The sequence below is a fragment of the Clostridium sp. AM27-28 genome (assembly GCF_003480955.1).
Taxonomy (GTDB): domain Bacteria; phylum Bacillota; class Clostridia; order Lachnospirales; family Lachnospiraceae; genus Otoolea; species Otoolea fessa.
Map to the genome: position 1 here is coordinate 1 of NZ_QUJT01000013.1, position 57,671 is coordinate 57,671.

The window sequence follows — 57,671 nt, forward strand, 5'->3', positions numbered from 1 at the left end:
TTGTGTTGGATAAAAACACGAAGCTGCCGCACCTTAGTGCGACAGCCCCTTTCCTTGTGGTTGGAGGAAGTGGAAATGCCTGTTCCAGACGTATGATTTTAAATATATATAATCGTTTTATTATGGATTTTATAAGTTAATCATTCTAGTAGTATGTTTGATGTCCATAGGAGAATCCTTATGCCTGTCCATGGCACTGAGAATCTGAACATCTATTTTAATATGCAGCTTTAAAGACACCGATGATCTGTTCTTTCGTTGCCTTTCTCGGATTCGTGACGCTGCACACATCCTTCATGGCATTTTCGGCCATCACAGCAAAATCTTCTTCCTTGACACCCAGATCACGCAAACGTTCCGGGATACCTACCTGGCTGCTGAGCTGACGGATCGCTGCGATGGCTTTTCTTGCCGCATCCATCGTCGATAAGCCTTCGGTTATCTCGCCCATTGCCTTCGCAATATCGCGGAACCGGTTTGCATTTCCGATCAGGTTGAACTCTTCTACATGCGGCAGGAGAATCGCATTGCAGACGCCGTGCGGCAGGTTATACATACCGCCAAGCTGGTGTGCCATCGCATGTACATAGCCCAAGGATGCGTTGTTAAATGCAATTCCTGCCAAATACTGGCCATATGCCATCTTGTCACGCGCCTTCATATAGACACCATTGGCAACTGCCTTTGGAAGATACTGAGTAATCATCGTAATCGCCATCAGGGCAGCTGCATCTGTAAGCGGATTGGCAGCGGTCGATACATAGGCTTCGATCGCATGTGTTAATGCGTCCATACCGGTAGCTGCAGTCAGAGCCGGCGGCATTCCTACCATCAGGTTCGGATCATTGATCGCAATCTGCGGTGTCACACGCCAGTCCACGATCGCCATCTTTACATGACGGCTTGTGTCTGTGATGATGCAGAATCGGGTAATCTCCGACGCTGTTCCGGCTGTCGTATTTACCGCGATCATCGGGCATAGCGGTTTATCTGAGCGATCCACGCCCTCATAATCACGGATATTTCCTCCATTGGAAGCCACCAGTGCAATCGCTTTCGCACAGTCATGGGAAGAGCCACCGCCCAGGGATATGATAGAATCACAGCTATTCTCTTCAAATATTTTGAGTCCCGCTTCTACATTGACATCCTTCGGGTTTGGTTCCACACCATCAAATACGACACTCTCTACCTCTGCATCCGAAAGAATCTTCTGAATCTGTTCTGCCATCCCATTTTTCGCTAAAAATCCATCGGTTACAATCAGTGCCCTTCTTCCTCCCAGGCTTTGCATCAGAGTTCCTGTTTCTTTCACGGAATCCTCACCAAATAAATTTCTTGTCGGTAAAAAATAGTATGTTGTTGCCATATCGTATACCTCACTTTCCATTCCAGTTTTTTCGGCTACGGGATATACTCTAGCATTTTATCTGACAAAAATCCAAGTCACTTTTAAATATGGCACTATAAGCAATTTCCTATCAGTATTTTGTGAAATTTTAAACTATTTTTTAGCCAGTAGAATGTATTTGATAAAATCATCTACTGTTGCCCCCACGCCCGGATAGCGCTTCATCGACAAAAGGATTGCACGCTTTGCCAGCGGATCGCCAATCTTGTAATAACAGAGTTTTTCCGTTTTCTCTGTGTATTTCAGCAGTGCATCCCTAAAAAAGATGATACCGGACTGTCCGCTCCGCGCCACATTATAGGCAGTCTGAAGCTGATCAAAATACATAATCACCTTCGGCTCGAAACCAGCGTGGGCGCAGATATCCATACTCCTTTTATAAGAATCCTGATTCTTTTTCAGCATCAGAAATGGTTCTTTCGAGACTTTGGAAAGGTCCACCGCACGCACCGCTTCATCCAGAAAACTCCGCTCCAGGATTGATTCCCTGGAGATCTGAAACTCTTTCAGCTTCTCATTCACAGCAAAGGAAGCAGGAACCGCCATAATCATATACTCATACCCCAGCGTCACACTCTCAAACATCTCCGGGTCGAGTGCCTCGACATCCATCGTGATATCAAACTGCCCGGTTCTAAGCCCCGCATCCATCCCTGAAATATCCGTCTCCGTCACGTTGATCCGGCACTTTGGATTCAGTCTGCAATAGCCCCGGATCACCTCCGGAAGAAAATACGCACAGAAATATCCGGAGCTTCCGATGTTAATCACACCGGAACGGATACCCGCCAGCTCTGCAAAATGCTGCTCCATCTCATTGCTGACCTCGTATATCTTCCGCGTTTTTTCCAGATAATACTGCCCCGCCGGGGTCAGTGCCACCGGGTTCACATTCCGGTCAAAAAGCGAGATCCCATATAACTCTTTCTCAATCTTTTTAATCGCACCGCTGAGCGCCGGCTGGGAAATATAGAGTTTCTGGGCTGCTTTTGAAAAACTTCCTTCCTTCGCAATTTCCATCACGTATTCATACTCACGCTTACTGAACATACTCCCATCCCTCCATTGTATCTCTATGTACTCTATCAGCTACCCGCTTTTATCCGGTTATATGTTTTAGTCTCTCTCCCGGAAAAAAAGTAAAAATATTTTTATCGCAATTATAACGGGTTCTTTTTATCACGTCAATTCTGTAATGTATACTATTTTTACACAATTTTCAGTCTCTAAACAACAATCCGAGCATTTTTCACTCTTGCTTTATGAGGCGTTCTTTCCTATAAAACAACGAAAAAGACGCTATGCTGAAGCCTCATTACTTCGTACACAGCGTCTTTTTATCCAGAATTTTATTAAAATCTAAAATTTGAATTATTCAGCCTGCTCAGACTCTTTCTTTGCGTTCAGGTACTCCTGGATGTTTGCCATAACCTCGTCTGCGTTCAGACCGTGTACCATGCAAGCCTCCTCCAGAGACTCACCGATCGAAGACGGACAGCCAACACAGTGCATGCCTGCCTCCATCAGAACATATGCAATACCCATATCATACTGAAGCATCTCGCCCATCGTGGTTGCTTTTGTGATTTCCATGATAAATTTTCCTTTCTATTCATACTTGCAGTCTCTTACGCAGCTTTGCGGTTTTCACCGCCGCTGCAAAAACACCGCGATTATTCTTATGCTTTCTTATATTAACACGAATCGCGCGGTTTTACTATCTTTTTTTGTGAAACATAGAAAATGTTACGATTCACTGGAAAAATTTTTCTGAGCTGAAAATTTTGTACAATCCGGCAGCAGCATTGCTCTTCTCTTGCATCCTCTTCTTATTTCTCTTATAATTACCATGATTGTTCTATGTTTTCCTGTATTGAGAATACGATAGTCACTGGCTCCGTTTTTCTGCCTGTGTCGGAAAACATTTTGATTTTTATACATTAAGGAGTTTTATAAAATGGATCCCTTTTCCATGTTAGAATTACTATTATCCGAAAACCAGTTCGAACTTATTCTCCCGGAAACCGGCACTTCTGCTCCCGACACGATCCGCCTGGTTTACCTGATGAATGATGCAGTCGAAAGTTTCCTTCTCTTCCACAACGCCCGCCTGACCGGTACCTACGATCCGGCATACGAGGGCGAACTCGATGCCCTCTTAACCCAGGATGAAAACGAACGCTACGCCCTGATCGTCCATCAGGGAGACTCGGTTGTCACACTCTTTTTCGAAGATCTGACTCTCGAAAATCACTACTATGACTACAGTCAGATCGGGCACTTCTGGATGAAAGGCTACGAATACCTCCGCCAGCTCGAATACCGCATCGCCATCCTGCGCGACAAACTCGACTATCTGGGGGAAAACTCCTGCAACGCAAACGAGCGGGAGCTTGCCTCCCTCGCGGAATTTCCTCCGCTAAACGTCTGCTGCTACCCGGCGGTCCCGGAAAAATACCGCGTCATCCGTGAAAATCCCTGGCATCTCTCCGAAGACGCTTCGCGCGTCTTCCAGTCCATCGCCGTCGAAGCCGGTGATCCAAAACTGCTACATCGCCTGAAGGACTATGAGCAGCACCCCACCAAGCGCCGTGCCCGTCAGATTGCCCGCCTCCTGCACCGGAACACCCATGCCAAGACAGTCGATCTCCTGACCCGGAAACTTCAAAAAGCCTCTTCCGCCTATCCGTCCCGCACCTTCGGAAAAGCCCAGCAGACCCGTCACCTGGCTCTCGAACTTCTTGCCAAAAAAAGACAGAAAGAGCTTGAAAAGCGCGGCATCCGCTCCGAACTGCTGCGTGAAGAACCCTTTACGACAGCGCAGGATTCGATTGAATTTAAGATGCATTTAATGATATGGGAGAAAGGAATTTTGAACCGTAAGGCGAGGATTGAAACCTGGGAGGAGCCGTAGTGGGACGTGAAAAACCTGAGAGCGGCAGCACTGGAAGCCGTTCTCAGGTTTTCACCTTGTTTTTAAGAAAATGATGGTTGGAATAAAATAATTTATTGCAACAGATCCTGCCGGTTGCAGTACTCTGTATGCAGCAGCTTATGTGACAGCTCCCCGCACGGTTCTCCCAGATACGTCTCATAAATTTTCTGGATCGCCGGGTTCTTGTGCGACTGTCTGACCGGAAGCTCTGCCTCTGCCTCATAGATGGCTTTCTTCCGCTTCTCCATGATCGACCATGTCTTAGGCGGATTTCCACCGCCGCCGATGCAGCCGCCCTGACATGCCATGATCTCGATAAACTGATAATCGGCGGTTCCGTTTTTTACCTTTTCCAGCAAAACTTTCGCATTTTTAATGCCATGTGCCACCGCTACCTTGATGACTCTGCCATTCAAATCAACCTGCGATTCCTTGATTCCCTCAAAACCGCGGACCGGCGTATAGTCGAGACGTTCCATCTCCTTGCCGGTTACCACCGCATAGACGGTGCGGAGTGCCGCCTCCATGACGCCGCCGGTCGCGCCGAAGATAAGTCCCGCGCCGCTGCCTTCGCCAAATGGATCGTCAAACGGTGTATCCGGAAGCTCGGCAAAATCGATTCCACCGGCACGGATCAAGGCAGCCAGTTCCTGAACCGTGATGGAAATATCCACATCCTGGTAGCCGCTGTCCTTCATTTCCGGACGGGTACACTCAAATTTCTTTGCCGTACACGGCATAACGGAAACACTGCAGATCTCACCCGGATCGATGCCCTCGCGCTTCGCAAACCAGGTTTTAATCAGCGCGCCGAACATCTGCTGCGGAGATTTCGCCGTCGATAAATGCTTTGTATACTCCGGTGCATAGGTTTCACAATATTTGACCCACGCCGGACAGCAGGAGGTGATCATCGGCAGGGTTCCGCCGTTCTGCAGGCGGTTCAAAAGCTCGGTTCCTTCCTCCATGATCGTCAGATCGGCAGAGAAATCGGAATCGAATACCTTGTAAAATCCCAGGCGCTTGAGAGCCGACACCAGACGTCCTGTGCTGACAACGCCCGGCTGTTCGCCCAGTGCCTCCGCCAGCGTAATGCGGACGGACGGAGCCACCTGGATAATCAGTTTTTTGCCTAATTCTTTCTGGCGATATAACCCGTAGGTATGATAATGCACCGTCAATGCTCCGGTCGGACACACCTGCACGCACTGGCCGCAGTTAATACAATTGGTATCAGCCAGTTTTTCCCCATAGGCCGGGGCAATCAGCGTATGGAATCCACGGTTTTCCTTCGAAAGGACATTGATTCCCTGAATCTCATTGCAGACCTCCATACAACGCCCGCACAGAATACATTTCTGCGGATTCCGCATGATGGCCGGAGAACTCCAGTCCTCCTTCTGATGGCGGAGCTGCTTGTCATAGCGGATATCGAGGTGCATTCCGACATCCTGCGCTACCTTCTGCAGATCGCATTTTCCGTCCTTCGGACATACGAGGCATTCCTGCGGATGTCTCGCAAAAATCAGTTCCAGAATATTTCTTCTCGCTTTCAGTACCTTCGGGGAGGCCGTCTGCACGACCATTCCCTCCGAAACCGGTGTGCTGCACGCCGTCGGAAGCAGTCTCTGTCCTTCTACCTCGACCACGCAGATGCGGCAGACCGCCTTGATGCTCAGATCCTCATGATAACAGAGAGTCGGAATGTGGATACAGGCTTTTTTCGCCGCCTGTAGGATCGTCGTTCCTTCCTCCACCTCTACCGGCTGCCCATCGATTGTCAGATGTACCATCATGCTTCTCTTCCTCCTCTCCGCTCAAATCGTCCCGCGTAGGATGTTCCCCGGCTGCGGTGTCTCGCATACGCGTCATACGAATCATACATGACATCGCGTTCACCGACTGCTGCACGCCGTCTTCCCATCCGGCTGTTTCCATCGTTTCTATAATCTTCTTCTGCTTCATAAATTCCTTCCGCCACGGCTGCCTGAGCGCAGACCGGGCAGTAATCGCGGTCGATGTGCGCCAGATATTCCTTACGGAAGTTCTGGATGCTCGTCTGCACCGGAACAGCGGTCGAATGTCCCAGACCACACAGGGCAGTCAGGCGCATCGTCTCCGTCAGCTCATCGATTTTTTCCAGATCCGGCAGAGTCGCCAGCCCCCGGCTGATGCGGGTAACCAGATTGTAAAGCTGCTGGCCGCCCTCGCGGCACGGTGTACATTTTCCGCATGACTCGCCGCGGAAGAAGTCCAAATTGTTTCGCACAATATCTACAATACAGTTGCTGTCGTCGATGACCAGAATCGTACCGCAGCCAAGACGTCCGCCGGATGCCGAAACTGTATCAATATCCAGTGTCATATCGATCTGATCGGCATTGATGATCGCACCGGAGGTACCACCGGTCTGCACGCCCAGAAGCCCTTTTCCATCCTCGATACCGCCACACACCTCATAAATGATATCTTTGAGGTTCACGCCCATCGGAAATTCAAATACGCCCCTGCGGACCACATTTCCACAAACCGTAAAAAGCTTCGTGCCAGGGCTGTTTGCCGTGCCGATGCTGCGGTACCACTCCGCTCCGTTTAAGAGGATCGGTGCAATATTCGCCAGCGTCTCTACGTTATTTAACATGGTCGGTTTTCCAAAGAGTCCGTGAATGCTTGGAAACGGCGGACGGAAACGTGGCTCGCCTCGTTTTCCCTCAATGGACTCAAACAATGCCGTCTCCTCGCCGCAGACGTAAGCACCCGCACCAGAGCGGAACTTGATTTCAAAGTCAAAACCGCTCTCCATCATATTTTTTCCTAAAAATCCGCGTTTTTCCGCATCCTCCAGCGCATCTTTTAATACTGGGAACAAATATGTATACTCGGCTCTCAGATAGATATATCCGGTATGGGCGCCGACTGCTTTTCCAGCAATCGCCATGCCCTCGAAGACCGCACACGGGTCGGTCGAGAGAAGAATCCGGTCTTTATTCGTTCCCGGCTCTCCCTCATCGGCGTTACAGACGATGTATCTCGTTGGGTCAGATGCGTGGGCGGTAAACTCCATCTTGCGGTAGGTCGGGAATCCCGCACCGCCGCGTCCACGAAGTCCGGAGGCGCGGATCACATCGATAATCGCTTCACTGTCCATCGAAAGTGCTTTTTTCAGCGCTTCAAATCCGCCGCGGTCCGCATACTCCTGTGAACTTCTCGGATTAATCTTGCCGCGGTTTTTCAGCAATACGTGCATTTCCTCCATACTATTCCACATCCTCCCGTATATATTGTTTGATAATATCCCGCACCGATTCCGGCGTCAGGTTGCCGTACACGTGCTCATTGATCATGATCGCCGGGGATATTTCACAGAGTCCCAGGCAGGGACAGTATTCCAGAGTGAAACGTCCGTCCTCGGTCGTCTCCCCGATGCTGATGCCAAGCTGATCCTCCAGCGCCTGCACGACCGCCTGCGCCCCATGTACGTGGCACGGCGCGCTCTTGCACATCCGGACAATGTAGCGCCCCCTCGGTTTTACCGACAGCATCGCATAAAAGGTGATGAAACTGTACACCTTGTTCATCGGAATATCCATCTCCCTGGCGATGACTGACGCCACCTCCTTGGAAAATGCCGACACAACCTTCTGCGCCCGGATGATCACTGTCATCAGCATATCCGGTCTGCCCTTGTATTCCGCCGCAATCGCAGCCACCTGTACCAGCTTTGAAGCCGGTGTCTTATATACATAACTGTCCCTGTCCATCCTGCTCCCTCACTTTCAGTTTGTGTTTTTACAAACTTATTTTTTGTTTGTCTAACTGTCTGTTTGATTTTTTCTCAATTATAGGGATGCACTGACAAATTGTCAAGAAAAACTTACAGTCTGGTTTGTTAATTGACAAACAGTTTGGTTGAGAGTATGATGAAAGAAACAGGTTTGCTCTCATTTCCCGTTATCTTGCACCTGAATTTTTGATTTTTAAACAAAAAAGGGAGAACATTCTCTTATTTATGTTCCCTATCTACTAACTTTTTTCTATAGAAACGGGATTGACGCAGCAAAATGAACGCGATAAAATTTTTTCAGGAACTTTGACAAAAGAAAGACAATCCCTGTGCATTTCATTTTCCGAATTATTTTAAGACGCAAAATTTTGCGATACACACTCGGGGCACAGAGCATTCTAAAGGAGGTATTCATGGAAATTTCCAACTACATGGACTTTCAGTTTCTCATCCGTTTTCTCGAAGGACTTCAAAAGTTTCTCGGAGATAACTGTGAGATCATCGTCCACGATTACCGCAAAGGCTACGATCACACGATCGTCTACGCATTCAACTCACAGCTAAGCGGACGCGACGTCGGCGGTTCCCCGCGCGGCGGCATGATCACACAGCTTGGCAATGATATCGAGCCGCTCAAGCATTCGATCATTTCCCTCGATACCAGCCAGAAAGACCGGCTTTTTAAGTCCTGCACAACGCTCATCGAGAACGAACATCACAAAATTATCGGATCTGTCTGCTTAAATATGGATGTTCGCGATCTCTATCTGGCACAGAGCGCCCTGCAAAATCTGATCGGACGCCCAGGCACCATCGGCGTATCGGCAGCTGTGGGCGCACAGATCGATGGCATGTCTGGCTGCACACCATCCGGAATGGCTTCTGATGGCACCTTTTCCGGAACTGGCAGCACGGACGGCACGAATGGCGCAAATCAGGCAGCCATGTCTGACCGCGACTTTATTCTCAAAAAGAATGTCGATGATATTTTACAGCACTATATTTATCAGGCAGAGTCCATGATCGGAAAACCGATGATGCTGATGAACAAGGAAGAAAAAATTCGTGCACTCGACTATCTTGACCAGAAAGGCGTCTTCAAGATCACAAAAACCAGCCTGCTCCTGTGCGACGCGATGCAGATTTCCAAGTATACACTGTATAATTATCTGGAAGAAGCGCGGATTTCACGAAAGAGTGAAACGAATGAATAAGAATCATAAACTAATTCTTTCAACCTCTGTTTGCTTAACCTTTGATTCATTTTAAAATATAAAAGACCTGAAGAGCAGCCATTTACCGCACCTTTCAGGTCTTTTTATATTCATTTACCATATTTACATTATTTTCTCAATTTTTCTAGTATTCTTTCTATTATTGTTGCTTCTTACCTATTCTTTTTATCCTATAAATAGACACCACGCCGGAATCGTAATCATCGAAATCAGCGTCGTGAGCACTACCGTTTTCGCTGCAAACGGTGCATCGCTGTCATAGCGCGCCGCAAAGATCGCTGCAGTTGCACCGGCTGGCATTCCCGTCATGATGACTGCCACACCTGCTGCCACCGAATCCAATCCGGCCGCCAGGCTGATTCCATATGCTAGAAGCGGAAGAAGGAACAGACGGAGCACACTGAATTTGAGGGCCGTCGGATTAATAATCTCACGCAGTTTCACATCGGTCAGAATCGTACCGATAATAAACATCGTCAGCGCCGAGTTACAGTTTCCAATGTAGGTAACCGTCGATTTCAGCACGCCCGGAAGCTGCAGCTGTGTTGCCATCAGGAACATACCGATGTAGACACCGACCAGACACGGGTGCGTCAGGACATTTTTCAATACCTTTTTCCGGTCAGAACCGCCTCCAACAAAATAGGATGTACCCGCCGACCACATGACAACGCGCATCGGAATCAGAAAAATGGATGCGTAGAGAAGTCCCATACTTCCATATACGCCTTCCGCAACCGGGTTTCCGAGGAATCCGCCGTTGGAAACGATCGTACAGTATTGAAGCACCTTCCGGTGCTGCTCTGAATATTCCTTAAACAGCACTTTGTTGAGTGCCACACAGACAAGCTGCAAGACAAATCCAACCGCCAACAGCAACCCGCACGTTTTAAAAATCGAAGCATCAAATGAAATCAGGCACGATTTCACAATATTGCAGGGAATCACGATATTCACGCAGAGATCCGTCAGACATTTTTCGCCTTCCTTGCTGATGATCCCTCGACGTTTCAGTACCGCACCCGCCAGTATCATCAGGAATAAGGAACCCTGTAGGTTGCAAAGTTCGAGTAAATTCATATGGCTCTTCCTCCTTTTCCTACGACCTTCTTATGAGACGAACCAAAAAACTCCAGATCGGCAGTATGTACAGATACGACGCCACCACCACACTCGCAATCGGAGCACCGACGGCTGCCAGAGGAACGGCTCCGGCGATCGACCACGGTACCAGCGGTGCCAGCACAACCGCCGTATTTTCCAGATCGATTGCAAATCGTTTATTATCTGGATTTCCTTCCTTGCAGAGCTGATGGGTCAGCATAATCGACAAGGTCTGGTTACAAGCGATCATGGAAGCAACTGCTGCCACCGCAAAAGTCGCACCAAACGGAGTAATTTTCCGGCTCAGCGCCTCTATTTTCCCCTGAATCGGTTTCAAGAGCCCGGTTCCCTCGAAAATTCCTGCATAACAGGAGGACAGGCTCACGATAGCAGCCACCTTAATCATGGATTTCAAGCCGCCGCCGTTCATCATGGCGCTGATCGCCGGATCGTTTGCCTGATAACCGGTCAGACACATCTGTAAAATTTCCCCGAATGACCGCCCCTGGAGCACCACGCTCAAAAATGCCGCCAACACAATGCTGATCAGCATCGTTTTCTTGACCTCCACCCGGAACACAGACAGCACCAGGATAATCGCCGCCGGGATCACCGCGCTCCAATGAAGTACAAAACGATTGGAAAACAGCCCTTCCACATCCATCCGTCCGTTTCCGGCACTCATGGAACGTCCCACTATATAATAGAGAATACATGTAGCCACAAATGGCACCAGCGATGTCTTTACCATTTCGCGGATATTTTCATAAATATCCGTCTTCGTCAGCACACAGACAAGATTCGCGCTGGACGATACCGGTGAACAGCGGTCGCCAAAATAGATGCCAGAAAGAATCGCGCCGCCGATCCAGAACGGGTCAAGCTCCATCGCACGTCCCATCGCCATACAGATAACACCCATCGTCGCGCCGGTTCCAAAGGAGGTTCCGGTCAGGATCGACACCATACAGTTAAGAAGGAACGCGATCACCAGAAATGCCGACGGCGACACCAGCTTCGACGACCAGCACACGATCACGGCGATCGTGCCGGACGCCCGCCACAACGCTGTGATAAAGCCAATAAGTCCGAAAATCATCAGGATATTGCGGACGGTTTTAACGCCGGAAAGCGACATTTTTCCGAGTTCCGCAAGGCTGTGCTTCCGAATCAAACCGTACACACAGAAGATCAGATAGCCGCCCGCCAGCGCCCAGAGCACCGATACGCCGGTAAACACGCAGCCTGCCAGCGCCGCGATAAATGCAAGTAATACAATTCCTTCTAACATAGCTTCACACTCTTTTCCCTACCAACCAGTTATTTTTCGCAGTAATTTTTTATTTTTGGATGTTTTTAGTATATTCCTGTTCTAACTCAATGTCCATCTGTTAATTTATGTATTAAATACAGTTTATTTTTGTATCCTTTAATTTAAGCTATTTCTGCCCTTCTGCCAACTCGGGTCTTCTTTCAGTTTCCCAAAAAATGTGTCCCCAGTGTTTTATAAACATCTTGGTTTTCTTCTACTTTCATCTTCCTCCTCATATACTTTTCTGACATACCCTCCCCGGAGATCTGCCATGCGAAGATTTCATCCTTTGATTACCGGAACCCTGCTCCTGACGGCAGTCGGATTTTTCTGCCGGATTCTCGGCTTTTTCTACCGCATCTTTCTCTCCCGGACGATCGGCGCCGAAGGTCTGGGTTTATATCAGATGATTTTTCCCATACATGGCATCGCATTTGCTCTCTGCGCCGGTCCAATCCAGACTTCACTCTCCCGCCTGACCGCCGCCTCCCCGGAAAAGGGACGCGCCTTTTTGCGGGTCAGCCTCGCACTCTCACTATCGATCGCCCTGCCGCTGACCTCTTTGATCTACACCTTCGCCGATTTTCTCGCCGCGCGCGTCCTTCTTGCGCCCGAATGTGCGCCGCTTCTGCCCGCACTCGCCCTCTCGATCCCCTTCTGCGCGATCCATGCCTGCTGCTGCGGGTATTATTATGGGCTCAAAAAAACGGCAGTCCCGGCATTTTCACAGGTGGTCGAGCAGTGCATTCGCATTTTCTCCGTCCTGCTGATCGTCCATGTCTGCCGCACGAACAGGATTCCGATCACGGTGCTGCTGGCTGTCTGGGGGCTGTTGATCGGGGAAGCGGCTTCGGCGGTGTTCTGTCTGTTAGTTTATGGATGCTCGAAGTCCGTTGCCATACTGCCAAATGCAAACACACCTATTACTCCCCTGCTCCTCCCTCTCCTCACCATGGCACTCCCCCTCATGGCGAATCGCCTCACGCTCAGCTTTCTCCAGAGTCTCGAAGCCATCTTTGTACCGAACCAGCTTCTCCTCTCCGGGCTCTCGCGGGTTGAATCGGTCAGTATTTACGGAGTCCTCACAGGCATGGCACTCCCCTTTGTCCTCTTTCCATCCGCCATCACCAACTCCCTCGCCGTCGTCCTGCTCCCGGCAGTCTCGGAGGCGCAGGCGCAGAATCAGCCGGACAAAATCGAACGCACCATCTCCATGGCACTCCGCTACAGCCTGTACATGGGAATTCTCTGCGTCGGGCTCTTCACCCGCTTTGGTCCAGCACTGGGCGAAACCTTTTACCACAACGCCGATGCCGGACGTTTCATCCAGATTTTATCCTGGCTCTGCCCGTTTCTCTACCTCTCCACTACCATGGGAAGTATTTTAAACGGGCTTGGGAAAACGGGAACCGTCTTCGTCCACCATACGGTTTCCATGCTTCTCACCCTGTCGCTCGTCCTTTTCGCCATCCCGCGATGGGGAATTTTCGCCTATCTGGCGGCGCTTCTCATCAGCGAACTGGTGCTCGCCTTTCTCCACATCCACGCCCTCGCCTGCGAAGTCCCGATCCGCCTGCCAGTCAGCCAGGGCATTGTAAAACCGGCATTCTGCCTGCTGGTTTCGATTGGGATGTTAGAAGTTATTCCAAACGCGCCTTACCTGCCTCACCTGTTTCCGCCTGTCCTCATCCAGTCCGGTATCCTTTGCCTGCTGTATATAGGAGGACTGCTTCTCTTACATACAGGTACAGTCAAACAATAAATTATATGCTATTTTGCTATATCCCTTAAATGCAATAAGTTTAGGTATTTTCTGGCAATTTACATTTTTTTATTTTATACTTATTACATTCAGGGGGATTTACAAAGGGGGAACTTTTTTGAAATACGATATCAATTTTCGGCATTTAGAATATTTTATCAAGGTAGCGCGCCTCGGATCCATCAATAAAGCCGCCCAGGCGCTCTATATTTCCCAGCCGTATCTTGGGAAAATCATGCACGATCTGGAAGAAAATCTCGGTGCCAGGCTCTTTAACCGCAGCCGCTCAGGCGTAACATTAACGCCTGAAGGAATGGAATTTCTGACACATTCCGAAAAAATCATTGACGAAATGGAACAGCTCTGGTTTCAGAAAAAGAAGGAACAAATCAAAATTTCTGATCCGCTGGCTGTCTCCATGACACGTTTTTCTCATATCATGGAAAGTTTCAGTGAAATAGTCCTGCGTCACCGCGATCAGCCATCCTTCTCCCATCGACTGTATGAAGGCAATTCAGACGAAGTCATCGAGGATGTGGTATCCGGGCGTGTCGATGTAGGCGTGTTTCATTTTGACAGCCGCAAACGGCGTGAAATGGATGCCCTGCTCGAATCAAAAGGGCTGGAGTACCATTTTCTTGCCAACATCGAACCACACATTATCATTTCCCGCAAACATCCGCTTCTGCTGCAACAGAAACCGGTCAACCTGCACACACTGGCAGAGTACGGCTTTCTCTGGTATCTTGGACAATGCGATGATTATATTTACCAACTTCTCTCCGAAGGGGATCAGGATGCAGAAAAAATGCGCTCGAAAATCACCTATCTTTCCAGCCGCGCCACCCTGATGTACATGATCTCGATCAGTGACTGCTACAGCATCGGCATCCACGATTTCGCCAAACAAGAAGCCTCCTACCACTCCACTTCTATTCCGATTCCAAACTGTGGTTTTATGCTGGAGTTTGGATATGCAATGCGAAAAGACACGCCAATGACGGCGATCGTACAAGAATTTATTTATGACTTAAAGAAAAAACTTCTCTAAAAAAACATCATCAAAGCTGCCGGACATTCACAGCCGTCCCGGCAGTTTTTTTTGATCCTTTTCAGCACCTCTTCCCCGTTCATCATAAATATTTATTCATATCTGACATATATATCCCGTTATACCTTTTTGTCATATCCCTTAAAGCTGACACGCATTATACAAACTGCCTTCCCCATGCTACCATACTATCAGAAAGCAACACCGAATAAAAAACAGGAGGCGTTTAAGTATGAAAGATGTACTTGAACAAGCCGTTGCACTGGGAAAAACACATACCCATGAGGGTGCAGTTGCCACCTACATACCAGAGCTTGGAAAGGTAGATGGCAGTCAGCTCGGAGTCAGTGTTTTTTGCCGGAACGGCAAACGGATTTCCGTCGGAGATACGAAAGTCCGATTCAGCATTCAGAGTATCTCCAAAATCATCACCCTTGCAGTCGCGCTGGAAATCTGCGGCTTCGACCAGGTATTTAAAAAAGTAGGCATGGAGCCGACCGGCGATCCATTCAACTCGCTGATGAAACTGGAAAATACAGACAGTTCGCCTTACAACCCGATGATCAACGCGGGAGCCATCGTGGTGGCAAGCTGCCTTGCTTCCGAAATCAGTTTTGACACCATGCTTGACACCATCCGGGCTCTCTGCATGGATCCGGACATCGACCTTGATAAAAAGGTCTATCACTCGGAAATGTCCCATATTTCCCGCAACCGGGCAATCGCCTATCTGCTGGAAAGCAAGGGCTACATTGAAAAAAATAAGGATGTAGAAAACAGCCTGCATTTTTATGTCAAAATGTGTTCTCTCAGTGTGACAGCCGAAAGCCTCGCTGGACTGGGACTGATTCTCGCCAACGATGGCATTCATCCAGACACGGGAAAACGGCTTTTAAGCAGCCAGACAGTTAAAATCGTCAAAACACTCATGTTTACCTGCGGTATGTACGATGGTTCCGGCGAATTTGCCGTCCGGGTCGGCATCCCATCCAAAAGCGGCGTCGGCGGCGGTATCTTATCAGTGGTAGACGGCGAGATGGGAATCGGCATCTTCGGACCGGCGTTAGATAAAAAGGGGAACAGCGTCGCTGGAGAATGCGTACTGGAATATATGTCACATGAACTGCATCTCCATATGTTTGATCCGCAGCGGCACACTTTATAGCAAAAACAATATGTAAATTGTATGAGAGGGGTATTTTAAAATGGCAGATTTATACGCAAAGATAATCGGCACAGCAAGCAACTATCTTTACAGCTACGTGTTAATCATCCTGCTGGTAGGCGGCGGCATCTATTTTACCATCCGCACCAAAGGGGTACAGCTTCGTTACTTACTTGAATCCATCCGGGTTATCCTGGAGCCATCCGACAAGGAAGATGAGTCTATTTCCGCCTTTCAGGCATTGATGGTTTCCACTGCTTCGCGCGTCGGCACCGGAAATATCGCCGGCATTTCTACCGCCATCTGTTTCGGCGGTCCGGGCGCTATCTTCTGGATGTGGATGACCGCGATCCTCGGAAGTGCAACCGCATTTGTAGAAAGTACGCTGGCACAGATCTACAAACGCCGTGCCGAGGACGGAAGTTGCTACGGCGGTCCTTCCTACTATATTGAAGCCGTTCTGAAAAAAAGATGGCTGGGTGTTCTCTATGCTATTTTCATGATTTTGACTTACATGGTTGGATTTAACCTCGTTGCATCCTTCAATGTGGCAGATTCTTTTAAAGTATACAGTTTCTACAATCCAAGCCTGACTCCGATTCTCATCGGTATCATCCAGGCTGTTATCTTCGGCATCTGCATCAGCGGCGGCGGCAAACAGATCGCTAAAATCACAGGAATTCTTGTTCCGGTAATGGGCGGACTTTACATTGCAGCTGCCCTGCTGATGATTATTCTCCACGGAAACATGATTCCGGGTATGTTCGCAAGCATTTTTGAAGGGGCTTTTGATATTCAGGCTATCTTCGGCGGCTTCATGGGATCCGTTGTGATGCTCGGCATCAAGAGAGGCTTGTTCTCCAATGAGGCAGGTGTCGGTGCTTCCGCTACCGCAGCCGGTTCCGCGGGTGTCAGCCACCCGGTCAAACAGGGTCTTGTTCAGGTATTATCCGTATTTATCGATACTGTTGTCATCTGCTCTGCAACCGCATTTTTACTGCTCTGCTCCGGCGTTGCACCGAGTGCAGACATGGCTGGCATGGCATATGTGCAGGCAGCTATGAATAACGTATTCGGCACCGCAGGTGTTGTATTTATCACAGTTGCCCTGATTTTATTTGCCTTTACCACGCTACTCGGAAACTACTATTTTGCTGAAACCGGCATGGCTTATCTCTGCGGCAAAACTCCGGTCAAGGGCGTCCGGATTACCCAGAGAGTGATCGCTATCGTGATTGTCCTCATCGGTTCTGTGGCAAGTCTCGGCATCGTGTGGGATACCGCCGATGTTCTGATGGGACTGATGGCAGTCATCAACGTACCAATTATCTTCCTGATTGCCAAGCCGGCGCTCCGCTGCCTGGAAGACTACCGGGCACAGAAACAGGCTGGGAAGAATCCGGTCTTTAAAGCAGCTGATATTGACTTGAAAGAAGAAACCGATTTCTGGAATTAATAAAAACAAAAATCCGCATAAACAGGGCTGTCAGAATCTTTCCCACACATGGTTTCAACCACACTGTGCAAAATTCCGACAGCCCTGCCTGTATTTTTTCATATCTGTATTATATCTATCTTTTTACCGTTTTATTAATCTGCAGCCTTATTTGCGGTTCTTCCAAATCAAAAACATTCCAGCTGCCAGCAGCACCACTCCGACGGCGGCTCCCACCATCCAGTTCGAAGAAGATATTTTCCCCGATCAATTTTATCGAAATCTCTATTTCTATATCTTATACTCTCATAAATAGCAGATTTCTGTTCCTACTCCTGCTCATCCTCTTTCAGCACGTACGGCGTCATCTGGTATACATAGTAATTCAGCCAGTTCGTGTACAGCGTGTTGGACATATTTCTCCATTTCAGCACCGGCATGGAAAATGGATCGTTGTCTGGGTAATAGTTGCACGGTACCTGCGGATTTAAGCCTTTTTTCAGATCGCGGTGGTACTCGTTGTTTAACGTCATGCGATCATACTCTGGATGCCCCTGAACGAAAATCTGGCTTCCATCCTGGTTCATCACCAGAAATACGCCAGCCTCATCCGATTTCGCCAGAATCTGCAATTCCGGATGTTTCAGAATATCCTCTTCCCGGTCTTCCGTGTAACGGGAATGCGGGCAGTAAAAATAATCATCGAGGCTACGGACCAGCGGGATCTTCCGGTTCAAAAGACGATGTCTGTAAATACCGGAAAGCTTTGTCTTTCTCTGATGTTTCTGAATTCCATAATGATAATAGAGTCCCGCCTGCATGCCCCAGCAGATATGAAACGTCGAGGTCACATGCGTCTTGCTCCACTCCATGATCTTCGTCAGCTCGTCCCAGTAGTTGATCTCCTCAAACTCCATATTCTCCACCGGCGCACCGGTAATAATCATACCATCAAAGCGCTTGCGGCGGATCTCGTCAAACGTCACATAAAACTTATTCAGATGCGTCTGCGATGTATTTTTCGAAACGTGCGTTTCCAGCATCAGGAATGAACAGTCCACCTGCAGCGGCGTATTCGAAAGTGCCCGCAGAAGCTGCGTCTCCGTATCCTCCTTGATCGGCATCAGGTTCAGAATCAAAATCTCAAGCGGACGAATATCCTGGCTCATCGCCCGATCCTCATCCATCACAAATATATTCTCCGATTCCAAAATTGCCTTAGCAGGAAGATCCTTTTGTATTTTAATTGGCATGGTTATATATCCCCTTTTTATATAAAATTCGTTTGAATTTTAGGATTCTATTATATACCGATATAATTCATTTCTATTACAATAAAAACTATATCAGCATTCCTAATCATAACACAAGCTGCAAAAAAAAGCCAGCTAAACACTGTCTGGCGTCCGGCTTTTTCACCTCTCTTATAGCTTCAAAAACTCCTCCTCCGAAAGAATCGGCACCCCCAATTCCCGCGCCTTCTTATTCTTCGAGGACGACGACGCCACATCATTATTGATCAGATAATTCGTCTTGGACGTCACGCTTCCGGTCACCTTGCCGCCGCGGCGCTCAATCAGCTCCTGCAGCTCTTTCCGGTTTTTGAAATGTTCCAGCGAACCGGTAATGACGAAATTCATCCCGGCGAATGCCTCATCTGCACCCTCGCTGCTTTCTTCGTCTCCTGCCTCAAAGGTCAGCTCCGCCAGCAGATGATCGACGATCGCATTATTCTTTCCATCCGAAAAGAATGCCGTCCACGCCTGCGCCAGAACTTCCCCGATTCCATCAATCTCGACCAGCTCTTCCACGGTGGCGTGGCGCATCGCCTCAAAATCATTTTTAAAATGACGGCAAATCATCTTGGCATTTGCCAGACCGATGCCTGCAACGCCCAGACCGTACACCATTCTCGGCAGGGTCGTGTGGGACGCTTTCTCAGCCGCCGCAATCAGATTGTCATACGATTTCTGCCCGAATCCGTCCATCTCGACGATCTCTTCCTGATGGCGGTCCAGATGGAAAATGTCCGCATACTCATGAATCATGCCGACGCCGATAAATTTCTCCAGCGTCGCCTCTGAAAGCCCCGCAATATTTAACGCATCGCGGCTTGTAAAAAGAGTAAAACTCTTGATTTTCTTCGCCTGGCAGTCCGGGTTCGTGCAGTAGAGTGACTTTACATCGTTGATCTGGCGTACCTCCGTCTGACCGCCGCACACCGGACATGCCTCCGGAATGTCCCGGACACCGCTGCGCGTCAGATTATCCGCGATCTGCGGAATGATCATATTTGCCTTATAAACCGTAATCCGGTCGCCTGCCCCCAGTTCCAGCGCCTCCATGATGCTGATGTTGTGGACACTGGCACGGCTGACCGTCGTTCCCTCCAGCTCCACCGGTTCAAACACCGCCACCGGGTTAATCAGCCCTGTTCTCGACGCACTCCACTCAATATAGAGAAGCTTCGTCTCCTGAATCTCATCCGCCCACTTGAATGCGATCGAATCACGCGGGAATTTTGCCGTCCGCCCCAGCGACTGGCCGTAGGCAATATCATCATACAAAAGCACCAGTCCATCCGACGGCGTATCATTTTCCGCAATCGCCTCAGAATACATTTTGACCGTCTCCGGCAGCGTCTCTTTTGTCACCTCATGGTACTCTACGACCTCAAACCCCTGTGTTTTCAGCCACTCAAACTGCTCTTTCCGCGAATTTTTGAAATCAATGCCATCCGCCTTTACAAGGCTGAACGCATAAAAATGGACATGCCTCTGCGCTGTGATTTCGCTGTTTAACTGACGCACCGAACCGCTGCATAAGTTTCGCGGATTCTTATATTTCGCATCGACATCCTCGATCTGCTCATTGATCTTCTCAAAATCCGAATACCGGATGATCGCCTCACCGCGCAGGATAAGCTCACCCTGGTAGGAAATATTTAACGGCACATTGACGAACGCCTTTGCATTTGCCGTGATAACCTCGCCGATCTCACCATTTCCACGCGTAACCGCCTTGACAAGTGTTCCATTCTGATAGGTCAGGACGATCGTCAGACCGTCCATCTTCCAGGATAAAAGCCCGGTCTGCCCGCCGAGCCAGTCTGCCAGCTCTTCCACGCTCTTCGTCTTATTTAACGAAAGCATCGGCTTCTCATGGCGCTCCTTCGGAAGCGCGCTGACTACCTCATATCCTACATTCTGCGTCGGGCTGTTCGCAAACACAATTCCCGTCTCTTTCTCCAATGAAACCAGTTCATCATAAAGCTTATCATACTCAAAGTTGCTCATGATCTCCCGGCTCTCCTGATAATAGGCGCGCCCTGCTGCCCGCAGCGTCCCAATCAGCTCCCGTATCCGTTTTGTCTTGTCCTCTGCCATCTATCTGACTCCACCTTTCCCATCGCTCTCTCCAACTACCTCTGAATGCGTTTTCAAGCATTTCTATGCAACCTCATATGTGAACCTGCACTGACTGCCAGACAACATTGTCTCAGCCATTCTTCTTTCCGTTCAAAATATCTTCTAATTTCTGTCTCTCTGCCGCTGTCGCTTCCCGGTACTCGCCTGTTTTCAGCCCATCCAGCGTAATGTTCAGCATCCGGACGCGTTTTAACGTCTGCACCTGGTACCCCAGCGCCTCGCACATCCGGCGGATCTGGCGGTTGAGCCCCTGGGTCAGGATGATCCGGAAACTCGTCTTCCCGGTCTTTTCCACCTCACAAGGACGGGTAACCGTATCTAAAATCTTCACTCCTGCGCTCATCTTCCGGACAAACTCACTATCAATGGGTTTATCCACCGTTACCAGATATTCCTTTTCATGTCCGTAACGAGCCCTTAGAATCCGGTTGACCAGCTCGCCCTCATTCGTCATGAGAAGCAGCCCTTCTGAATCCTTGTCCAGACGCCCGATCGGGTAAATCCGGACCGGATAATCTAAAAATTCTACGATATTTTCTGCCCGATCTTTATCAGAAGTCGTGCAGACAATCCCCCGCGGCTTATTGACCGCTAAAAGCACCGGCGCATCCTTGCCGGACACCGCTACGCCATCGCACGCCACGCGCTGTCCCGGCATCAGCTTCTGCCCGACCTCTGCCACGCGCCCATCGATCGTCACACGCCCGTCCGCGATCCGCCGATCCGCCTCCCGCCGGGAGCAGATGCCCGCCTCGCTCAAAAAGCGGTTTAAACGAATGCCTTCCGTTGGAATCCGGGATTCCTGCTTTTCACCTGGCTGTAATCTCTTGTATGATTTATCATTTTGATTTTTTTGCATTTTATTCATCTCATTTCGATTTATTGTGCCGTAGGATTCCGGCAACCAAAGTATAAAAATTATAACATTTTCGTCCATAGGGTTCAAACAGTTTTCGAAAGAATAGAGAATGTTTCATAGGGTACACTTTCCTATGAAATAAAAAGACCCATAGCACGTTCACTATGAGTCTTTCTTAAACACATATCCTGCTTACTGAATAAACATCGCATCCCCAAAACTAAAGAAGCGGTATCTCTGCCGGATCGCCTCTTCATACGCCGTGAGCACATGTTCTCTGCCTGCCAGTGCGGATACCAGCATGACGAGCGTGGACTCCGGCAGGTGGAAGTTTGTGATCAGGCAGTCCAGAATCTTGAACTGGTAGCCTGGATAAATGAAAATGTCCGTCCAGCCGCTGCATGCGCGGATCGTGCCGTCCTCGGCTGCTGCGGATTCCAGCGTCCGGCAGCTTGTCGTACCGACACAGATAATGCGTCCGCCATTTTTCTTCGTCTCATTAATCATATTAGCAGCGTCTTCTTCGATGCGGTAAAACTCCGAATGCATATGATGATCTAAAACATTTGAAACCTTGACCGGTCGGAAGGTTCCCAGACCCACATGGAGTGTCACATGCGCAATCTTCACTCCCATCTCCTGAATCTGTGCCAGCAGTTCCTTGGTAAAATGAAGTCCGGCAGTCGGAGCAGCCGCGGATCCCTCATGTTCTGCATAAACGGTCTGATAACGGTTTTTATCTTTCAGACGGTGTGTAATATACGGTGGAAGCGGCATCTGGCCAAGCTGGTCAAGAATCTCCTCGAAGATCCCCTCATAGGAGAACTGAATCAGACGATTTCCCTCTTCTACCACATCAATGACGGTTCCTTTTAACAAACCATCGCCAAAATTAATCACGGTTCCCGGTTTTGCCTTTTTACCCGGCTTTACCAGTGTCTCCCAGATATCGTTCTCACGACGTTTCAGAAGAAGAATCTCGATATGTGCATCCGTTCCCTCCTTGCTTCCGATCAGACGCGCCGGGATAACCTTCGTATCATTGATCACCAGACAATCGCCCGGATGAAGATAATTGACAATATCCTTAAACACCTTGTGCTGCATCTCGCCCGTCTTTTTATCCAGCACTAAAAGCCGGGAAGAAGAACGATCTTCCAGCGGATCCTGCGCGATCAGCTCCTGTGGTAAATCATAATAAAAATCTTTTACATCCATTCTTTCTGCCTCTTTTTCTTTCTATCTATAAATCTCTTTATTTTTCCATTCAGTTAGACAAAGTAAAACATTTTAAGGATTCGACGCAGACGGCTCTGTCTCATCCCGCATATACGACGCGCCCTGTTTCATAAATTCCACGCGCTCTTTCAGCGCTTCATCCTGCTCCATCGCCGCATCCATTGCTTCATCCGTCTGCTTGCTGAGAAGGCGCACATCCTCATTGACCGACAGCTCTTCAAAATACTGCGTCAGCTCTTCGGACATTTTCCCGTCATCGATCTGCCAGCTTCCGTCCTCCGCCCGGATCGCATAGATCCGCACCAGACTCGGTGCCGGTGTCTCCACGCCCGTATACAAAATCTCATAATACACATACGCTGCCATCTCGCCGTCCCTAAGCCCCGGCGTCGTATAACATTTCACATTCTGGTACCCGGAAATGTACTGCTTCTGTTCTTCAAATTCCTGACGGTAGTGTTCTTCCTCACTCGTATCCTGTGAGGTAAACAACTTCACAAACGTATCCATATCACAGTCGGAAACCGCCTGAAAATAAGTATTCATCAGCTCTGTGATCCCCGGCTCGCCATTCTCTGTCAGAATACATCCGCCAAAGTCCTGAATATATTCTTTCGTGTCCGGCTCAATCACCATTCCAGATCCACCTGTATCCACCATTTCTGCCGGTAAGCCATCCTTTTTCCCCAGAATGTTTGTTATTTTCCCGGAAAACATCGCCACCGCGCCAATCAGAATCAATACAATCACCGCCGCAAGCAGCATCACATAGCGGCGCAGTTCCCAGTCCGTTCCGTTCTTCCGGCTGCGTCCCGGTTTCTTTTTCGGTTCTCCCACCCGACCGCCTCCTGACTTATTCGATTGTTAATATTATAGCGGTGATTTGGTTACTCGGCAAGCGGTATTTCCGAAAAAAAACTTGCAATTTTCTAAATATTATAGTATCATACAAGTAATGCGTCTGTAGCTCAGTGGATAGAGCGCCGGCCTCCGGAGCCTGAGGCGTAGGTTCGATTCCTATCAGACGCATTCTTAAAAAGCGACAGCGGAGATATCTCAGCCGTCGCTTTTTGCATTATTCATGATAAAAGGAGGACCCTTCCCGTGGAACTCATACACGTTTCTGGAAATACAGACTGTCTGCTTGGCAAAACAGCCATCGGCGTCTACCGCATCGACGACACCCGCTGCATCCTGTTTGACAATGGTTACTCAAAGGAATATGACGAGCTGGTCGGCTCTCTGAAAGACGCCGGGCTGACCCCGGCGGGGCTGATCGTTTCCCACGCGCACATCGACCATCATGGAAACAGCAAACGCCTGCGCGAAGCCTTTCAGATTCCACTGGCTATGTCGCTTGGCGAAGCCGGGCTGATCGCCTCCCAGGCGGCGCTGGAACGGTATACCAATTATTTCGGGCGCTCCGAGGAGGAAAAGGTTTCCATCGACACCGAGCAGCGCTGCCCGGTTGACTGTATCATCCAGCCGGAGGATACTTCCGTGACACTCTGCGGCGTAACCTTCCCGGTTCACCATCTGCCGGGGCATTCCCTCGACCACATCGTCATCGGCACACCGGACGGCGTCTGCTTTGCCGGAGACGCGCTTTTAACCGAAAATGTCCTGCGTCACGTCAAGCTTCCATACTGCGACCACGTCGGTCTGGATCTGGAAAGCAAGGAAGCAATCACAAAACTGCCTTACCAGCACTGGATTTTATCGCACAAAGGTCCATTTGATGGCAATATCCGGGAACTGGCGGACAAAAATATGGATCTTGTCCGTCTGCGTCTCGCAGAGCTGGCAAAGCTTTTGCAGAGACCAATGACGCGTGATGAATTTTATCAGGAAAGCCGACGCCTGATCGGAATGCACATCGGTACCTACGACCAGCTCATCCGTCAGGAACGCCACCTGCGCCCATATCTGGAACAGCTGGTGATCGATGGGACGGCACGGCTGGAAGTAAAGAATGACACCATATATTTTTGTTTGAATGAATAAACTCTTTCTGCATGAATTTTCACTCTCCTGTTGTTATCGTTTCCGAAAATACACACACGCCACCGCAAATCCCAAGATTCCCGCTCCCATCACAGCGAAGCGGGAATATGTCTTTAACAGCACCAGAATACGTTCCCACGATGCCCCCGCCACCGCGCCGGCTCCGATGAGTACCGTATTCCAGATAAGACTGCCCGCTGTTGTCAGAAGGAGAAACGGCAGCAGTTCCATCTTTGCCATCCCCGCCGGAATCGAGATCAGGCTTCGGATGATCGGAACGAACCGGCAAAAAAAGACGGCTGACCGTCCCGTTCTCTCCAGCCATCCGTCTGCATCTTTCACATCATCCGCTTCTACTCCCAGCCGTTTTCCCCATGCCCCGCCCAAAAATGCATAAAACTTCTGCACGGGAATATGCCGCCCCAGCTCATACAGAATCAGCGCCCCCAGCACCGAGCCCGCCGTCGCTGCCAGAACTGCCCCGGCTATGTTCATCCGTGTATATGTTGTCATAAATCCACCAAAGGTTAAAATCACTTCCGACGGGATCGGCGGAAACAAATTCTCAATTAGAATCAGGGCAAACATTCCCACATATCCGTATGAACTTAAAAGTTCCAGCACTATATCACGCATGATATATCGCACTCCACGTTATTTCCACATATTCTATTTATTTTATGCGGAATGGAAAAAATCCAGGCATCTAATTTTCATTTTTCATGCCCGGATTTTAATTAAACCTAGAGAATCATCACATCCCCCACGGCCCCCGTATCCGAGAACTCTGTCCACTCGCACACATTGACCGCGTGATCGGCGATTCGCTCCAGGTACTTGGCAACCATCAAAAGATCGACTGCCACATCGGATTTATCCCCGTCTTTTTTCAGAAACTCAATCACTTCCCGTTTTACCCGTTCAAAGAAGGCATCGATCAGATCATCCCTCTGTTCGAATGTCTCCGCCGTCTCGGTGTCACGCTGGGTAAACGCGTGAATCGCATCCTTTACCATCGTTTTCACATTTGCCACCATGGCCGGAAGATGTTTGCTTACAAGACTAATATCTGCATCCTCCAAACGCAGGGACAGATCGGCAATGTCCGCCGCCTGATCGCCCATCCGCTCCAGATCGGTCACTACCTTCAGTGCCGTCGAGATATGGCGCAGATCGCTGGCAACCGGCTGCTGCTTTAACATCAGCATCAGGCAGTGTGTCTCGATCTTTCGTTCCATATTGTCCACATCCCGGTCGCCTTTGATAACCTTCTGTGCCAGCTCTTCATTATGCTCGGTAAGCGCTTGAAAACTACTGTCAATCGCATCCTGCACCATCTGGCTCATCACGTTCAATTCCTGATTCAGCCCTTCTAACTCCTGTATAAATGCCTCTCTCGTCGCCATCCCGTATCTCCTCTCCATCTCCCCTGTTTTCTGCCCAGAAAATTTCCACTTCTGAACAGCAAACTGATTTTCTACTTATTTTTAAATCCTCAATCTTACGCCTATCATCCAAACCGTCCGGTAATATAGTCTTCTGTCTTCTTTTCACGCGGATGCGAGAACAGATCCGTCGTCGGTGCATACTCGACTACCTCTCCTACCAGGAAAAATGCCGTATAGTCCGCAATACGGGTCGCCTGCTGCATATTATGGGTAACGATGACAACGGTATAATTCTTCTTGAGTTCGCCCATCAGATCCTCGATTTTCAGCGTGGAAATCGGGTCCAGTGCCGAGGTCGGCTCATCCATAAGAAGAATCTCTGGCTCAACTGCCAGCGCACGTGCGATGCAGAGACGCTGCTGCTGTCCACCGGAAAGTCCCAGTGCAGAACGTTTCAGGCGGTCCTTGACCTCATCCCACAGGGCCGCGCCGCGCAGACTCTTCTCTACGATCGCATCCAGCTCTGCCTTTCCCTTGATACCGTGAATCCGCGGTCCATACGCGATATTGTCATAAATACTCATTGGAAATGGGTTCGGCTGCTGAAATACCATGCCAACCTTCTTGCGAAGAAGCGTCGTATCGACCTTCGGATCGTAGATATCCTCGCCGTCGATCAACACCTTTCCATTGATTGTCACATTCGGCACCAGATCGTTCATGCGGTTCAATGTCTTTAAATAGGTAGACTTACCGCAGCCGGACGGTCCGATAAACGCTGTGATCTGATTTTCATATATATCCAGATTGATATTTTTTAATGCATGATTGTTTCCATAGTACAGATTCAAATCCGACGTAGAAATTTTTGTCTCCATATCATTTCCTCATTTTTTACTTTATTTTAATTTTGTCACATCAAACCGGCTGGTCAAAAATCTCGTCAGCAGGTTGATTCCCAGCACGATAATCAGAAGCACGACCGCGATTCCAAACGCCTGATCGTATTTTGCTTTCTGCATCGACAGGTAGAGCTGGATGGTCAGCGTGCCGCTCGACTCAAACAGTTTTCCAAACAGGTTTTTCGGAAGCTGGAAGCCGCTTCCGGCAGTAAACAGAAGCGCCGCCGACTCGCCCACGATACGGCCAATCGAAAGGATGACGCCGGTCAGAATACCCGGTGCCGCGCTCGGCAGCAGGATTGTCCGGATCATATACCATTTCGTTGCACCGATTCCCAGCGCGCCGCTGCGGTAGCTGTCCGGAACGGTTTTGAGTGCTTCCTGTGTGTTCCGCGTAATCAGCGGAAGCACCATCAGGGTCAGCGTGAAGGATCCGGTCAGAACCGAATAGCCCAGCTTCAGCGTCATTCCGAAAAAGACCATACCGAACAAGCCAAAAATAATCGACGGAATACCGGACAGGATCTCGGTTGTAAATTCAATCGTCCGCACCAGCTTTCCCGGCTTTGCGTATTCGTTCAGATAAATGGCGGAGCCGATTCCGATCGGCGCTGCAATGATAAGGGTAATTACAATGATGTAAATCGTGTTGATGATATTTCCCAGAATACCAAAGGTGCCCTTTAAAGAACTCTGCACCGTGGACAGAAACTGCCAGGAAACCTGCGGCAAACCGCGCACAAACACATACCCCATGATGCCAACTAACAGCGCGATCGCCACGCCAGCTGCCAGATAAATCAGCGCTTTTAAGATATTGTCCCCGATGCGGGTGCGCTTCTGGTAAATACTTTTCATACTATTATCGGTCATCTGCGCCGCCCTCCTTCACAAACATCCGGCTGAGCACCGTGTTGATAAACATGATAAATACGAACAGCACCAGACCGATGGTAAAGAGCACTTCCCGGTGAAGTCCCTCTGAATAAGACATTTCCGCCACGATCGCGGTTGTCAGGAAACGGACGGAGTTAAATGGGAGCGGCAGATTGACTGAACTTCCAGATACCAGGCTGATCGCCATTGCCTCCCCGATCGCACGTCCGCAGCCTAAAACCACCGCCGTGATGATGCCGGAGTGCGCCGCCGGAACGATTACTTTGAAAATCGTCTGGATATGCGTTGCACCGAGTGCCAGCGATGCGCTTTTTAAATGTTTCGGGACTGACCTAAGCGACGCCTCACTGATATTGATGACGGTCGGAAGAATCATGATTGCCAGAACCAGAACCGCCGATATCAGGTTCGCACCGCCGGTAAATTGATGCGTCGTGGAACCGGCAAAGATTTTCATTTCCAGCTTATACATCAGGGGATTTAAAATCAAAATTCCTAAGAGTCCGTAGATAACCGACGGAATACCTGCCAGAAGCTCAACTGCCGGGCGGACCACTGCCGCTACCTTCGGCGGCGCAACCTCTGCCAGAAAGATGGCGGTAAACAGCCCAATCGGAACACCGATCAGGATCGCCAGAAAGGTTCCGACGATGGAAGTTAAAATAACGTAGAGAATTCCGAAAGACGCCGGATTTCCAGTCGGCTTCCAGACGGTTCCAAATAAGATTTCCGGAACACCCACCTTAAAAAGTGCCGGGGTACCGCTGATAATCATGTATAAGGTAATTGAAAAAACTGCCACCACCGCCAGCAGGCCGCAGGCGGTAAAAATAATTTCCGCTGCCCTCTCTACCGCTGATTTCGTGGCATGGCTTCCAAAAATGGTAAATTTCTTTTCGTGCATATGTCTCTCCTGTCTCGGATTGAACAGCGAGCCGCTTCCGGTCAAAGCAGAGTTTCCTTTCTGCGGCTTGACTGCAAGCGACTCGATATTATTTGAATCTATTCAATATTATATGTATTCGTGAATTACTGATTTTTCTATCCTTACCTGTTTTCACCGGTAATTTTATCCACATTCACAAATTCCGATGCAGTTTCTTACTTCGTAGTAATCAGGCCTACCGATTTAATCAGGTCATCGCCTTCTGCAGAGTATACATAGTCAAACAGCGCCTGTACCAGCTCGTTCTGCTCAGAAATTTCTCCCTTGGTTGCCATAACGAATGGACGGCTTAAGAAATAGCTGCCTGCCTTGATGTTCTCCTCCGTCGGCTCTACATCATCCAGTTTAACTGCCTTAACGGTATCATCGACTACATCCAGGGAAACGTATCCGATGGAACCCGGTGTAGATGCTACTTTTGCCATAACTGCACCGGTGGAATCCAGCTCGTTTGCATATTTGCAGGCATCTTCCAGACCCAGAAGCTCCTCAAATGCGCCTCTTGTACCGGAACCTGCTTCCCGTCCGACTACGACAATCGGCATATCGCTGCCGCCTACATCCTTCCAGTTTGTGATGCTTCCGTCGTAAATGCCGGTCAGGTCATCCTTGCTCAGACCATCTACAGCGTTGGACGGGTCAACGACAACGGCGATACCATCGATAGCTACGATATTTTCAACAGCACCTTTTGCTTTCTCATCATCCTTTAATGCTCTGGAAGAATCACCGACATCACACTGACCTGCCAGCACGGACTCGATACCTGCGGAAGAGCCGGTAAATTCAGCCTGTACAGTCACGTTCGGATATTTCTCCATGAACGTTTCTGCCAGTGCATTTGCAAATTTTTCCATCGAAGTGGAACCTGCCAGGGTGATAGAACCACTCAAATTTTTTGCATCTGCGCTGTTCTCGGTTGTATCTGCTGCTGCATCACTTTCAGCTGCGCTGGTTTCTGCGCTTGTGTCTGCTGCACTTGTATTTGTATTGCTGGAACCACATCCTACCATTCCAGTTGCCAGAACGGCTGCTCCTAATACTGCGATTGCTTTCTGAACATTTTTCTTCATAATAAAATTCCTCTTTCCTCTCTCTTTTTTCTCTCAGAGTTTTTTATCTTTGATTTCTTACAGTACGCAGTATAAAAGATTCCTGGATTTACAGAAATCATATTTTGGTATCGTTTATGTAAAATTTGGGTAATTTTTGTGGGAGTGAATGTAAGATATGGTTTCGGATTTGCTCTGCTTCTCTCCATGATCGGAACCGCCGCCGGACATCTCTCCGGGCTTCGCTTGAAAGCCCGGCAGAGATCGCCGGCGGCGTGATTCTGATTTGTATGGGGTGAAGATTCTGGCGGAACATCTCCACTTATTTTAAAACAACCTTCTTAAAGTTCTTCTTACCTCTCTTGACAACCATTCCTTCGCCAGCGAGCTGATCCTTCGTGAAGACTGCCTTGATATCTTTTACCTGGTTTCCGTCTACAGATACGCCGCCCTGCTCGACATTTCTTCTTGCCTCGGAACGGGACGGAGCCAGACCGGATTTCTGCAGGATGGAGAGAATATCGATCTCATCACCGTTGAAATCATCCTCAGTCAGTTCGTAGGTCGGCATATTGGCTGCATTTCCGCTGGAGAACAGTGCTTTCGCTGCTGCCTGTGCCTTCTCAGCCTCTTCCTCGCCGTGTACCAGCTTGGTCAGCTCGTAAGCCAGGATCTCTTTTGCAGTATTTAACTGGCTGCCTTCCCATTTATCCATCTCATCAATCTGCTCAAGCGGCAGGAAGGTCAGCATACGCAGGCACTTTAATACATCGGCATCGGCTACGTTTCTCCAGTACTGGTAGAACTCGAACGGGGATGTCTTGTTCGGATCCAGCCATACAGCGCCGGACTGGGTCTTACCCATCTTCTTGCCCTCGGAGTTTAACAGCAGGGTGATGGTCATTGCGTGTGCGTCCTTGCCAAGCTTTCTGCGGATCAGCTCGGTACCGCCTAACATATTGCTCCACTGATCATCGCCGCCGAACTGCATGTTGCAGCCGTATTTCTGGTATAACATATAGAAGTCGTAGCTCTGCATAATCATGTAGTTGAACTCTAAGAAGCTTAAGCCTCTCTCCATTCTCTGCTTGTAGCACTCAGCGGTCAGCATACGGTTGACGCTGAAATGCGGACCAACCTCGCGCAGTAAGTTTACATAATTCAGATTCATCAGCCACTCTGCGTTGTTGACTAAGAGCGCCTTGTCATCAGAGAAATCGATGAAACGGCTCATCTGCTTTTTGAAGCAGTCGCAGTTATGCTGGATCGTCTCCGGTGTCAGCATCTGGCGCATATCCGTACGTCCGGACGGATCGCCGATCATGCCGGTGCCGCCGCCAAGTAATGCGATCGGCTTGTTGCCTGCCATCTGCAGACGTTTCATCAGGCACAGTGCCATGAAATGTCCTACATGAAGGCTGTCTGCGGTCGGGTCAAAACCGATGTAGAAAACGGCTTTTCCTTCGTTGACCAGTTTTTTGATCTCTTCTTCGTTTGTAACCTGGGCGATCAGACCTCTGGCTACTAATTCTTCGTAAATCTGCATTTTCCTGTTTACTCCTTTTTATAAAAAATAATTTTGCTTACTCGTTTTGCTTCTCCACGGGATTCCTTTTTTCAAAAATACATCCGATTCATCCTTTATTTTCTCTCCGAAAATCATTCTCAAAACAGAACAATAAAGGTACTTTGGAACGTCTGTGATTTCACAAGACACATTTTTCTATAAAATAAAAAAGCCCCGTCCTCCAAAAAGGACGGGGCAAAATTCCCGTGTTACCACCTTTGTTCGCAGACAGCTCGCGCCCATCTGCCTCTGCCGGTACCCTCTGATACCGTGACCGGATAACGTGTGTCTCTCACGTCGCAGCCTACCAAATCAACCGCCGCACATTTTCCACGCAGCCTTTTCATCGGATCCGATTTTAGATTCTTCGGTGCGAAGCTCCGGGATGTATTCGAATATCCGGTTCACGCGCGCCTCTCATCATCCGGCTGCTTTCTGTGCGCTCTCCTGCGGATCTCTACTTGTTCCCTTCATTGCCTTTGTAAGGTTATTGAGTATATTCTGTATTATAAGCGAAATTTATTATTTGTCAAGGCAATTTCTCAACTTCAAACTTCACGCTATAAAATTTTTACATTACTTTAAATTCAAGCGTAAAAAGTAGTGTACATATTTATTAAATATAATTATCATATTATTACTTTAGTCACACAGTTCCCAATCTCCCAGCCACGTATCCTTAGAATAATTATATAATCTTCTATATAATTTCCCGTTTTCAACTTTATAAACATATTTTATAACATCTGCTCTAGCTATTGAACTCGATTTTTCAACAGCCACCTCTTTCTCTTGTGCAAACGCAGTCCCTGAAAAAATACATGTCATAGCAATTATTACTGCTAAAATTCTGATCGTTTTTTTCATTTTTATTTCCTCCTAATATTAATATTCTTTAATTCATTTGGTATTTCATCCAATGTTCCTATATATGTACCATTCATATATAATTCATACCCGTTTTCTGTCTTTACAAAAAAGTTATTTTTTTGACTATATCATCTTCTTCAAAATACGGTGCATGCAACTTCAAATCAGCTACTGGTTCTATTACTATTGTACCAGACAATATAATAGCAATTAAGAAAAAGAACAACTTAATATTGACCTGTTTTTTTTGTTCTTCATTCAATATAGAAGAAATTCTAATTTTCAAAAAACTTCCATTAAAAAAAGATAGTGTTCCTCTCCTTTTTAACGCTTTTGTCCTAGACATTTTTAACAATATTTCAACATAATGAATTTTTTCTATTTCAGATAACTCATTACAAACAATTAAATCATTTCTTATTTCTAATATGTTAGAAAAATAATACCGAACTATGTATACTAACGGATTCCACCAGTATAAAAGACATAATATTTCAAAAAAACACTTTAAAAATAAATCTCTTTTAATGTAATGTCCCACTTCATGCAAGAGTACTATTTTTTTTGTTTCTTCATCTATATTCGGTATTATTATATACGGATTTTTTATACCAACAATAAATGGATCTTCTATACTATCAACTTTCAATATTGGTATTTTTTTCACTTTTTTATACTTTTTAACACGAATATACTCTATCGGTCTTATTTCTTTTATTAATTTTATAAATGATATATATGATAAACTTTTTTGCACTAAGATAAGAAAACTTCCAAGTAAACTAATCAAAAAAAGTACAGAAAAATGACTTAAAAATCCTATTTTCCCCCGCATAAAGCGACAAAGTTCTGGATATAATATTTTTATTCCTATCGTATGACTTATTCCGCAAATATCTATTGGAAAAAATAATCTTACTCCTGTTAGTACAGTGCAAAAAATAAGTAATTTTACTTCATACAAGCTATAATTTTCTTGCTTTTTCCATATATAAACCGACAAAAAACCCAATAGCAAAATTGAACTACATATTGCCGATAAAATTGATGTATATGTTATTTTCATAAAATCTCTTTTTTTCTTTTTTGAACTATACGTTCTAATTCGTCAATAACCGACTCTTCATCTACTGCTCCATTCAACAAAGCTGCTGTTATTGTATTTACAAAGGACATAGGATTTCTAGAATTTTTCATACATTTTTCTATTTTTTCTTCTATTTCTTCATCCTGAGTCTTTTTCGCTTTATATCGCCTAGCAAAAACTTTTCCAGTCTGAACTGTATCAATAACCTGAACATAACCCTTATCAAGCAATTTTCTTAACACAGTATGGACTGTTGGCGTTGTCAATTCTTTTTCAGATTCTACAATTTCTGTCACCGTCATGGGTTTTTCATACTTCCACAAAACCTGCATAACATTCATTTCTCGTTCACTTAAATAATTATTCTTCATAAAATTCCCAATCTCATAATTTATAGAAACAAAGGGAGCAACTGACGCCCCCTTTGTTTTTCACTCAAGTTCCAATACTACTAACTAATATTATCATTTCCAAGATCCACATTCCATAAATCACTCTATCTTTTTTCATTAGCTCATACCATTCAGGCGTATCTAATAATCTTGGTTTTTTAATTATATAATAATAACAAAAAATCAAAATACAAAGAAAAATTCTAACAGTTCCCACCTGATCATACCAATTTCTAATTCCCATTATGGAAGCAATTCGCTCCCCACAAAGACACAGTTCCATTAATAAAGCGGCAAACGTTGCTTCTCTTCCTTGACGGAATTCATTTGATACTCTATTCTCTTTCATTGCATCTCCCTTTTTTATTACCAATACTCATACTTGGTATAACCTGGCGTCCACCCTAATACTCCATCATTATTATAGCCATATGTATAAGATATTGTAACTTTTGCATAGTTTATGCCACCCTTTTGTGCAGCTGCTAAAACTGTTTTAGCAACAAGTGCTGCCACTGCTACCCCTGCTCCTGCTCCGCCTACCTGTCTTGCGATAAAATTAGTTATTGTCGCTAAATCTTTCATTTCTTGCAAATCAATTGTATACACAATATTTACAACGGTTCCTATAGCAGCTGTTGCTGGTAATCTTCCAGTTATACTAGATGCCCTCGAAGCACCTGTAGATCCTCCACTACCACTTTTGCTTACTTCCAATAATTCTTTAACTTCCGATCTTGAAAAACCAAAATCTTCCATTAACATATCTTCCACAACAGTTTCATCCGTTACCGAAGCATATTTATCATAAATATCTCTCAATTCATGTTGATCAATCACAACCTTTGTTGCCACTTTATCTATTGAATATGGCGGCGCTTCCGCAAATGTTGGGATTACCAATGAAGTTGACATAACTATCGACAATAAAATACTCATAATTTTTTTCATAAAACCACCTCTTAACGTTATTCACATTATTAATGAGCATCCCACATTTTTGCTGCATTGGAATCCCTCCCTTCTTTAAATTTAGTAAACAAGCTTTAATTTGATTATATATTATCATCTTTGATTATATATGTCAATATTAAAAATATATTTTCATTTCAAATATACTTTCAATCTTTTCTACACAATTAAAAACTACTCTTTCGCCAGCGCCGCGAGCCCGGAAAGAATCTCCCGCGCCTTCACAAGCATCATCTCGCAGTCCGTATGTTTCTGCCGCACATCGCGGTAATAGAACGACGGCACATCACCCGTCCTGAAGGTCAGCGTGCCCTTATATTTCTCCATCAGCGCCGGAATGCCGGAGACGTCCAGATCGGCTTTCTGGTACATCTGAATCGTGATATCCTGCTTCTTTACATCGACCTCCACGACACCCGCCTGATGAGCAAGCGCTTTTAGATCGGCGATCTTTAACAGGTTCTCCACCGAACGTGGAATCTCGCCAAAGCGGTCGATCAGCTCATCCTGCATATCCATATACTCTTCCTGGTTCTCAATACCGGAAATCCGCTTGTAAACGTCGAGTTTCTGATATTCATTGCGGATGTAGGACGGCGGAATATACGCGTCGATGTCGCAGTCCACCACCGTCTCGAAGTCCTCGGCTTCGTTCTCACCGCGAAGTGCCAGCACCGCCTCGTTTAAGAGCTTGCAGTACAGGTCATAACCGACCGCCTGCATGTGACCGTGCTGTTCCGCGCCCAGAAGATTTCCGGCGCCGCGCAGCTCCAGATCGCGCATCGCAATCTTGATACCGCTTCCCAACTCCGTAAATTCACGGATCGCCTGCAGACGTTTTTCCGCCTCCTCACGCAGCAGCTTGTCGCGCCGGTACATGAGAAACGCATACGAAGTCCGCCCGGAACGTCCGACGCGACCGCGGATCTGGTAGAGCTGCGACAGCCCCAGCCGGTCGGCGTCGTGGATGATGATCGTGTTCGCATTCGGAATGTCCAGTCCCGTCTCAATGATGGTCGTGGACACCAGAACGTCGATATTGCCCTCGACGAAATCCAGCATAATTTTTTCCAGTTCATGTTCGTGCATCTGCCCGTGGGCGAACACGACGTTTGCCTCCGGCACCAGAGCCGCCACATGGTTTGCCACCTCGTCGATGTTGTTGACACGGTTGTAGACATAATATACCTGTCCGCCCCGCGCCAGCTCCCTGTGAATCGCCTCGCGCACCATCTCGTCGTTGTACTCCATGACGTAGGTCTGAATCGGCAGGCGGTCCACCGGCGGTTCCTCCAGGACGCTCATATCCCGGATGCCAATGAGACTCATATGCAGGGTACGCGGAATCGGCGTCGCCGTCAGCGTCAGAACGTCTACATTTTCCTTTAATTTCTTGATCTTTTCCTTATGTGCCACACCGAAGCGCTGTTCCTCATCGATGATCAGAAGCCCCAGATTTTTAAAGACAACATCCTTAGAAAGGACGCGGTGCGTTCCGATCACGACATCCACCTGCCCTTTTTTCAGATCTTCCAGCGTTTTTTTCTGCTCGCCCGCCGTGCGGAAACGCGACAGCATATCGACCCGGACCGGGAAATCCTTCATTCGCTGCACAAAGGTATTGTAATGCTGCTGCGCCAGAATCGTGGTCGGCACCAGATACACGACCTGTTTGCCCTCCTGAATCGCCTTAAACGCCGCCCGGAGCGCGATCTCTGTCTTGCCATATCCAACGTCGCCGCAGATCAAGCGGTCCATGATGCGGCGGCTTTCCATATCTTTTTTTGTCGCCTCGATCGCCTCCAGCTGATCCTCCGTCTCCTCAAACGGGAACATTTCCTCAAACTCCCTCTGCCAGACCGTATCCGGTCCATACTGGTAGCCCTCGCTCCGCTGGCGAGCCGCATAAAGCTCGACGAGATCCTTTGCAATATCGCGGACCGCCCCGCGCACCTTGCTCTTCGTTTTATTCCATTCCGTTCCGCCCAGTTTATTGAGCTTCGGCGTCCTGGCATCCGATCCCGCATATTTCTGGATTCCTTCCAGGCGCGTCGCCGGAAGGTAGAGATTGCCGCCATCACGGTACTCAATCTTGATGTAATCCTTGACAACCTTGTCCTGCTCGATCTTCTCGATGCCCCGGTAAATGCCGAGTCCGTGGCTCTCATGCACCACATAATCACCGATCGAAAGCTCGGAAAAGCTCTGGATCTTCTTACCCTGGTAGGAGGTCTTTTTCTTCTTTTTCCGCCCCCGTCCGCCGCCGAACATGTCTCCCTCGGTAATCACGACGAACTTAATCAGCGGATATTCAAATCCCCGGTGCAGCTTTCCATAGGTCACCAGGATTTCGCCCGGTTTCACAGTGTTTTCGCCCTCATCCGGACAGAATGCGCTCAAATCGTACTCCCGCAGATCGCCCGCCAGACGGCTCGCGCGCGTCCGCGAACCCGCCAGCAATACCACACGGTATTTTTCTTTCTTCCAGCGCGTCAGATCGCTGATTAAAAGCTCAAATCCATTCTGATAGGAATTGACATTTTTGACGCTCAAACTGTACTTTTTCTTAACCGTCATGCCAGAGAGCTTCTGATCCAGCCCCAGCAGTAAAAGAGTCCGCGGGCGCATCGCCATCGCCAGCGTCTCCTTCGCCGAATAGAGGAAGGAAGTCTGCCCCGGAAGCAGATAGCCGCCCTCGAGACGGTGCGACATACTCTCCCGGAACTCCGTCTCGGTCGTCTCTGCTTTTTCCTTCAAGCGCAGCGGCTCATCCAGGAAAATCGTCAGCTCATCGACTGGAAAATAGTTTAAAAACGACACCGTTTCCTTGCAGAAATACCGGATATAGCTTCCCAGCCCATGCACCCGGAAGCCCTCGCGAAGCCCCTCTAAGACCTCCGAAACAGCTGAATCCATCCGGTACGCCTCTTCCGTCTTCATGGCATCCCGGAGCTTTTTCACGTATTTCCTGCGGTCTTTCTCGATCGCCTCGGTTCCATCCTGAATCTGCTCCGGCGTCAGCGCCATCTCCGTCGCCGGATAGATCACTGCCTCATCCACCTGCTCGATCGATCGCTGGCTCTCTGGGTCGAAGGTACGGATCGAATCGACCTCGTCGCCCCACAGCTCGATCCGGTACGGCACCTCCTCCGTCAGCGGGAAAATGTCAATGATACCGCCGCGCACCGAAAACTGCCCTGATCCCTCAACCTGCGCGACCTTCTCATATCCCATTTCCGCCAGGGCGTGCGTCAGCTTCCCGACCTCGACCACATCTTCTGCCCCGATCGTGAGACTCCGCTTTTTCATCCACGCAAGCGGCAGCAGATGTTCCATCAGTCCGTCGATCGTCGTGACCACCACGCCGCCGGAACTCTCCAGGATCCGCCGCATGACCTGAATCCGCTGTTTCGTCAGCAGGTTTCCGTGGATATCCGACGTATAAAACAGCAGATCCCTCGCCGGGTACAGCGAAATATCCGTATCAAAGCACCGGTAATCCTCACAGATCTCCCGCGCCCTCGAATCATCGTAGGTGACAATCAGCTTCCAGGGCGTCAGATCCGAAAGCTCGGACAGCAGATGCACCTTCTGCGAATCCAGGCATCCCGTGACAAGAAGCGGTCCCTGTCCGCGCTGTAAATCCGTCTTGAGATCCTGGAACTCGATCATCTCCTCTAACGGATTTGCAAATAAATCGCTCATTGTGTCTTGACTTCCTCCTTCCTATCCGCCTTCTGCTTCTCTAGCTTCTCCTTCTCTCCGCGCGCCGCGCCGTTAAAATGGTTCATCGCCGCCTCAACGCCCTCTGTCATCATATCCACGACTGCCGCCGCACCGTCCTTAAACGCCGTCGTCATCGTTTCGGCTTCCTCTTTCGGAAAATGTCCCAGCACATAGTCTGCCAGATCCATGCGCGCCGACTTCTCGCCCACACCGATCCGCACGCGTGGAAATTCCTGCGTTCCCAGATGGGCGATGATATTTTTGATTCCATTGTGGCCGCCCGCGCTGCCTTTTTTGCGGATCCGAATGCCGCCCGGAACCAGGCTGATATCGTCATAAATCACGATAAACTCCGATGGATCTACCTTATAATAATCCATCACCTGACGGATGCACTCGCCGCTCAGGTTCATATACGTCTGCGGCTTTACCAGAATGACCTTATTTCCCTCGATCACGCCTTTTCCGATCAGTCCCTTAAATGCTTTCTCCCGGACATCAATGTTATACTTGTCCGCCAGCGCATCCAGCGTCATAAATCCCACATTGTGGCGGGTTCCCTCATATTCTCTTCCCGGATTTCCAAGTCCTGCAATTACATACATAATTCTATTTCTCCCTCTTTTTCTATAGTATCAAAAATACCAGATTCTTCACTCATCGTCTTTCTCAAAAAGCCAAAACAGACACGACTTTAAGCGTTAAATCCTGAAACTGCCACTTTTTCAAGCTGTTTCAGGATCTAACGCACTTATTTTTCTGGATACTTTTAAAGTTACTGTTCACGGATAGGCACTTTTGGAATCGAAAGTGCCGTAAGTTTTGGAGTCGTGTAAATAAGAAGTTACTTTCCCTTCACAACCTCAACCGCCTTCTGCAGCTGATTATCCTTCTCCTCTGGAATCACGACTTCCTGCGCCGCCTCTTCATCCAGCTCCACCTCGAGATCCGGCTCGATGCCTTTTCCATGGATATCATTTCCATTCGGCGTATAATAATGGTCGGTCGTCAGCTTAATCGCGCTTCCATCCGAAAGCGGCATCAGCGTCTGCACGATACCTTTACCGAAAGTCTTCGTTCCGACGATCGTCGCCACGCCATAATCCTTCATCGCACCGGTAAATACCTCCGACGCGCTGGCGGAATTGCCATTTACCAGCACAACCATCGGGATCTCCAAGCTGTGTCCATCCTCAGCGTCGTATGTCTCCTCCGTGCCCTTCTTATTTGCCACGGTCAGGATCCGTCCGCCATCTTTCAGGATATAATCCGCCATCGAGACAACCGTCGTCACCTCGCCGCCCGGGTTGTTCCGCAGATCGATGATCAGGCGCTTCATGCCCTCGCCCTGCAGTTCCTCGATCTTGGATTTAAACTGATCGGCAGTCACACGGTCAAACTCCACAACGGAAATATATCCGATCTCTTCATCCAGCATCTTGCCTGACACCGTCTGCACATCAATCGGTCGGCGGGTCAGGGTGATATCCTTGTACTCGTCGCTATTTTCACGATAAACCGTGATCGTCAGCTGGCTGCCTTCCTCGCCCTTGACGTAATTATTGACCAGAAGCGACAGATCCATGCCAATCACCTCGGTGCCATCTACCTTATAAAGCGCATCACCCGGAAGGATGCCTGCCTCCTCGGCCGGACTGCCCTCAAAGACGCGCACGATCGTGCTGACGCCGGTCTGGACATTCTGGGATACCAGAGCACCGATGCCGCAGTAAGAACCATTTGTCTCATCCAGGAAGCTTGTCAGCTCGTCCGGCGTATAATAAACCGCATACGGATCATTTAAACCACTCAAAAAGCCCTGATAAATGCCGGCTTCCTCCTCGGATGTATCAATTTTTTCCTCAAACAGGTACTTTTTATCGATAATATCCTGTATCTGCTCCAGCTTTTTCGTGACATTCTCAAAATTGACCGGCTCCTGTGCCTGCGACGGTGTTCCCTCGGTCTGTACCTGTACCTGTGTCTGGTTATCGATCACACGGCGTCCAAACATGTAAATCCCCGCCGAAGCACCGACCGTGATCAGACACACCAGTGCTGTCACCAGCACACCGACCATCACACCGCGCCAGAATTTATTTTTACTGTCCATCTCTTATGCCTCCTGATTCCTGTCTATTCCTTCCGGATTTGTAACTGTTCAGTACCTTCACAGTCACGCGCAAAAATCCATCAAAAATTGCCTACGGCAATGGGATTTTTGCCTGCTGGTCCATGTTTTCGTACGGTCAGCGCAGTAAATGCGCAGACCTACTGAACAGTTACCCGGATTTCATCTTTTGCAGCCACCTGATACTTTCCACACTACGGACTTACATAGCTCGAAGGGTTTACATAACTTCCGTTCTTGCGGACTGCAAAATGCAGATGAGAACCTGTCGAATATCCGGTCGAACCTACCTTCGCGATCGTCTGTCCGGCTTTTACCGTATCCCCTGCCGATACCAGAAGCTGGGAACAGTGCATATACACGGTTGAAAGTCCATTTCCATGGTTGACCACAACATAATTTCCAGCCGAATAACTGTAGGTTGCAATCGAAACCGTTCCTCCGGCGGCTGCCACGATGCTGCTGCCGGTCGAAGCGCTGATATCAATGCCCTTATGGTTCGAGGACGCGCCCGCCGTCGGTGATTTACGTTTTCCGAATCCAGATGTAATGCGTCCGCTTGCAGGGCACGGCCAGCGCAGCGAAGAACTTCCCGTCGAAGTAGTAGTCGTACTGCCAGTATTCCCTTTCGCGGTCGAATTATTCGTCTTTCCCGCTGCGGCGGCTTTTCTGGCAGCTTCCTCTGCCGCTTTTTTCGCCGCCTCTTCCGCTTCCTTCTTCTTAATCTCCGCCTCCATCTGCACGATCTTGGCTTCCTGCGCCTTGATATCGTCCTCATACGCTTTCGCCTGCGCTGATTTCTCGCCGATCTGCGCGTTGACGTTCTGGAGTTCTTTATTTTTCTCATTCAGGAGAAGCTGGACCGAATCCTGCTTTGCCTCCGTCTGCGTCTTCATCTCCTGCAGCTCCGCCTTCTCCGTCTCCAGCTTTTTCTTACTGTCCGCGATGGACTCTTTCGTCGCCACATACTGGTCGAGCATCTTCCGGTCATACTCCGAAATCTTTGAAACATACTCTGCCCGGTTTAAAAGCTCCGAGAGCGAACGGGCTTCCAGAAGCAGATTTAAGTAGCTGCTGTCGCCCTTCTCATACATATATTTGATACGCATTTTCATCGAAGCATACTGCTTTTTTTCGGTTTTCTGCGCTTCTTCCAGCTTTACCGCCGTCTCATCGATGCTTTTCTGCTTGCTGGAAATATTATTTTCCAGCTTCGTGACCTGCGACTGCAGATCATTCATCTTCGTGTCCAGCTCCTTGACATAGCTCTCGGTGTTACTTTTCAGCCCCTGAAGGCTTTTGATCGCCTCCTCGGTCTTCTTTTTCTCCTGTTCCAGGGCGCTTTTCTTATCCTTGGCGCTGCTTACATCCTTTTTCGTCGCTGCCGCCACCGAGGTCAGCACTGGGGAAGACGCCAGCGCCGCCGTCACAAGGAACAGAGCCGCACGTATTTTCAATCCCTGTTTTTTCATGTTCTCATCCTTTTTACCGCAAATTTCCGCTGCCGCCGCATTCTCCTACAGCAGCCGCCAATGTTTCTTACACCTTTAAATGTCTGCGGATCGTAAAGAAACTTCCGACAAAACCGATTCCCACGCCCAGCGCCATCGCCACGGCTACCATGCTCGGGAAAATGGTCTGAATCGGGATAAATTCAATCAGGTTCGACAAGATATCAAACCGTTCCATCATATATACAACCGCCTGGCGGTACAGAAAATACGTGATCGCCAGCGGAATCAGCGCGCCAACCAGACCGATCATCACACCCTGTACAACGAACGGCGCACGGATCATGAAATTCGTCGCACCGATCAGGCGCATGATCCGGTTTTCCTCCCGTCTAAATGCAGCTGCCGTCGTGATCGTATTGCTGATAAGGAAGATAGCAACTGCCAGCAGAATAGCGATGATCACCGCCGACAAAAGTCCCAGCATCTTGTTGAAGCTCGAAAGCCCGGACGCCGTATCACTCGAATAATTGATCTTCCGGATTCCCTGCACCGTGCCAAGCCATGCAACCATGTCATCCTGCATGTCAATGTCTTTCAGATAGATCTCGTAGGACGCCGAACCGGCTAACGGGTTGTCATCCGCAAATCCTTCTGCCAGATCCTCGACTCCCTTAAAATATTCTTTCTTAAAATTCTCCCATGCCTCCTCGGCAGAAACATACTTTACTTCCTTGACCTCATCGCGGGCGCGTATCTCATCCCCGATTTTCTGTATATCGTCCTCACTCATATCTTCATTGAAAAAAACCGTGATTCCTACTGTAGATTCTGCATTCCGCACCATATACTGTACGTTGGCAATCAAGCCAAAAAACATACAGAACAGGAAAATACATGCCGAAATAATCGCCACCGACGCCAGTGAAAACCAGATATTCCGGATGATATTGCGCATGCCCTCCTTGGTGCAGTAAATCAATGTACTAATTTTCATGCCAGATACCGCCTTTTTGATCTCCCGTCAGCACGCCGCGCGTCAGCGTGATCACACGTTTTCCCATCTCTGCTACGATCTCCCGGCTGTGCGTTACCACAAGCACCGTCGTCCCGCGCCGGTTTATCTCCTCCAGAAGCTCCATGATCTCCATAGAATTATGTACATCCAGGTTTCCCGTCGGCTCGTCCGCCAGAAGTATCTCCGGCGAGTTGATCAGCGCACGGGCAATCGCAACACGCTGCTGCTCGCCGCCCGAGAGCTGGTTCGGGTATGCTTTATATTTTGAAGAAAGCCCTACCAGTCGGAGCATTTCCGGCACATTTTTCTTAATCTCACGGGGCGATACGCCGATGACCCGCTGTGCAAACGCGACATTTTCATATACTGTTTTATCCTTCAACAGACGGAAATCCTGAAACACCATTCCCAGCCGTCTGCGGTACTTCGGAATGTAGCGTCTCGGCATCTTTTCCAGATCCATATCGTTGACGATAATCTGGCCGGAAGTCGGCTCCAGCTCCTTCAAAAGAAGCTTTAAAAGCGTCGATTTGCCGGAACCGCTTCGTCCCATGATGAAAACAAACTCGCCGTCCTGAATCTGAATATTGATTCCCTTTAAGGCTTTATTCCCCGTCTTGTACGTCTTGGTGAGATTTTTAACCTCTATCATGCGTAAATCCTCTTTTTCAATTCTCCAAATGAAATTGCTGCGGCAAAGGCAATCTTCCTCCCCGCCACAGCAATTTGGATTAATAATCCAGGTTTTCCATGTATTTCATATATTTTACAACCATCAGGGCAATCTTAAATGTGATCGCATCCTCAAACACCCGCAGATCCAATCCCGTGCTCTTCTGGAGCTTATCCAGACGGTATACCAGTGTGTTGCGGTGAATGTAAAGCTGTCGGGAAGTCTCTGATACGTTCAGGCTGTTCTCGAAGAACTTGTTGATTGTCGTAAGAGTCTCCTCATCAAACTCATCCGGCGATTTGCCATCAAAAATTTCCTTGATAAACATCCGGCACAGCGGCAGCGGCAGCTGATAGATCAGACGTCCGATTCCCAGCTTGCTGTATGCGACCACATTTTTGCTGCTGTAGAAAATCTTTCCTACATCCAGCGCCATCTTCGCCTCTTTATAAGAACGCGATACGTCCTTGATCTCGTTGACGATCGTACCGAATGCCACGCTGACACGTGTCAGTGACTCGGTATTGAGCATATCTACGATCGATGTGGCTGTCTTTTCCAGATCGTCGTACGTCTCGCCCGGCTTCACTTCCTTGACTAGAATAATGTTCTTCTCATCCACTGCCGTGATAAAATCCTTCGTCTTGGTCGAGAACAGGCTGCGGACGGTCTCAAGTGCATTCACATCCTTCTCATGCTGCGTCTCAATGATAAATACGATCCGCTTGACGTTCGTCTCGATGTGCAGCTTCTTCGCACGGTTATAAATGTCAACCAGAAGCAGATTGTCAAGCAGCAGGTTCTTGATAAAATTGTCCTTGTCAAAGCGCTCCTTATAAGCTACCAGCAGGTTCTGAACCTGAAATGCCGCCATCTTGCCGACCATGTATACGTCGTCGCTTCCGCCCTTGGCAAGAAGTATATATTCTAACTGGTGATCGTCAAACACCTTGAAAAACTGATATCCCTGTATCACCTGACTGTCCGCCGGAGAGTCTACGAAAGCCAGAATTGCACTCTCATATTCCTCAGCGCCAGTAAATGTGGATGCCAGCACCTTGCCTTCCGTATCACAGATACAGAGATCGACACGCGTAATTCCTTTTAACCCCTCAATGTTTGTCTGGAGTATCTGGTTCGAAATCATATTCCTCTCTCCTTTTCTTTTATCCTCCGTCCAGCTGTGTTTCCGGGTCTTTCAACCTGTCATTCCCCAAACCCGTTTGTTACCCCTCCGGCAATCTGTGCCTGTGGACCATAACCGTTCCCTATCTGAATCTTGGACGGATCTTTCCCTTTATTTTAAAGCAAAGTGACGAAAAAAAAAAGAGGGCGGACGAAAAAAAGTGAATTTTTTCGTCATTTTGCCCTCACACGCCGGGATTTTCACAGACTGGAACTTGTTTTTCCGGCGAAATTTTCCAAATTTGCGATTCATTCTTATTTTGCTGCGATCGCTTCCATCTCCATCAGGACGCCCTTCGGAAGTTTAGATACCTCGACGCAGGAACGTGCCGGGCATGCGCCCTCGAAATATTTCGCATAGATTTCATTTACTTTTCCGAAATCATCCATGTTCTGGATAAATACGGTGGTCTTTACAACCTGCTCCATGGAAGCACCTGCTGCCGCCAGAAGATTCTTTACATTGGTTAAAACCTGCTCTGCCTGAGCCTCGATTCCCTCCGGGATCTCACCGGTTGCCGGATTGACCGGAATCTGACCGGATGCAAATACCATTCCATTTACCTCGATTGCCTGGGAATACGGGCCGATCGCTGCCGGTGCATTGGTTGTGCTGATTACTTTCTTCATGTCAAATCTCTCCTTTGTCTTTTATTTTAAACGGATAGAATCTTCGTTTACCTCTACTTTTCCTTCTTTTAAAAGGTGTCCAACCGCACGCTTGAACGCGTTTTTGCTTAGATTAAATTCGCGGCGGATAATCTCCGGCTCCACGCGGTCATTGAACGGCAGAACGCCGTTTTTTTCTTTCAGACGTGCCAGCACCGCCTCGGCATCCGCATTCATCTGACGGTACGCCACCTCGCGCAGGCTCAAATCCATTTTTCCATCCTCGCGCACCTTCGTCACGCGTACCTTTAAAACCTCGCCCAGACGGCATTTTCCATACAGCTCACGGTTCGGAATCAGACCGAAATAGCGGTCTGCCACTGCCACGAACACGCCCAAATTTTCATTGATCTCATAGACGCGTCCCTCGGTCCACTCGTCCTTCTTGTACGGCGCATCACTGCAAAGATACGAATATACCTTCATCGTCGCCGCCAGACGACCGCTCTTATCGATATACAGCGCTACCAGGCACTCTTCCCCGGCGCGAACCGGATATACCTGCTCTTTAAACGGGAGCAGCAGATCTTTTTCCAGCCCCATATCGAGAAAGGCGCCGATCTTCGATACATCCTTGACCTTCAAAACCGCTGTCCCGCCCAGTTCCAGCTTCGGCATCGAAGTCGTCGCAATCAGGCGGTCCTCGGAATCTTTATAAATAAATACCTTGAGCTTATCGCCCACTTTTGTGCCCTCCGGCACCTGTTTCTTCGGAAGCAGGACCGCCGCCGCGTCATCTTTCTTCTGTCCCAGATACACGCCGAAGTTTTTCTCCCGCACTACCATCAGTTCCTGTACTCTTCCCAGTTCAATCATGTCATTCGTCCTCTCTTTTCTGCCGATCTCTTTTTTTATTTAACGGTTGCATTTTTCATTCACTGGCAGACAATCCACGCCGAATCTTTCTTCGGCTGCAATGATTCAGTTTCTTCACTGCTACATACAAACTCTTTACAAACCAGTCTTTGCCAGCCACAAATTCGCATACACCTGACCTTCCGCATCCTGCAGCGATACCACGTATCCTTCCGGCACCTGCGCCAGCTTCGGGTACATCACATTCCCAAGCACTGCCGCCTTCCGGTACTCCACCCGCAGTTCTCCGAGTACAAAGTCCACAGGCAGCAATTCACGCGCAATCGCCACATACTGTGCATTGTTCACGTGCCGGTTCGTATCGAGATGATGGCGTTCCACCGTGACCGGCGCCGCCGTCTCATACGTCTCAGGCAGGCGGATTTTCTTCGGCGCTGGCGGCATTGCAAGCGGTTTATCTTCAATCTGGTAGCCCTCCAACTGGCTTTCCGGCACCCGCACCGGGCATCCTTTTTCCAGATCGTAGTAAAACCAGGTCGAATCCGCCCGCACCAGCGGGTTTCCCATCTCATCCTCGATCGTGAAATTCCGGTAGCCATAGATTCCCTTAAACCCATAGGGCCAGGTCGAAATACGGATTCGCTCGCCAAAATGCGGCTGTCTGAGAATCTCTATCTGCCATCCGCTCAGCCACCACGCCCGTTTTTCCTCATTCAGATAGGAAATCCCGAGTTTCAGATCCTCCGACTGGAACGTCGAACAATCCTGAAGATAATTCATGATTCCCACTACAGAAAGATTTCCCTCTTCATCCGTCTCACTGTACCGAACCCGGCTGTCAAATGTATACATATCGCTCTCTTTTCCTTTCCGGCTTCCGGCTCCCCGCACCATCTTAGCGCATCCGCCATCTGCCGTTTCGTCCTATACTGCCTTAACATTCTGTCATGAAACTCATTATATCCGATTCGAACCACGTTGTCTACTTACAGACCCAGAATATTGCAGAATTTGCCGGACGCATGGCGCGGTTTCTGCCACAGCAGCCGCCCAAACAAAAAAAATTATCAAAAAAGCGAAAAAAGTAGTTGACGAATCTGTTTCCTTACAGTATAATACAAATCGTTCAATTCATTGGGCTATCGCCAAATGGTAAGGCAACGGACTCTGACTCCGTCATTTTCAAGGTTCGAATCCTTGTAGCCCAGCTAAAAAGCATTTGTTTGCCAAAGACGGCATGACAAGTGCTTTTTTGTATTATGGAAACTCCCTCTGAAATGTTCCATAATACAACATTTTTCAACTCAATAAACCTCCATATGTTTGCGAGAAAACAAGAAAAGAACCCCCGCTCCGGTCATCCCTCACAGCCGGCGGCAGGGGTTCTTTTCTATTTCCAAATATTCTTAATAAATGTATAGATCAGCCAAATCAGAAGAATCGGTCCCGCCAGATGAATCAGGATGGTGAAAATACCTCCGACCAGTGCAAACAGCACAAATAAGATCGCGATAACCACCACGCTGAGAATTACCTTCCAGTACCATTTGTTCAAATCAATGTAATGGAAGTTCGGCGGCAGACCGCTGTCGTCCCGCTCCGAAAAACCGCCGTTGTAGGAGGACGCTGTGCGCCCGCTCCCGGCAGCCTCTCCCGAAGTGTACGAACCGCCCTGGCCGGTCTCCCCGGCGCCCTCGCTGCTGTCGATAATGGTTTTCGCAATCAGGCGTGGGCTGCCGATCTCCTCGATCACTTCTTCCTCCCTGCGCCCTTTCGCCGCCTCCTGGCGGATATACTGATCGTAATAGCTTATGTTGCTCTGGATGACTGAAGCCGAAACCTCTCCGTCCAGCGCCTCCCGAAGCTCCTGTAAAAACTCTGTCTTTCTCATCTTGTCTCCTTATTCCTCAAACCGTCCCGTTTCTCCCGTTTCACCCAGCCGAAAGAAACAAGCTTCCAGTTCCCGTCCCTTTCAACTGCCTCAGCGCACGCGCTCTTTCAAAAGTCCGCTCCGGTACGCTTTCAAGAGCTCTTTCAGATCCTCGATGCGGCCCGCCAGCTCCTTGCCCTCGTCGGTATCCGCCACTGTGATGCGCTTCTGCATTTTCTCCACAATATATACCTTCGGCGTCCGCTCGCGCTCCGGGTCAAATGGCTTGTGTTCCGCAAGCGCGAGATGGTGCGAATTGAAAATCAACGTATATCCGGCGATTCCCGTCCGCTCCTGGTAGGCTTTCGACAGCCCGCCGTCAATGATGAAGAGCATGCCGCCAGCCCGGATCGGTGTCTCTCCACTCTTAATCTTCACCGGCATATGCCCGTTGATGATATGCGATCCCTTCGTCGGAAGCCCAAATTCCTTCAAAATCATATCGCAGGTCTCTTCTTCCTCACTGAGCTGGTAATACGGGTTCATCGTCTCTCTCATCACTTCCGGATCCTCGATGAAATAATGCTCAAAGCTGCGGTTTTTGTCCTTTCCAAATACCGGCGATTTCGCACCATTCCACAGATACCACATAAAATCGCGGCACGCCTCCTTCTCCGGCGCGTCCTCTGGAAGAAAATAGGCATTTTTAACCTGTGTGTCAATAAAATCCATCAATTCCTTACCGCGGTACATCTTGCCGCCCACCATCAGACCGTCAAATTCCCGATTCTCCGTCATCGGGATACAGCCGTGATAGAGCAGGTTGGAATTGCAGCATTTATACATGCTTCCGTTGGAATATAGGAAACGGACATGCTCATGCAGCCGCGCATTGTGGCGGAACGACAGCTCCAGCGTGTGAAGCAGCTCTTCCTCTTCGTCCGTCAGCCGCAGCGGATCCGCCGGATCCACCGTCGGGAAATTCATGTCGCGCATCGGATACTCTTTTCCATCGATCGTGACCGTGCCGCGGTCATAACGAATCGCTGACAGAAGTATCCGCTCTTCCATCCCGTACTCCGGATGGCGCTTGATGATCTGCCCCTCTTCCTTATACTGTAACACCGCGATCGCCTTGTGCATCTTCGCCGCCAGCTTCGGATCCACTGCGTCGTAAATATTTTTGTCAAGAATCTGCGGCAGAAAACAGGTACACGGATCGTCCCGGTACACGCGCTCCGCAAACATCGACAGCGGGCGCAGGTTAATTCCGTAGCCGTCCTCCAATACATCAAATCCATTGTAACCGAGCGCCATACGCAAAACATTGCAGATACACGCCCGGTTGCCCGTCGCCGCGCCCATCCACGAAATATCATGATTTCCCCACTGGATATCCACATCATGGAAATGCATCAGTTCCTCCAGAATGATATCTGGTCTCGGACCACGGTCAAATATATCGCCCAGGATATGAAGATTATCGATCGTCAGACTCCGGATCAGGCTGCAGATCGCGACAATAAAGCTGTCCGCCACCCGGACGTCAATCAGGGTATTGATGAGTTCACTGTAATACTCCGTCTTATTGTCATCGGTATTATCGACATATAAAAGCTCATCGATCACACCCGAAAATTCCTTCGGCATCTTTTTTCTCACCTTGGAACGGGTGTATTTCGACGAAACCTTCCGGCAAATCTGCACCAGACGGTACACCGCCGTCTTCTGCCAGTCCTCCGTGTATTCGTTCGCCTGTTTGATCTGATTGATCATTTTTTCCGGATAATAGATAAGGTTCGCCAGCCGTACCTCGTCCTCCTCCGAAATAATATGTCCAAATGTCTCGCGGATTTTCTCCCGGATAATACCCGACGAACTGCGGAGCAGATAAATAAACGCCTCATGCTCACCGTGCAGGTCACTGAAAAAATATTCCGTGCCCTTCGGAAGTCCACAGATTGCCTGTAAATTAATAATATCACTCGCCGCCGCCCGGATATTCGGATACTCCCGCGAAAGCAGCTTCAAATATGCTAAATCCCTCATGTTATCAGCTCCCAAACTGCGCTGTCTGCCCGGATATTATCGTGACTCGTTATCGTCGCGCTCGCTTTGGGTAAACAGCACATTATCTACATTACATTTGCCTTTTTGATAGATTTATAGTAGCATAGATTCAGATCAGGGTCAAAATATATTTTCGGCACTTTCGGTTCCAAAAGTGCCTACTCGTGAACAGAAACATATTTTTGTTACTGCACACGCATACGTGCCCAGTAACGGAATTTGCCGTGGCTTCGCATTTCAATACGGCAAATTCCTGCTGCCATTACGTTTTCTTACGGCACTTTCGGTTCCAAAAGTGCCTACCCGTGAACAGAAACATATTTTTGTTACTGCACACGCATACGTGCCCAGTAACGGAATTTGCCGTGGCTTCGCATTTCAATACGGCAAATTCCTGCTGCCATTACGTTTTCTTACGGCACTTTCGGTTCCAAAAGTGCCTACCCGTGAACAGAAACATATTTTTGTTACTGCACACGCATACGTGCCCAGTAACGGAATTTGCCGTGGCTTCGCATTTCAATACGGCAAATTCCTGCTGCCATTACGTTTTCTTACGGCACTTTCGGTTCCAAAAGTGCCTACCCGTGAACAGAAACATATTTTTGTTACTGCACACGCATACGTGCCCAGTAACGGAATTTGCCGTGGCTTCGCATTTCAATACGGCAAATTCCTGCTGCCATTACGTTTTCTTACGGCACTTTCGGTTCCAAAAGTGCCTACCCGTGAACAGAAACATATTTTTGTTACTGCACACGCATACGTGCCCAGTAACGGAATTTGCCGTGGCTTCGCATTTCAATACGGCAAATTCCTGCTGCCATTACGTTTTCTTACGGCACTTTCGGTTCCAAAAGTGCCTACCCGTGAACAGAAACATATTTCATAAATACAGGAGGAACATTCATGACGCAACCACACACTCTCTACGTGTTTGGCACCGGCAACGCCACGATGACACGTTATTATAATACCTGCTTCGCCATCCGCTCCGGCGAGGAATATTTCATGACAGACGCCGGCGGCGGCAATGGCATCCTGCGGATTCTGGAAGAAATGCAGGTTCCATTAAACCGCATCCACCATCTCTTCGTGACACACGAACACACCGACCACATTCTCGGCGTGATCTGGATGATCCGGATGATTGGCACTGCCATCAAAAAGGGAAATTATGAGGGAATTTTTCATATTTACTGCCACGACGGGCTGATCGACACGATTCAGACCTTCTGCCGCCTGACACTCCAGAAGAAATTCTGCGACCTGATCGGCGATCCGATCCAGCTCATCCCGGTTTCTGACCGCGAAACCCGGCAGATTCTCGATATGGAGGTCACCTTCTTTGACATTCATTCGACCAAGGCGCGCCAGTTCGGCTTCCGCGCTGTGCTGCCGGACGGCAAGATCGTCTGCTGCCCGGGCGACGAACCGCTGAACCCGCTCTGCGAAGAATTTGCCAAAGGCGCCGACTGGCTTTTCCACGAAGCCTTCTGCCTCTACCGCGACCGGGAAATCTTCTCCCCTTATGAAAAACACCACAGCACCGTCAAAGATGCCTGCGAACTCGCCGAACGCCTCGGTGCGCGGCATTTGATTCTGTGGCACACTGAAGATAAGACTTATCCGGAACGCGCTGCTTTGTACCGCGCTGAAGGGGAAGCCTATTATCATGGGGATTTGCTGGTACCGGAGGATGGGAATGTGATAGAGCTGTGATTGTATCTTGCAGCTCTACCTCTTCCTCAAATGATAATACGTCATCGTCGCCGACGCCAGCAGCGTCTCCTTATCATCATAAATCTTGCATTCGCACACCGAAAATGCATAACCATTCTGTATTTCCTGCGCCCGGGCGATGATTTTGGATGTGTTTTTTCCAGCTTTCAGATAATGGATCGTGCCATCCACGGTCGGGACTGCGTAGTCGCGCCCGGTCATCGCTGCGGTGCCGCCCACGGTATCCGCCAATGAATACAGGACGCCGCCGTGCACGATACCTAAGATATTCATATGCCACGGTTTCAATACAATCTCTCCAACTGCATAGCCCGGGCGTGCCTCGGTAATCTCCATCTCGATTTTCTTCCGGAAATCATTGGCTGCATCCGTCTCCTGTCCGCGCTTCTCCCAGACTTCTGAGAATGAGCCGGACGGCTTTTTCTTTTCTTCCTTCTTTTCCATTTCATGTACCTCCTTGTATATATGATTTACTCTCTTTTTTATTTCTCTGCAGGTCATCTATTATTTTCTTCTATTTTTTCTATCACTTTTCTCTCTGATATAATCTGTTTGTATAATCTGTTTGCCTGAATCAGCCCATCCTTTTTCCTCGCCTCAAACGCTTTTTCTCATAATTTTTCCAAAGATGGACTCATACTTTCTCCCATCCTCTCATACAATCTTATCAGATTGCAAAAATGTTATTGTTCACGCATACGTGCCCAGTAACGGAATTTGCCGTGGCTTCGCATTTAAATACTATCGCACAGGAGGGATCTGTCTTGAAACGAAGTTCTGTTATCATTGCACTGGAAATCTGCGCCATTGCGGCGCTCTTTGTCAGCTGGTCCTTCCAGCGTCCAAACAGCCGTCAGGTCACGGCCGGGAATGCGTCGGAACATTTTATCCGCTGGGTGGATTTCGATGTGACCGCCGACGCCATGACACAGGCGTTCCGCTATGATGTTGATACCTGCCAGCAGGATCTCCATCTGAACTGGGTCGATCTGCTCGCTTACCTGGGGGCGCGCTACGGGGGCGATTTTTCACATTATCAGGCGTCCGATATGACGGAAGCTGCCGAACAGCTCCAAAATGGCGTTACAGTGGAAGAATTGACGAAAAATATGACCTCTTTTGCCTATTATCGTGAGGCTTACGGCGCGGTTCTGGATGGAATGGTCGGACTGTATGAAATTGAGATTCCGAAATCGGAAGCACCGGCTTTTGCACTGGCGGACGCGCAGATACAGGAGGGGGATCCGGCTGCCAATACTTCCTACGCAACGACACCACCACCAACAACAGCAACAACAACAGCAACCACAACTGGTACAGACACAATCGACTCAGCCAGTCAAGCTTCACCAGAAACTTCAGCCTCATCCAACACACAAACTTCTCTCGAAACCCCAGCCCCCACTCTCTCCGATCCCGACGCTGTCCCCCTGACTCCCTCCGGTGAGGAAAAAGTCTGGGTTACCAAATATGGTCTGAAAGCGTTTCTCCCACTGGCGAAAAACTTTCCCTACAGCCACTATGACGATTTCGGTGTCTCCCGCAGCTACGGTTACCGGAGACGGCATCTCGGGCATGATATGATGGGGCAGACGGGAACGCCTGTGATTGCTGTGGAATCCGGGCGCGTCGAGGCGCTCGGCTGGAACCAGTACGGCGGCTGGCGCATCGGCATCCGCAGCTTTGACGGGAAACGATACTACTATTATGCACATTTACGCAAAGACTACCCCTACCAGTCAAACCTGAAAGAGGGCAGTCTCGTCACCGCCGGGGACGTGATCGGTTATCTCGGGCACACCGGCTACAGCAGCACTGAAAACACCAACAACATCGCTGAACCGCACCTGCATTTCGGATTGCAGCTCATTTTTGACGAATCCCAGAAAGAAGGAAACAACGAAATCTGGATTGACTGCTATGAACTGATCCGTTTTCTGGCGATGAACCGCTCCGAAACTGTCAAAAAAGATGGCACTAAGGAGTGGACGCGTGTTTATGAAATGAAAGATCCTAGTATCGATCAATTTTCCACCCCATGACAAGGTTTTCTTACCAAGTCAATCCTGTCGCTTAATATAACCCGCCACTGACAGTTTCTCACCAATATATACATATAATTATCAAGTTAAAAAGCCATGCAGAGATTCTTCAATAAAAACATTCTGCAATCCATAAAAATACAGCCGGAAAAGGTGCACCCAAAACCGCACTTTCTCCGGCTGTTTTCAATAAAACTTATTATTTGATCACGCGCACGCGCATCATACCCTGAATAGCTTTCAGCTTCTCAATCGTCGCCGCGTCTGCCTTGGTCTCCAGATCAACCAGCGTATAAGCGTATTTATCACGGCTCTTGTTCGTCATGTTTGCGATGTTCATGTCAGTCGATGCCAGGATCGAGGAAATCTGTCCGATCATGTTCGGCACGTTCTTATGAAGAAGTGCAAGACGACCTACGGTTGTGCACACGCCCATATCGCAATTCGGGAAGTTGACGGAATTCTTGATATTACCATTGTCCAGGTAATCCATCAGCTCTTTGACTGCCATCACGGCACAATTATCCTCGGATTCTTCTGTGGATGCGCCCAGATGTGGGGTTGCGATGACGTTCGGCATCTGCATTACTTTTGCATTCGGGAAATCGGTGATATAGCGTTTTACACGACCGGAAGCCAGCGCCTCTGCCATATCGTCGTCATTTACCAGAAGGTCACGCGCAAAGTTTAAGATAACCACGCCGTCCTTCATCTGTCCCAGGCTGTCTTTGTTGATCATCTGGCGGGTGCTGTCAAGCAGCGGTACATGAACGGTGATGTAATCGCATTCCTGATAGATCGTATCAACCGATGTGATGTGCTTTACGTCTCTGGAAAGCATCCACGCTGCCTTGACAGAAATAAACGGATCATAGCCGTATACTTCCATGCCAAGCGCTGCAGCTGCGTTTGCAACCTCTGCGCCGATGGCGCCCAGTCCGATAACACCAAGCTTTTTGCCGCGGATCTCATGACCGGCAAATTTCTTTTTCGCCTTCTCCATATCTTTGGAGATATTTTCATTGTCCTTCTGCTCCTTGCACCAGTCGATGCCGCCGACTACGTCTCTGGCTCCCAGCAGCATGCCAGCCAGCACCAGCTCTTTGACACCGTTTGCATTGGCGCCCGGTGTATTGAATACGACAACACCAGCCTCCGCACACTTGTCAAGCGGAATGTTGTTGACGCCCGCTCCGGCACGTGCAACAGCACGCAGTCCCTTCGGAAGTTCCAGATCATGCATGGCAGCACTGCGGACCAGAATGCCCTCTGCCTCCGCCAGGTTGTCAGTCATCTCATAATTTTCGGTCAGTAAACCGGTTCCCAGCTTGGAAATCGGGTTCAGGCAATGGATTTTTCTCATTTTTTAACTCTCTTTTCTTTCAAAATTTCAAATCTTCCCATACGCGGGCTGTTTTTGTTTTAAAAAGTCCACTGCTGCAGCAGAAAGGAACGGATTCCCCCTCCCTTTCGCCGCAGCAATGGCATAAATTTTAAAATTGATTAATTTGTATGTTTTTTCTCAAATTCGCGCATGAAAGCAACTAATTTCTCAACGCCCTCGATCGGCATTGCATTGTAGATGCTGGCACGCATACCGCCGACGGTACGGTGACCTTTTAAGTTCACAAAACCTGCCTCTTTGGCTTCCTTGACAAACAGGGCATCCAGATCTGCATCGCCGGTGACGAACGGTACGTTCATCAGGGAACGGTCTTTTTTCTCAACGGTTCCCTTGAAGAGCTTGCTCTCATCGAGGAAATCGTAAAGGATCTTCGCCTTCTTCTCGTTGCGCTCCTTCATGGCACTTAAACCGCCCATTTTCTTGAGCCATTTAAATACCTTGCCGCACATATAGATGGTGTATGTAGGCGGTGTGTTGTACAGAGAGTCATTGTCTGCGTATGTTTTGTAGCGCAGCATGGTTGGTGTTCCCGGAAGAACATCCTCAGTGATCAGATCCTCGCGGATGATGACGATCGCCATACCAGCCGGACCTACGTTCTTCTGGACACCGCCCCAGAGAATACCAAACTTACTCACATCCAGCGGCTCTGACAGGAAACAGGAGGAGATGTCTGCTACCAGTGTCTTGCCCTTGGTGTTCGGAAGCTCGTGGTATACGGTTCCGTAAATAGTGTTATTTAAGCAGATATACACGTAATCTGCGTCCTCATCCACTGGAAGGTCCGAACAATCCGGGATGTAGGAAAAGGTCTTGTCAGCGCTGGATGCAATCGCGTTGGCGGTACCAAACATCTTTGCCTCCTGATATGCTTTCTTTGCCCACTGTCCGGTGATGATGTAATCCCCCACCTTATTTTTGAACAGGTTCATCGGAACCATGGCGAACTGCATATTGCCGCCGCCCTGTACGAATAATACTTTGTAATTGTCCGGAATCTGCATCAATTCGCGCAGATCCTTCTCTGCATCATCAATGATGGCCTGGAAATCCTTGGAGCGGTGGCTCATCTCCATGACGGACATGCCGCTGCCCTGGTAATCCAGCATCTCTGCCGCTGCCTCTCTCAGTACCTCCTCCGGAAGTACTGCCGGACCTGCCGAAAAGTTATAGACTCTGCTCATAATAAATCTCCTCCTGTCTTACACAAAAATGTGATAATTGCCCCCATTTTACAACTATTCGATGCGTAAGTCAATCTCATCAAACGCTTCCTCGATGGGTTTTCCAGCCGGAACCATCGGGAATACCTTGTCATCGCTGCCGATCTGGCACTCGATCATAACCGGGATATTTAAGCTGATCGCCTCGCGCAGCACCGGCTCCACATCCTCTTTCTTCGTGATACGGTATGCTTTCGCGCCCATGCCCTCTGCCACCTTGACGAAATCCATCTGATCGTAAAGCTCCGTCTGGGAATAGCGTTTTCCATAGAACAGGGTCTGCCACTGGCGCACCATACCCAGAACATGGTTGTTAAATACAACCTCGATAACCGGAATATTGTAGCGAGTTGCCGTCGCAATCTCGTTCATGTTCATACGGAAACAGCCGTCTCCGGCAATATTGATAACCGTCTTATCCTTACAGCCCATCTTCGCACCAATCGCTGCACCCAGACCGTAGCCCATGGTGCCCAGACCGCCGGAGGTCAGAAGCTGTCTCGGACGTTTGTATTTATAATACTGTGCCGCCCACATCTGATGCTGTCCGACATCGGTACAGATGATCGCATCGCCGCCGGTTACCTTGTAGATCTCTTCCATGATATACGGACCGGTCAGAACTTCCTTATTGTAGCGGAGCGGGTACATATCTTTCAGACGCTCAATGTGACTCAGCCACTCGTCATGGTTCATCGGATCCAGACGCGCGTTTAACTTACGCAGAATAATCTTGACATCGCCAATAATGCTCGCATCGGTCTGGATATTTTTGTTGATCTCCGCCGGATCGATATCTATGTGTAAAATCTTTGCATTGGTTGCAAAATGGTTCGGATCGCCCACAACACG

At 48.7% G+C, this 57,671-nt stretch carries 51 protein-coding genes and 2 tRNA genes (1 of these 53 running past the window's edge); 12 read left to right on the forward strand and 41 right to left on the reverse strand.

Going from position 1 to position 57,671, the window contains the following annotated elements; all coding sequences use genetic code 11:
* Nucleotides 1–217: 217 nt before the first annotated feature.
* From DW720_RS13185 to DW720_RS13195, 3 genes are all read right to left on the reverse strand, one after another.
* Complete coding sequence (locus DW720_RS13185) at nt 218–1,369, reverse strand: iron-containing alcohol dehydrogenase (protein WP_118749733.1); 1,152 nt, start codon at nt 1,367–1,369, stop codon at nt 218–220.
* A gap of 135 nt (nt 1,370–1,504) precedes the next feature.
* Nucleotides 1,505–2,461, reverse strand: coding sequence for a LysR family transcriptional regulator (locus DW720_RS13190; protein WP_118749734.1), 957 nt, complete (start codon nt 2,459–2,461; stop codon nt 1,505–1,507).
* Between the two features lie 321 nt (nt 2,462–2,782).
* On the reverse strand, nt 2,783–3,004 hold the full coding sequence (locus tag DW720_RS13195; RefSeq protein ID WP_107001272.1) for a DUF1858 domain-containing protein: 222 nt from the start codon (nt 3,002–3,004) through the stop codon (nt 2,783–2,785).
* A 379-nt stretch (nt 3,005–3,383) separates the two neighbouring features.
* On the opposite strand from DW720_RS13195, the gene DW720_RS13200 reads away from it, so the two are divergent.
* Complete coding sequence (locus tag DW720_RS13200) at nt 3,384–4,325, forward strand: DUF3878 family protein (protein ID WP_182434345.1); 942 nt, start codon at nt 3,384–3,386, stop codon at nt 4,323–4,325.
* 92 nt (nt 4,326–4,417) lie between these two features.
* Here the strand turns inward: DW720_RS13200 and DW720_RS13205 are convergent, their stop codons facing one another.
* The 3 genes from DW720_RS13205 to DW720_RS13215 are packed head-to-tail and all read right to left on the reverse strand — an operon-like array spanning nt 4,418 to nt 8,107.
* Entirely contained in the window at nt 4,418–6,142 is a 1,725-nt protein-coding gene (locus DW720_RS13205) for an NADH-dependent [FeFe] hydrogenase, group A6 (protein ID WP_347560725.1), read from the reverse strand.
* Nucleotides 6,139–7,602: an NADH-quinone oxidoreductase subunit NuoF gene (gene nuoF / locus DW720_RS13210; RefSeq protein WP_182436552.1), complete on the reverse strand. Its 1,464-nt coding sequence runs from the start codon at nt 7,600–7,602 to the stop codon at nt 6,139–6,141. Before nuoF ends, DW720_RS13205 begins: the two co-directional genes overlap by 4 nt.
* A gap of 1 nt (nt 7,603) precedes the next feature.
* The gene (locus DW720_RS13215; protein ID WP_107001275.1) at nt 7,604–8,107 is read right to left on the reverse strand and encodes an NAD(P)H-dependent oxidoreductase subunit E; all 504 of its coding nucleotides are present in this window, start codon (nt 8,105–8,107) and stop codon (nt 7,604–7,606) included.
* A gap of 436 nt (nt 8,108–8,543) precedes the next feature.
* On the opposite strand from DW720_RS13215, the gene DW720_RS13220 reads away from it, so the two are divergent.
* The gene (locus tag DW720_RS13220; RefSeq protein WP_118467018.1) at nt 8,544–9,344 is read left to right on the forward strand and encodes a helix-turn-helix transcriptional regulator; all 801 of its coding nucleotides are present in this window, start codon (nt 8,544–8,546) and stop codon (nt 9,342–9,344) included.
* Between the two features lie 186 nt (nt 9,345–9,530).
* Here DW720_RS13220 and DW720_RS13225 read toward each other — a convergent pair whose 3' ends face one another.
* Both DW720_RS13225 and DW720_RS13230 read right to left on the reverse strand, forming a co-directional pair.
* Nucleotides 9,531–10,445, reverse strand: a complete 915-nt coding sequence (locus DW720_RS13225) for an AEC family transporter (RefSeq protein ID WP_107001277.1) — start codon at nt 10,443–10,445, stop codon at nt 9,531–9,533.
* A gap of 19 nt (nt 10,446–10,464) precedes the next feature.
* Complete coding sequence (locus DW720_RS13230) at nt 10,465–11,760, reverse strand: Na+/H+ antiporter NhaC family protein (RefSeq protein WP_118749736.1); 1,296 nt, start codon at nt 11,758–11,760, stop codon at nt 10,465–10,467.
* A gap of 292 nt (nt 11,761–12,052) precedes the next feature.
* On the opposite strand from DW720_RS13230, the gene DW720_RS13235 reads away from it, so the two are divergent.
* The 4 genes from DW720_RS13235 (at nt 12,053) to DW720_RS13250 (ending at nt 17,215) form a co-directional block, all read left to right on the forward strand.
* Nucleotides 12,053–13,543, forward strand: coding sequence for a polysaccharide biosynthesis protein (locus tag DW720_RS13235; RefSeq protein ID WP_118742967.1), 1,491 nt, complete (start codon nt 12,053–12,055; stop codon nt 13,541–13,543).
* Nucleotides 13,544–13,661: 118 nt separating this feature from the next.
* Nucleotides 13,662–14,594 (forward strand): LysR family transcriptional regulator, encoded by a 933-nt coding sequence (locus DW720_RS13240; protein ID WP_118481986.1) that lies wholly within the window; start codon nt 13,662–13,664, stop codon nt 14,592–14,594.
* Nucleotides 14,595–14,826: 232 nt separating this feature from the next.
* Nucleotides 14,827–15,759 (forward strand): glutaminase A, encoded by a 933-nt coding sequence (gene glsA, locus DW720_RS13245; protein WP_118652785.1) that lies wholly within the window; start codon nt 14,827–14,829, stop codon nt 15,757–15,759.
* Between the two features lie 40 nt (nt 15,760–15,799).
* Nucleotides 15,800–17,215: an alanine/glycine:cation symporter family protein gene (locus tag DW720_RS13250; RefSeq protein WP_118742966.1), complete on the forward strand. Its 1,416-nt coding sequence runs from the start codon at nt 15,800–15,802 to the stop codon at nt 17,213–17,215.
* A gap of 308 nt (nt 17,216–17,523) precedes the next feature.
* Here the strand turns inward: DW720_RS13250 and metA are convergent, their stop codons facing one another.
* The 5 genes from metA to DW720_RS13280 form a co-directional block, all read right to left on the reverse strand.
* Nucleotides 17,524–18,447, reverse strand: coding sequence for a homoserine O-succinyltransferase (gene metA, locus DW720_RS13260; protein WP_118652781.1), 924 nt, complete (start codon nt 18,445–18,447; stop codon nt 17,524–17,526).
* Between the two features lie 171 nt (nt 18,448–18,618).
* Nucleotides 18,619–20,580 carry an NAD-dependent DNA ligase LigA gene (ligA, locus tag DW720_RS13265; protein WP_118742965.1) on the reverse strand — a complete coding sequence of 654 codons (1,962 nt, stop codon included), beginning with the start codon at nt 20,578–20,580 and terminating at the stop codon, nt 18,619–18,621.
* Between the two features lie 112 nt (nt 20,581–20,692).
* Nucleotides 20,693–21,481 carry a pseudouridine synthase gene (locus DW720_RS13270; RefSeq protein ID WP_118742964.1) on the reverse strand — a complete coding sequence of 263 codons (789 nt, stop codon included), beginning with the start codon at nt 21,479–21,481 and terminating at the stop codon, nt 20,693–20,695.
* Nucleotides 21,482–21,673: 192 nt separating this feature from the next.
* Nucleotides 21,674–22,699, reverse strand: a complete 1,026-nt coding sequence (gene queA / locus DW720_RS13275; protein WP_107001497.1) for a tRNA preQ1(34) S-adenosylmethionine ribosyltransferase-isomerase QueA — start codon at nt 22,697–22,699, stop codon at nt 21,674–21,676.
* A gap of 72 nt (nt 22,700–22,771) precedes the next feature.
* A complete protein-coding gene (locus tag DW720_RS13280) occupies nt 22,772–23,557 on the reverse strand; it encodes a hypothetical protein (protein ID WP_118494285.1) in 786 nt (261 codons plus the stop codon).
* A 120-nt stretch (nt 23,558–23,677) separates the two neighbouring features.
* On the opposite strand from DW720_RS13280, the gene DW720_RS13285 reads away from it, so the two are divergent.
* Nucleotides 23,678–23,749 (forward strand) — tRNA-Arg (locus tag DW720_RS13285).
* A 75-nt stretch (nt 23,750–23,824) separates the two neighbouring features.
* Nucleotides 23,825–24,724 carry an MBL fold metallo-hydrolase gene (locus DW720_RS13290; protein WP_182436553.1) on the forward strand — a complete coding sequence of 300 codons (900 nt, stop codon included), beginning with the start codon at nt 23,825–23,827 and terminating at the stop codon, nt 24,722–24,724.
* Nucleotides 24,725–24,757: 33 nt separating this feature from the next.
* Here DW720_RS13290 and DW720_RS13295 read toward each other — a convergent pair whose 3' ends face one another.
* The 22 genes from DW720_RS13295 to DW720_RS13400 form a co-directional block, all read right to left on the reverse strand.
* Nucleotides 24,758–25,360 carry a DedA family protein gene (locus DW720_RS13295; protein ID WP_118638582.1) on the reverse strand — a complete coding sequence of 201 codons (603 nt, stop codon included), beginning with the start codon at nt 25,358–25,360 and terminating at the stop codon, nt 24,758–24,760.
* Nucleotides 25,361–25,467: 107 nt separating this feature from the next.
* A complete protein-coding gene (phoU, locus tag DW720_RS13300) occupies nt 25,468–26,130 on the reverse strand; it encodes a phosphate signaling complex protein PhoU (protein ID WP_118742962.1) in 663 nt (220 codons plus the stop codon).
* Between the two features lie 104 nt (nt 26,131–26,234).
* Nucleotides 26,235–26,990 (reverse strand): phosphate ABC transporter ATP-binding protein PstB, encoded by a 756-nt coding sequence (gene pstB / locus DW720_RS13305; RefSeq protein WP_022359895.1) that lies wholly within the window; start codon nt 26,988–26,990, stop codon nt 26,235–26,237.
* A 21-nt stretch (nt 26,991–27,011) separates the two neighbouring features.
* Nucleotides 27,012–27,887 (reverse strand): phosphate ABC transporter permease PstA, encoded by an 876-nt coding sequence (pstA, locus tag DW720_RS13310; protein WP_118742961.1) that lies wholly within the window; start codon nt 27,885–27,887, stop codon nt 27,012–27,014.
* The gene (gene pstC, locus DW720_RS13315) at nt 27,877–28,815 is read right to left on the reverse strand and encodes a phosphate ABC transporter permease subunit PstC (protein ID WP_118743028.1); all 939 of its coding nucleotides are present in this window, start codon (nt 28,813–28,815) and stop codon (nt 27,877–27,879) included. The genes pstA and pstC overlap by 11 nt, the downstream gene beginning before the upstream one ends.
* A gap of 197 nt (nt 28,816–29,012) precedes the next feature.
* A complete protein-coding gene (locus DW720_RS13320; RefSeq protein WP_118523121.1) occupies nt 29,013–29,930 on the reverse strand; it encodes a phosphate ABC transporter substrate-binding protein in 918 nt (305 codons plus the stop codon).
* Nucleotides 29,931–30,231: 301 nt separating this feature from the next.
* On the reverse strand, nt 30,232–31,455 hold the full coding sequence (gene tyrS / locus DW720_RS13325) for a tyrosine--tRNA ligase (RefSeq protein ID WP_107001489.1): 1,224 nt from the start codon (nt 31,453–31,455) through the stop codon (nt 30,232–30,234).
* A gap of 663 nt (nt 31,456–32,118) precedes the next feature.
* Nucleotides 32,119–32,343, reverse strand: coding sequence for a hypothetical protein (locus DW720_RS13330; RefSeq protein ID WP_107001488.1), 225 nt, complete (start codon nt 32,341–32,343; stop codon nt 32,119–32,121).
* 103 nt (nt 32,344–32,446) lie between these two features.
* Nucleotides 32,447–33,412: a M56 family metallopeptidase gene (locus DW720_RS13335; RefSeq protein ID WP_118742960.1), complete on the reverse strand. Its 966-nt coding sequence runs from the start codon at nt 33,410–33,412 to the stop codon at nt 32,447–32,449.
* On the reverse strand, nt 33,409–33,804 hold the full coding sequence (locus DW720_RS13340) for a BlaI/MecI/CopY family transcriptional regulator (RefSeq protein ID WP_107001486.1): 396 nt from the start codon (nt 33,802–33,804) through the stop codon (nt 33,409–33,411). Before DW720_RS13340 ends, DW720_RS13335 begins: the two co-directional genes overlap by 4 nt.
* A gap of 64 nt (nt 33,805–33,868) precedes the next feature.
* Entirely contained in the window at nt 33,869–34,174 is a 306-nt protein-coding gene (locus tag DW720_RS13345; protein WP_107001485.1) for a hypothetical protein, read from the reverse strand.
* Between the two features lie 17 nt (nt 34,175–34,191).
* Nucleotides 34,192–34,776, reverse strand: a complete 585-nt coding sequence (locus tag DW720_RS13350) for a hypothetical protein (protein ID WP_107001484.1) — start codon at nt 34,774–34,776, stop codon at nt 34,192–34,194.
* Nucleotides 34,777–34,971: 195 nt separating this feature from the next.
* Nucleotides 34,972–38,502: a transcription-repair coupling factor gene (gene mfd / locus DW720_RS13355; RefSeq protein ID WP_118742959.1), complete on the reverse strand. Its 3,531-nt coding sequence runs from the start codon at nt 38,500–38,502 to the stop codon at nt 34,972–34,974.
* On the reverse strand, nt 38,499–39,128 hold the full coding sequence (gene pth / locus DW720_RS13360; protein ID WP_118742958.1) for an aminoacyl-tRNA hydrolase: 630 nt from the start codon (nt 39,126–39,128) through the stop codon (nt 38,499–38,501). Before pth ends, mfd begins: the two co-directional genes overlap by 4 nt.
* Before the next feature lie 239 nt (nt 39,129–39,367).
* The gene (locus DW720_RS13365) at nt 39,368–40,636 is read right to left on the reverse strand and encodes a S41 family peptidase (protein ID WP_118742957.1); all 1,269 of its coding nucleotides are present in this window, start codon (nt 40,634–40,636) and stop codon (nt 39,368–39,370) included.
* 212 nt (nt 40,637–40,848) lie between these two features.
* Nucleotides 40,849–42,126 carry a M23 family metallopeptidase gene (locus DW720_RS13370; RefSeq protein ID WP_118638589.1) on the reverse strand — a complete coding sequence of 426 codons (1,278 nt, stop codon included), beginning with the start codon at nt 42,124–42,126 and terminating at the stop codon, nt 40,849–40,851.
* A gap of 67 nt (nt 42,127–42,193) precedes the next feature.
* Nucleotides 42,194–43,102 carry a permease-like cell division protein FtsX gene (gene ftsX / locus DW720_RS13375; protein ID WP_022359886.1) on the reverse strand — a complete coding sequence of 303 codons (909 nt, stop codon included), beginning with the start codon at nt 43,100–43,102 and terminating at the stop codon, nt 42,194–42,196.
* Complete coding sequence (gene ftsE / locus DW720_RS13380) at nt 43,092–43,775, reverse strand: cell division ATP-binding protein FtsE (RefSeq protein ID WP_022359885.1); 684 nt, start codon at nt 43,773–43,775, stop codon at nt 43,092–43,094. The genes ftsX and ftsE overlap by 11 nt, the downstream gene beginning before the upstream one ends.
* Nucleotides 43,776–43,854: 79 nt before the next feature.
* Nucleotides 43,855–44,943 carry a helix-turn-helix domain-containing protein gene (locus DW720_RS13385; RefSeq protein WP_107001479.1) on the reverse strand — a complete coding sequence of 363 codons (1,089 nt, stop codon included), beginning with the start codon at nt 44,941–44,943 and terminating at the stop codon, nt 43,855–43,857.
* Between the two features lie 293 nt (nt 44,944–45,236).
* The gene (locus tag DW720_RS13390; RefSeq protein WP_118293414.1) at nt 45,237–45,611 is read right to left on the reverse strand and encodes a RidA family protein; all 375 of its coding nucleotides are present in this window, start codon (nt 45,609–45,611) and stop codon (nt 45,237–45,239) included.
* A 21-nt stretch (nt 45,612–45,632) separates the two neighbouring features.
* On the reverse strand, nt 45,633–46,466 hold the full coding sequence (locus tag DW720_RS13395; protein ID WP_022359882.1) for a S1-like domain-containing RNA-binding protein: 834 nt from the start codon (nt 46,464–46,466) through the stop codon (nt 45,633–45,635).
* A gap of 135 nt (nt 46,467–46,601) precedes the next feature.
* Nucleotides 46,602–47,318: an acyl-ACP thioesterase domain-containing protein gene (locus DW720_RS13400; RefSeq protein WP_118749753.1), complete on the reverse strand. Its 717-nt coding sequence runs from the start codon at nt 47,316–47,318 to the stop codon at nt 46,602–46,604.
* 283 nt (nt 47,319–47,601) lie between these two features.
* Between DW720_RS13400 and DW720_RS13405 the strand changes: the two genes are divergently transcribed.
* A tRNA-Gln gene (locus tag DW720_RS13405) sits at nt 47,602–47,674 on the forward strand.
* A gap of 182 nt (nt 47,675–47,856) precedes the next feature.
* Here the strand turns inward: DW720_RS13405 and DW720_RS13410 are convergent.
* Nucleotides 47,857–48,357 carry a DUF1700 domain-containing protein gene (locus DW720_RS13410; protein ID WP_118749738.1) on the reverse strand — a complete coding sequence of 167 codons (501 nt, stop codon included), beginning with the start codon at nt 48,355–48,357 and terminating at the stop codon, nt 47,857–47,859.
* Between the two features lie 90 nt (nt 48,358–48,447).
* Complete coding sequence (locus tag DW720_RS13415; protein ID WP_118749739.1) at nt 48,448–50,385, reverse strand: fructose-1,6-bisphosphatase; 1,938 nt, start codon at nt 50,383–50,385, stop codon at nt 48,448–48,450.
* Between the two features lie 223 nt (nt 50,386–50,608).
* Between DW720_RS13415 and DW720_RS15620 the strand changes: the two genes are divergently transcribed.
* Nucleotides 50,609–51,298: a hypothetical protein gene (locus tag DW720_RS15620; RefSeq protein ID WP_147355515.1), complete on the forward strand. Its 690-nt coding sequence runs from the start codon at nt 50,609–50,611 to the stop codon at nt 51,296–51,298.
* A gap of 17 nt (nt 51,299–51,315) precedes the next feature.
* On the forward strand, nt 51,316–52,128 hold the full coding sequence (locus tag DW720_RS13420; protein ID WP_117796024.1) for an MBL fold metallo-hydrolase: 813 nt from the start codon (nt 51,316–51,318) through the stop codon (nt 52,126–52,128).
* A gap of 15 nt (nt 52,129–52,143) precedes the next feature.
* On the opposite strand, the gene DW720_RS13425 is transcribed toward DW720_RS13420, so the two are convergent.
* Entirely contained in the window at nt 52,144–52,593 is a 450-nt protein-coding gene (locus DW720_RS13425) for a PaaI family thioesterase (protein ID WP_181357243.1), read from the reverse strand.
* A 320-nt stretch (nt 52,594–52,913) separates the two neighbouring features.
* Between DW720_RS13425 and DW720_RS16040 the strand changes: the two genes are divergently transcribed.
* Nucleotides 52,914–54,191: a M23 family metallopeptidase gene (locus DW720_RS16040; RefSeq protein WP_347560726.1), complete on the forward strand. Its 1,278-nt coding sequence runs from the start codon at nt 52,914–52,916 to the stop codon at nt 54,189–54,191.
* A 199-nt stretch (nt 54,192–54,390) separates the two neighbouring features.
* Here the strand turns inward: DW720_RS16040 and DW720_RS13440 are convergent, their stop codons facing one another.
* From DW720_RS13440 to ilvB, 3 genes are all read right to left on the reverse strand, one after another.
* A complete protein-coding gene (locus DW720_RS13440; protein WP_022359875.1) occupies nt 54,391–55,554 on the reverse strand; it encodes a phosphoglycerate dehydrogenase in 1,164 nt (387 codons plus the stop codon).
* A gap of 140 nt (nt 55,555–55,694) precedes the next feature.
* On the reverse strand, nt 55,695–56,780 hold the full coding sequence (gene serC / locus DW720_RS13445; RefSeq protein WP_107001472.1) for a 3-phosphoserine/phosphohydroxythreonine transaminase: 1,086 nt from the start codon (nt 56,778–56,780) through the stop codon (nt 55,695–55,697).
* 54 nt (nt 56,781–56,834) lie between these two features.
* On the reverse strand, nt 56,835–57,671 hold the end of the coding sequence (ilvB, locus tag DW720_RS13450) for a biosynthetic-type acetolactate synthase large subunit (RefSeq protein ID WP_107001471.1). The gene runs 846 nt beyond the window's last position; only the last 837 of its 1,683 coding nucleotides appear in the window; its start codon lies off the right edge, out of view; the stop codon is at nt 56,835–56,837.

What these genes read in the sequence shown, in the direction of transcription:
- DW720_RS13350 (WP_107001484.1), bottom strand. Translation starts at nt 34,776, where the DNA reads ATGAAAAAAATTATGAGTATTTTATTGTCGATAGTTATGTCAACTTCA.
- DW720_RS13340 (WP_107001486.1), bottom strand. Translation starts at nt 33,804, where the DNA reads ATGAAGAATAATTATTTAAGTGAACGAGAAATGAATGTTATGCAGGTT.
- pstB (WP_022359895.1), bottom strand. Translation starts at nt 26,990, where the DNA reads ATGGAGACAAAAATTTCTACGTCGGATTTGAATCTGTACTATGGAAAC.
- DW720_RS13440 (WP_022359875.1), bottom strand. Translation starts at nt 55,554, where the DNA reads ATGAGAAAAATCCATTGCCTGAACCCGATTTCCAAGCTGGGAACCGGT.
- phoU (WP_118742962.1), bottom strand. Translation starts at nt 26,130, where the DNA reads ATGGCGACGAGAGAGGCATTTATACAGGAGTTAGAAGGGCTGAATCAG.
- DW720_RS13250 (WP_118742966.1), top strand. Translation starts at nt 15,800, where the DNA reads ATGGCAGATTTATACGCAAAGATAATCGGCACAGCAAGCAACTATCTT.
- nuoF (WP_182436552.1), bottom strand. Translation starts at nt 7,602, where the DNA reads ATGGAGGAAATGCACGTATTGCTGAAAAACCGCGGCAAGATTAATCCG.
- DW720_RS13385 (WP_107001479.1), bottom strand. Translation starts at nt 44,943, where the DNA reads ATGATTTCGAACCAGATACTCCAGACAAACATTGAGGGGTTAAAAGGA.
- queA (WP_107001497.1), bottom strand. Translation starts at nt 22,699, where the DNA reads ATGGATGTAAAAGATTTTTATTATGATTTACCACAGGAGCTGATCGCG.
- metA (WP_118652781.1), bottom strand. Translation starts at nt 18,447, where the DNA reads ATGCCAATTAAAATACAAAAGGATCTTCCTGCTAAGGCAATTTTGGAA.
- DW720_RS13395 (WP_022359882.1), bottom strand. Translation starts at nt 46,466, where the DNA reads ATGATTGAACTGGGAAGAGTACAGGAACTGATGGTAGTGCGGGAGAAA.
- DW720_RS13230 (WP_118749736.1), bottom strand. Translation starts at nt 11,760, where the DNA reads ATGTTAGAAGGAATTGTATTACTTGCATTTATCGCGGCGCTGGCAGGC.
- DW720_RS13190 (WP_118749734.1), bottom strand. Translation starts at nt 2,461, where the DNA reads ATGTTCAGTAAGCGTGAGTATGAATACGTGATGGAAATTGCGAAGGAA.
- DW720_RS13225 (WP_107001277.1), bottom strand. Translation starts at nt 10,445, where the DNA reads ATGAATTTACTCGAACTTTGCAACCTACAGGGTTCCTTATTCCTGATG.
- DW720_RS13410 (WP_118749738.1), bottom strand. Translation starts at nt 48,357, where the DNA reads ATGAGAAAGACAGAGTTTTTACAGGAGCTTCGGGAGGCGCTGGACGGA.
- ftsX (WP_022359886.1), bottom strand. Translation starts at nt 43,102, where the DNA reads ATGAAAATTAGTACATTGATTTACTGCACCAAGGAGGGCATGCGCAAT.
- pth (WP_118742958.1), bottom strand. Translation starts at nt 39,128, where the DNA reads ATGTATGTAATTGCAGGACTTGGAAATCCGGGAAGAGAATATGAGGGA.
- DW720_RS13400 (WP_118749753.1), bottom strand. Translation starts at nt 47,318, where the DNA reads ATGTATACATTTGACAGCCGGGTTCGGTACAGTGAGACGGATGAAGAG.
- pstC (WP_118743028.1), bottom strand. Translation starts at nt 28,815, where the DNA reads ATGCACGAAAAGAAATTTACCATTTTTGGAAGCCATGCCACGAAATCA.
- pstA (WP_118742961.1), bottom strand. Translation starts at nt 27,887, where the DNA reads ATGACCGATAATAGTATGAAAAGTATTTACCAGAAGCGCACCCGCATC.
- DW720_RS13390 (WP_118293414.1), bottom strand. Translation starts at nt 45,611, where the DNA reads ATGAAGAAAGTAATCAGCACAACCAATGCACCGGCAGCGATCGGCCCG.
- DW720_RS13365 (WP_118742957.1), bottom strand. Translation starts at nt 40,636, where the DNA reads ATGGACAGTAAAAATAAATTCTGGCGCGGTGTGATGGTCGGTGTGCTG.
- DW720_RS13195 (WP_107001272.1), bottom strand. Translation starts at nt 3,004, where the DNA reads ATGGAAATCACAAAAGCAACCACGATGGGCGAGATGCTTCAGTATGAT.
- mfd (WP_118742959.1), bottom strand. Translation starts at nt 38,502, where the DNA reads ATGAGCGATTTATTTGCAAATCCGTTAGAGGAGATGATCGAGTTCCAG.
- tyrS (WP_107001489.1), bottom strand. Translation starts at nt 31,455, where the DNA reads ATGCAGATTTACGAAGAATTAGTAGCCAGAGGTCTGATCGCCCAGGTT.
- ligA (WP_118742965.1), bottom strand. Translation starts at nt 20,580, where the DNA reads ATGGCAGAGGACAAGACAAAACGGATACGGGAGCTGATTGGGACGCTG.
- DW720_RS13205 (WP_347560725.1), bottom strand. Translation starts at nt 6,142, where the DNA reads ATGATGGTACATCTGACAATCGATGGGCAGCCGGTAGAGGTGGAGGAA.
- DW720_RS13335 (WP_118742960.1), bottom strand. Translation starts at nt 33,412, where the DNA reads ATGAAAATAACATATACATCAATTTTATCGGCAATATGTAGTTCAATT.
- DW720_RS13215 (WP_107001275.1), bottom strand. Translation starts at nt 8,107, where the DNA reads ATGGACAGGGACAGTTATGTATATAAGACACCGGCTTCAAAGCTGGTA.
- DW720_RS13320 (WP_118523121.1), bottom strand. Translation starts at nt 29,930, where the DNA reads ATGAAGAAAAATGTTCAGAAAGCAATCGCAGTATTAGGAGCAGCCGTT.
- DW720_RS13220 (WP_118467018.1), top strand. Translation starts at nt 8,544, where the DNA reads ATGGAAATTTCCAACTACATGGACTTTCAGTTTCTCATCCGTTTTCTC.
- DW720_RS13420 (WP_117796024.1), top strand. Translation starts at nt 51,316, where the DNA reads ATGACGCAACCACACACTCTCTACGTGTTTGGCACCGGCAACGCCACG.
- DW720_RS13295 (WP_118638582.1), bottom strand. Translation starts at nt 25,360, where the DNA reads ATGCGTGATATAGTGCTGGAACTTTTAAGTTCATACGGATATGTGGGA.
- DW720_RS13270 (WP_118742964.1), bottom strand. Translation starts at nt 21,481, where the DNA reads ATGCAAAAAAATCAAAATGATAAATCATACAAGAGATTACAGCCAGGT.
- DW720_RS13235 (WP_118742967.1), top strand. Translation starts at nt 12,053, where the DNA reads ATGCGAAGATTTCATCCTTTGATTACCGGAACCCTGCTCCTGACGGCA.
- DW720_RS13425 (WP_181357243.1), bottom strand. Translation starts at nt 52,593, where the DNA reads ATGGAAAAGAAGGAAGAAAAGAAAAAGCCGTCCGGCTCATTCTCAGAA.
- DW720_RS13370 (WP_118638589.1), bottom strand. Translation starts at nt 42,126, where the DNA reads ATGAAAAAACAGGGATTGAAAATACGTGCGGCTCTGTTCCTTGTGACG.
- ftsE (WP_022359885.1), bottom strand. Translation starts at nt 43,775, where the DNA reads ATGATAGAGGTTAAAAATCTCACCAAGACGTACAAGACGGGGAATAAA.
- DW720_RS13200 (WP_182434345.1), top strand. Translation starts at nt 3,384, where the DNA reads ATGTTAGAATTACTATTATCCGAAAACCAGTTCGAACTTATTCTCCCG.
- DW720_RS13185 (WP_118749733.1), bottom strand. Translation starts at nt 1,369, where the DNA reads ATGGCAACAACATACTATTTTTTACCGACAAGAAATTTATTTGGTGAG.
- serC (WP_107001472.1), bottom strand. Translation starts at nt 56,780, where the DNA reads ATGAGCAGAGTCTATAACTTTTCGGCAGGTCCGGCAGTACTTCCGGAG.
- glsA (WP_118652785.1), top strand. Translation starts at nt 14,827, where the DNA reads ATGAAAGATGTACTTGAACAAGCCGTTGCACTGGGAAAAACACATACC.
- DW720_RS13330 (WP_107001488.1), bottom strand. Translation starts at nt 32,343, where the DNA reads ATGAAAAAAACGATCAGAATTTTAGCAGTAATAATTGCTATGACATGT.
- DW720_RS13415 (WP_118749739.1), bottom strand. Translation starts at nt 50,385, where the DNA reads ATGAGGGATTTAGCATATTTGAAGCTGCTTTCGCGGGAGTATCCGAAT.
- DW720_RS13345 (WP_107001485.1), bottom strand. Translation starts at nt 34,174, where the DNA reads ATGAAAGAGAATAGAGTATCAAATGAATTCCGTCAAGGAAGAGAAGCA.